Genomic DNA, 41,897 nt, shown 5'->3' on the forward strand with positions numbered 1-41,897 from the left:
GCCCCGTCCGGACGCGGCGCGCCGGGGACGAGACCGAGACCGAGACCGAGGACGACCTCGTCACCGCAGCCGGCCCCGGGCCCCGAGGCGGAACGACCGGAGGCCGGCCCGTGTCTCACGGGCCGGCCTCCTTCTGGTACGCACACGGGCGCATCGCGCGGCTACTCGCCGGCCGCCACGGTGGCCTCGGCCCGGTTCACCATCCAGCTCGCCACCTGCACCCGGGAGGAGCAGGCCAGCTTGCGCATGATCTTCCGGAGATGGTTGACGGCGGTCCACTCGGCGATGCCGAGCCTGCGGGCGATCTCGCGGTTGGTGAGTCCGCCGGCCACCAGCTCGGCGACCTCCTGCTCGCGCTGGGTGAGCGGGTTGTTCCGGCCGACTCCGTCACGGGAGACCTTGTCGCAGCTCAGTGGGGTGAGAGCTGCGGCGATCGCCGCGTCGGGGCCCATCCGCGCGCCGGCGGCGGCCAGTTCCAGGGCCTCCTGGTCGCCGAGGCGCACCCGGGTGTTGGCGACGACGGACTCGACCTCCATCTTGGTCGCGGCGGGTGCCACGCACCCCGCGCCGGCCCGGATTCCGGCCGCGGCGCCGAAGGAGCCCGCGGCGCGCCGCCAGCTCTCGGTGGCCCGGCCCCGGCAGCGGGTGAGCAGAATGGCGAACTTCTCCAGTCCGATGGCGCTGGCCGACAGATGCTTCAGATCGGCGACCTGGAGCAGGGCCTCCTGGTAGAGCTCGATGGCGCTGTCCTGGTCGCCCATGGCGAAGGCGACATCGGCGCGGACGAAGTTGGTCAGGGCGATGTTGCGGAGGTCCTGGGTGCGCTGGAAGAGCACCAGGGACTCCTCGGCGACCGTCTTGGCGGTCTGGAGGTCCCCCGCGAACCGCCGGCAGTCGGCGAGGTTGCGCAGCGCCTCGGCGTGTTCGCCCGCGTCGTCGAGCCAGGCGATGGAGACGCACTCGTCGAGCCGGCGCTCCGCCTCGGCGAGGTCGCCCCGGTAGTAGGCGACGAGCCCGGAGCGCCGCATGCAGCCGGCGATTCCGGCGCTGTCCCCCAGTTCCTCGTACTTGGCCCGGGCGCGCGCCAGCCAGTCCTCGGCCGCGGACAGCTCGCCGGCGCAGAGCAGGAGTTCGGCGAGGGTCAGCTCGCCCTTGGCGGTGACGTCCAGCGGGATGCCCTGGCCTCCGACGCTCCGTTCGAGCCAGCCGATGCCGTCCCGGACGACCCCGCGGGCCTGCCAGTACAGCCGCAGCGCGGAGGCGATCCGGACGATGCTCTCCCGGTCGCCGGAGGCCCCGAGATGGCGGAGCGCGGTGGAGATGTCGGGGAGCCAGTGGTCGATCTGCTGGAGCCAGCGCCCCTGGCTCGGTCCGCGCAGCGCGATCTCCGCGGTCTCCACCAGGCGCAGGCAGTGGGCCGCGTGGTCGGCGTAGACGACGGCGGCGTCGCCCTCCTCCCGGAGCCGCTCCAGCAGGTACTGGCGGGTGAGGCTGAGCATGGTGATCAGCAGATCGCCGTCGGAGCACTCCCGGGTGCGCAGCAGGCTCTTGTCGACGAGGGACTCCAGGAGCTGCTGGGTCTCGCCGGGGTGGGTGGTGGATATACCATGCGCGGCGGAGAATTCGAACTCTCCGTGGTACATGGCGAGCCGGCCGAGGAATGAACGTTCCTGCTGTGTCAGCCCGCGGAGGCTCGACTCGATCGCGGCCCGCATTCCGCGGTGCCGGGAAAGCGTGTCGAACTCCGCGCCGGAGAGGCTGTCCAGGTCCTCGTCCAGCTCGGCCAGCAGTCGGTGCGGTGAGAGCAGCTTCATCCGGGCCGCGGCGAATTCGATGGCCATGGGCAGCCCGTCGGTGCGAACACAGAGTCGGGCGACGACATCGAGATTCTCCTCGGTGAGGACGAATTTCGGCCGGACCATACGGGTCCGCTGGACGAACAGCCGTACGGACGGAACGCGTTGCAGTGTGGCGATGGAACCGGAGTCGCCGGGCTGGGGCACCCCGAGCGGGTCCAGCCGCAGGAGTACCTCCCCGTACACTCCGAGCCGTTCGGGGCCGGTCACCAGAACGGTGAGACCGGGGCATTCCTTGACCAGCCGGGTGACAAGGGGCGCCAGTACGGCCCGGTGGTCGCAGCCGTCGAGGGCGAGCAGGAAGTGGCGGCCGCGCAGATGGTCGACGAGCCGCTCGCGCGCGGGCCGCGGGTCGACCGCGGCACCGAGCCCGAGCATGGCGGCGAGTATCTCCTCCATGTCCGTGCGGGAACAGACCTCGTTGACATTGAGATAGCGACCGCCGTGTGCGAATTTTCCAAAAGCGTCGTCGAAAACGGCCGCCGCCAGCCGGCTCTTGCCGACGCCGACCGGTCCGGTGACCGTCAGGATGCTGATGTCGGGTCTGGATATCCGGTGACGCAGTTCGGCGAACTCTGACTCGCGTCCCACAAGTCCGGGGGTGGAGACGGAAACAATGCCGCTGCGCTCGATTTCCAGTCCCCTGTCCACGATGCCTTGATGGGCTGCATTCATGAGCAATCCCTTCCGATGCCTATCGAGATAAACGCGCTCCACCGTGTTATTTCGTAAAAGCGATCTTCAGGCCATTAGGACTTCATCACGACTCATCAACCGGCAACCCCCGTCATGCTGAGCCCCCCCTCGACATGGCGCCAACACGTTACCCCGACACCGAAGTTGGCCGCATCCCTCACCAATGGGGCACACAACACCCCTGTTACGCCTCCGTGGTGGCTGAAAACAACCGCCACCCGAAGCCCTCACGACTCGTGTCAGCATTGGCACAGGGTAGTAAAACGCAGCTCAGCACCACAGGCCACAAATGGCTGAATCCCACGGGAGAACTCTGGCCAAGGAGTTTTGGATGTACTATGCATCGGACGTGCTGATCATGCAAGTATGCACGGGATGCGTAATTCCGCTTGTGTGAATTCTCCCGCAACTTTCTGAACAAGGTTCCATATATGCGACAACGGCCCGCCAGAAGATCTGGCGGGCCGTCGTGGACGGTCCTGGAGTCACCGGCAATACGGAATGCCTCAGTCCGCTGAGCCGGGCACCACCACCACCGCGCCCGGCGCTCCGCCGGCCTCGGCCTCCCGCTCCTCCGCGATCCGCATGGCCTCTTCCACCAGCGTCTCCACGATCCTCGACTCGGGCACGGTCTTGATGACCTCGCCCTTGACGAAGATCTGGCCCTTGCCATTGCCGGACGCCACGCCGAGGTCCGCCTCACGGGCCTCACCCGGCCCATTGACCACACAGCCCATCACGGCGACGCGCAGGGCGACCGGGAAGCCCTCCAGGGCCGCGGCCACCTTCTCCGCCAGGGTGTGGACATCGACCTGGGCCCGTCCACAGGAGGGGCAGGAGACAATGTCCAGCCCGCGTTCGCGCAGGTTGAGGGCTTCCAGGATCTGATTTCCGACCTTGACCTCCTCCACCGGCGGCGCCGAGAGCGACACCCGCAGGGTGTCCCCGATGCCCTCCGCCAGCAGCGCCCCGAAGGCGACCGAGGACTTGATCGTGCCCTGGAAGGAGGGGCCGGCCTCGGTGACCCCGAGATGCAGCGGATAGTCGCACTGCGCCGCGAGCTGCCGGTACGCCTCGATCATGACCACCGGGTCGTTGTGCTTCACCGAGATCTTGATGTCCCGGAAGCCGTGCTCCTCGAAGAGCGAGCACTCCCACAGCGCCGATTCGACCAGCGCCTCGGGGGAGACCCGGCCGTACTTCTTCAGCAGCCGCGGGTCCAGCGAACCGGCATTGACACCGATCCGGATGGGAACGCCCGCGTTCGCCGCTTCCTTGGCGATGTCGCCGACCTTGTCATCGAACTTCCTGATATTGCCAGGATTGACCCGGACCGCCGCACAGCCCGCCTCGATGGCGGCGAAGACATACTTGGGCTGGAAATGGATGTCCGCGATCACCGGGATCTGCGACTTCCTCGCGATGACCGCCAGCGCGTCCGCGTCGTCCTGGGAGGGCACCGCCACCCGGACGATCTGACATCCGGAAGCGGTCAGCTCGGCGATCTGCTGGAGCGTGGCGTTGATGTCGGAGGTCAGCGTCGTCGTCATCGACTGCACCGAGACCGGCGCGTCCCCGCCCACCGGCACCGAACCGACCATGATCTGCCGGGAGACCCGGCGCCTGGCGACCGGCGGCAGCGGCGGCGGATCGTTTCTGAGGATCGGTATGCCCAGATCAACACCGGTCATCGCGCGTCCCCCCAGTTTCCCTGTTCCATCAGCCGGGCCATCTCGTCGTGCAGGCCGCCCGGCGCCACCGGGCGGTCCGTTCCCTCCGTACCGCTGATCTCCTCGACCACCGCGCGCGAGACGCTCTGCGCGGTGAGCCCGCAGTCCGACAGCACATCGGCGCGGCTGCCGTGGTCGAGGAAGCGGCGCGGAATGCCGAACTCGCGCAGCGGGACGTGCACCCCCCGGTCCCGGAGGAACTGCGCGATGGTGGAACCGACGCCACCAGTGCGGCTGTTGTCCTCGATGGTGACGACCAGCCGGTGGCGGCGGGCCATGTCCGCGAGCGCCGGGTTGACCGGGGTCACCCAGCGCGGGTCGACCACGGTGGCGCCCAGGCCCTGGGCCCAGACCAGCTCGGCGACCCGCAGCGCCATCGGGGCCAGCGCGCCGACCGAGACGATCAGCACATCGAGCGGGCCCGCCCGGTGCAGGACGTCGATCCCGGAGAAGGTGGCCCGGGTCGGCAGGTCCTCACCGGTCGGCCCCTTGGGGAAGCGCACCAGCGTGGGGCCCTCCTCCCAGCTCACCGCCTCCTCCAGCAGCTCGGCCAGCCGGGTGCCGTCCCGGGGGGCGGCGATCCGCAGACCGGGCACCACCTGGAGGATCGACATGTCCCACATGCCGTTGTGGCTGGGGCCGTCGTCACCGGTGACCCCCGAGCGGTCCAGCACGAAGGTGACGGCGCGGCGGTGGAGCGCCACATCCATCAGCAACTGGTCGAAGGCGCGGTTGACGAAGGTCGAGTAGATGGCGACGACCGGGTGGACACCGCCGATGGAGAGCCCGGCGGCCATGGTGACCGCGTGCTGCTCGGCGATGCCCACATCGACCACCCGGTCCGGGAAGCTCTTCTGCATCGGCAGCAGACCGGTGGGCTCCAGCATCGCCGCGGTGATCGCGACGACCTCGGGACGCTCCTCGGCGATCCGGACGATCTCCCGGCCGAAGACCGAGGTGAAGGAGGGGCCCGAGGACTGCCCGAGCGCCCGGCCGGTGACCGGGTCCATGGGCCTGATGGCATGGCCCTTGTCCAGCTCGTTGTTCTCGGTGTGGGCGAAGCCCCGGCCCTTCTCGGTGACCACGTGGACCACCACGGGCCGGCGCAGCTCCCGGGCGTCGCGCAGCACCCGCTGGAGCGCCGCCGTGTCGTGTCCGTCGACCGGGCCGAGATAGGCGAGCCCGAGCTGCTCGAAGAGACCGGGGCCCGGCTTGCCCGCGCGCAGCTCGCCGAGGTGGTCGGCGAAGCCGCCCCGGGTGGGGGCGTAGGAGCGGCCGTTGTCGTTGAGCACGACGACCAGGGGGCGGTCGGGGCCGCCGGAGATGTTGTTGAGCGCCTCCCAGGCCATGCCGCCGGTCATCGCTCCGTCGCCGATCACCGCGACGGTCGCCCGGTCGGTGACGCCCCGGTGCGCGTCCGCGCGGGCCAGGCCGTCGGCGTACGAGAGGGCGGTGGAGGCGTGCGAGTTCTCCACCAGGTCGTGTTCGGACTCGGCGGCACTCGGATAGCCGGAGAGCCCGTCGCCCTTGCGCAGCCGGTCGAAGCCGCCGGCCCGGCCGGTCAGGATCTTGTGTACGTAGGACTGGTGGCCGGTGTCCCAGAGCAGCCGGTCCTTCGGCGAGTCGAACACGCTGTGCAGCGCGATCGTCAGCTCCACCACGCCCAGATTGGGGCCGAGGTGGCCGCCGGAGCCGGACACGCGGTCGATCAGGAACGCGCGGATCTCCGCCGCGAGTTCGTCGAGTTGTGCGGGGTCGAGTTCACGCAGCCCGGCCGGGCTGTGCACGGTCTCCAGCAGCGACATTTCCCTCACCGGTTACGGTAGGCGACTTCGTAGGCCATCTCGGTCAGTTCCGTGCGCCAGGCCGCGTCCAGCCGCGCCTGGTCGATCGCCCGGACGGCCTGGTCGACCAGGCCGGTGATGCGCTCCTCGATCCGCTCGCGGCTCTCGCCGAGCCGGTCGAGGATCTCCGCGGTGTCCCACTCCTTCCGGGAGATCAGCTTGCGGACCCGCTCGTCGCGCTGGGCCGCCTCGGCGAGCAGCAGCGTCATCTTGTGCTGCTCCAGGTCGAGTCCGACCGGTTTGCCGGCGGCCCCGCTGTCACCGAAGGTGCCGATGAGGTCGTCGCGGAGCTGGAACGCCTCGCCGAGGGTCTCGCCGTACTCCTCGAACGCCGGGGCCAGGTCGTCCCGGCCGGCCAGCGCCGCGCCGAGGACCAGGGGGCGGTGGATGCTGTAGCGGCCGGACTTGCAGATCGCGACCCAGCGGGAGAGCTCCGGCTCGATCACGCCCTCGGCCGCCACGGCCATGTCGAGGTACTGACCGATCTGGATCTCGGTGAGCATCTCGCCCCAGATATCGCGGGCCGCCGGGGGCAGATCGCGGGTGAGGCGGTCGGCGAAGATATTGGCCAGCACCCCGGAGATGATCGCGACACCCTCGCCGTACCGGCGCGGTTCGCCCAGCCAGTTCCGCTCCCGGTGGCCCCGGGTGTGGTGGGTGTGGACGGCCGGGGTGCCGCGCCGCAGTTCGGAGGCGTCCAGCACATCGTCGTGGATGAGGGCGCCGGTGTGGATCAGCTCCACACCGGCCGCGCTGTCCACGACCGAGGTCTCGGCCGGGTCGCCGCCCGCGGAGAGGAATCCCGCGACGCAGAACGCGGGCCGCAGCCGTTTGCCGCCCGCGGCCACCAGCGAGGTCACCGCGTCGACCGGTACGGCTCCCCGGTCGTCCACCGCGGCCCAGCGCAGCCGCTCGGCCGCCAGAAACGCGGTGAGCCGGTCGTCGACCCGCCGCATGATGTCGAACCGGGTCCGCCGGGCCTCGGAGAGGACCGGTTCACCGGATGTGCCCGGGGTGCCGGTTCCCGGGACCTGAGGAGCACTGCCCACCGTGGGACTCACCATCTCGACCTTCCTTGTCTCGCGGTCGCTGTCAGCCGGCCGGTGCGGGATCGACCAGCCTCGCCGGGGGATGGAACACGATGTCCTCCTGGGCGACCTGCTCCAGTTCGACATCGGAATAGCCGCACTCCGCCAGTTTTTCGAGGAGTTCCTCGACCAGGATCTCGGGAGCGCTCGCCCCGGCGCTGACCCCGACCGTCTCCACGCCTTCGAGCCAGCTCTCGTCGAATTCGGTGACATCGGGCACAAGATAGGCGGGGGTGCCCAGCCGGGCCGCCACCTCGACCATCCGGATCGAATTGCTGGAGTTGCGCGAACCCACCACCAGAACGAGATCGCTGCGCGGTACGACAGCCTTGATCGCGTCCTGGCGATTCTGGCTCGCATAGCAGATGTCGTCGGTTCCGGGACCGCTCAGATCCGTGAAGCGCCGGCGCAGCACATCGATGATGCCCCGGGTCTCGTCGACGGACAGAGTGGTCTGGGTCAGAAAGGCCACCGGGGTGTCGGCGGGCAGGTCCAGGCGCTCCGCGTCCTCGGCGGTCTCCACGATGAGGGTCTGGTCCGGGGCGTGCCCATAGGTCCCCTCGACCTCCTCGTGCCCCTCGTGGCCGATCAGCAGCAGCGTCCTGTCCTCCCGGGCGAACCGCTTGGCCTGCTGGTGCACCTTGGAGACCAGCGGGCAGGTCGCGTCGATGACATCGAGGCTGCGGAAGGCGGCGTTCTCCCGCACCTGCGGCGACACGCCGTGGGCGGAGAACACACAGACCGCGCCCTCCGGCACCTCGTCCTCGGACTCCACGAAAATGGCGCCGCGCTGCTGGAGCAGGCGCACGACATAGTGGTTGTGGACGATTTCCTTGCGCACATAAATGGGTGCGCCATAACGCTCAAGCGCAAGCTCAATAATGGAAATCGCCCGGCGCACTCCGGCACAGAAACTACGAGGTTCCGCGAGGAGCACCTTCTTATTGAGCCCCATCTCAGCTCCGCTTCCTACGCATAGATTCGGTGCCGCCCAGGGGGCGACACCACTGCCAACTTCCCCTTGATCACCGGCCTCTAGACTCTGACGTTCGGGTCACCGCCCGGTCAACTGCCGAATTGCCGCGAACACGAAGTAGTCATGCGCACGGGCAGGCCCAACCGCTGAACCTTGTCATCCCATTGTCATTCAACTGGTCAACGGTCGATTCCTAATGTGGAGCGCGAGCCGAAGATCGCAGCGACTCACTCGCCACGCAAGATCACAGCGCTGCGGCGCCGGGTCGCCGCGCGGGGCGACGGCGCCCGATCGCAGCGCACCGACCGGAGGAGTCGCATGAGGACTGTCAGCCCGCAGTTGACCGCTGACGTGCCGCCCCTGTGGAGTTTGCCGCCGGTCTCCCGGGGCCCCGAGGCGGGGCCGGCCGGCGGTGACCCGGAGGCGGTGCTCCGAGACCTCTGCGCTCCGCTGTTCCAGTCGCTGCGCCGCAGCGACCAGCGCAGACGGGGAGCCGAGTACATCCGGGGCCTGCTCTCCACCCGGGGCCGCAAGTCGATACGGAACATGGCCGCGCTGATCGGCGGCAGCGGCACCGGGCAGAGCCTGCACCACTTCATCTGCAGCTCCACCTGGGACTGGACGCTGGTGCGCCGGGCGATGGCGGAGTATGTGATCCGGACCTCTCCCCCGAGGGCCTGGGTCGCCCGCCCCATGACGATCCCCAAGGTCGGCCAGCACTCGGTGGGGGTCAGCCGGTACTTCTCGCCCGACGAGGGCCAGGCCCTCAACGCCCAGCGGGCGATCGGCGTCTGGGCGGTCTCGGACCGGATGAGCGTGCCGCTGAACTGGCGGCTGCATCTGCCGGGTACCTGGATCAAGGACGGGCTGCGCCGCAACCAGGCGTCGATCCCCTGTGAGATCCAGCCCGAGACGCTCAGCGACTGCGCGCTGATGGCCTGCCGGGAGATGCTGGCCGGCGGCTGGGGTCTGCCGGCCCGCCCGGTGGTCGTCGACATCGGCGAGGCGGACCCGCTGGCCACCGTGGCCGGGCTGCACGCCGACGGCATCCCCTCGCTCGTCAGGGTCACCGGCGAGCTGCCGCTCTCCGTCACCGACGCGGCGCTGACCGGGCACGGCAGCCATCCGCTCCCCGCCGCCGACATCATGCGGGCCGCGCGCAACATGCGCCGCCCGGTGGTCTGGCGCGAGGAGGGGCCGCGCCCCCGGCGGCGCACCAGCCTGGTCACCGCGGTACGGGTCGCCGCACCCGGCACCGCCCGCCCGGGCTCGGGCGCCGCGGGCACCGACCGGGACGGCGGGCTGCTGCTCGTCGGGGTCGGCGAGACCAGCCGGCAGTGGCCCGCCGAGCTGTGGCTCACCGATCTGCCGGCCTCCCAGGCCGCCGCCGTGCCGCAGCTGGGCAGCCTCTCCCACCGCGTCGAGCAGGTCTTCGACGAGGTCACCGCCCAGGTCGGCATCCGGGACTACGTCGGCCGCTCCTACAGCGGCTGGCACCGGCACGTCACCCTGGCGTCGGCCGCGCACGCCGTCGCCGTGCTCTCCGCCGCCGCCGGCGCGCGACCGCCGGTGCGGGCGGCCCGCGCGGTCCGGGCCTCCTGATCCCCCGCGGCACCGTTTCTCCCGCTCCTCCCGCTCATCTCCCTCGCCCTCATCCCCCTGCTCGCTCATTACGGACGTGGAGGAGTCAGTGGACAACGATCTGCTGGACATCCGGTCGAGAACGGCCCTTCAGCAGCCCGACTGGGATCACGACCCGCGGCTCCCGGCGGTCCGCGGCGAACTGGCCCGCAGGCCCCCGCTGGTGCGGAGCGCCGATGTGCACCGGCTGCGGTCGGCGCTCGCCCGGGTCGCCGAGGGCTCCGCCCATCTGGTCCTGGCCGGCGACTGCGCCGAGGACCCGGCCGAGTGCACCACCGGTGATGTGGCCCGCAAGGCGGGCCTGCTCCATGTGCTGGCGGGCACCCTGATGATGGCCACCCACACCCCGGTCGTCCGGGTCGGGCGGATCGCGGGCCAGTACGCCAAGCCGCGCTCCCGCCCCACCGAGCGGGTCGGCGGGGTGGAACTCCCGGTGTTCCGGGGGCATATGGTCAACGGCCCGGAGCCCGACGCCGCCTGCCGCCGCCCGGACCCCACCCGGATTCTGGACGGCTACCGCGCCGCCGCCGCCTCGATGCGCCGGCTCGGCTGGCGCGAGTCCACCGCCCCGCACGAGGCGGACACCCCGGTATGGACCAGCCACGAGGCCCTGCTGCTGGACTACGAGATCCCGATGCTCCGCCGGGAGCCCTCCGGCGAGCTGCTGCTGGGCTCCACCCACTGGCCCTGGATCGGCGAGCGCACCCGGCAGCTCGACGGCGCCCACACGGCACTGCTCGCCCATGTGGTGAACCCGGTCGCCTGCAAGGTCGGCCCCGGGATGACCGCCGATGAGCTGGTGGCCCTCTGCGGGCGGCTCGACCCGCGCCGGGAGCCGGGGAGGCTGACCCTGATCGCCCGGATGGGCGCCGAAACCGTGGGGCGGGTACTGCCCCCGCTGGTCGCCGCGGTGCGCGCCGCCGGGCACCCGGTGATCTGGCTCACCGACCCGATGCACGGCAACACGGTCACCACCCCGACCGGGCTGAAGACCCGGTACGTGGAGACCGTCGTCCAGGAGATCCAGCGGTTCCGGACCGCCGTGCGGCAGTCGGGCGGGGTGGCCGGCGGGCTGCATCTGGAGACCACCCCGGACCAGGTCACCGAGTGCGTGACCAATGAGTCCCACGTCCATGAGGTGGCCGAGAAGTACACCAGCTTCTGCGACCCCCGGCTCAACCCCGGGCAGGCGACGGCCGTGGTGGCCGCCTGGCTCGGCTGAGCCCCGCCCGGCGCACCCCGCTCCCGTCCGCCGGGGGCCGCTCCACTCCGTTCGATCCGACGACGATGTGAGGGAGATCCGATCGATGAAGGGAAAGACAGCCCTGGTGACCGGGGCCGCGGGCGGTATCGGAGCCGCGGTGGCCGGAGCGCTCGGCGCGCTGGGCGTGCGGGTGGCGGCGGTCGACCGGGACGCGGAGCGGCTGCGCGAGACGGCGGAGAAGCTCACCGCGGAGGGGTTCACCGTCGTGCCCTTCCCGGCCGATGTCAGCTCAGCCGGCGAGGTGGAGGCCGTGGTCGCCGCCGTCGAACGGGAGCTGGGCCCACTGGACTTCCTGGTCAACGCGGCCGGGGTGCTGCGCCTGGCCACCGTCGACACGCTGACCGACGAGGACTGGTCCACCACCTTCGGTGTCAACGCGCTCGGGGTGTTCCTGATGTCCCGGGCGGTGACGCGCCGGATGAAGGAGCGCTCCCGGGGGGCGGTGGTCACCGTGGCCTCCAACGCGGCGGGCACCGCCCGGATGGAGATGGCGGCCTACTCCGCCTCCAAGGCCGCGGCGACGATGTTCACCAAGTGTCTGGGACTTGAGGTGGCCGAGCACGGCATCCGCTGCAATGTGGTGGCGCCCGGCTCCACCGACACCCCGATGCTCCGGTCGATGTGGCACGACGAGAGCGGCCCCCGCAAGACCGTGGAGGGCTCCCCGGCCGCCTACCGGGTCGGCATCCCGCTGAAGAAGGTGGGCGAGTCGGCCGATGTCGCCGACGCCGTGGTCTTCCTGCTCTCCGACCGGGCCGCGCAGATCACCCTGCACACCCTCACGGTCGACGGCGGCGCGACCCTCGGCACCTGACCGGGACGCACCCGACCGGGCCGCACCCGACCGGCCCGTACCCGACCGGATCGCACCCGACCGGATCGCACCCGACCGGATCGCACCCGACCGGTCCGTACCCGACCGGTCCGCCGCGGCAGACCGCCGCGGCGGACCGTCCGCAGCGAGCACTCCCAGCGAACGAGCAGAGGTTCACCAGATGCCCGGCATCCCCGAGATCACGTCCTACCCGCTGCCGACCGAGGGCGATCTGCCCGGCAACACCGCCCGGTGGGTCCCCGACCCCGCCCGTGCCGTGCTGCTCATCCATGACATGCAGCGGTACTTCCTGCGTCCCCTCGCCACCGCCGGGACCCTGCGCGACGAGCTGATCGAGAACGCCGTCGCGCTGCGGGAGCGGTGCGAGGCCCTGGGCATCCCCATCGGCTACACCGCGCAGCCCGGCGGGATGACCCCCGGCGAGCGCGGTCTGCTGGCGGACTTCTGGGGTCCCGGCATGCGGGTCGACCCCGCCGACCGGCAGATCGTGGAACCGCTGGCGCCCGCCCCGCACAACTGGCGCTTCACCAAGTGGCGCTACAGCGCCTTCCACCGCTCCGACCTCCTGGAGCGGATGCGGGAGCGGGGCCGCGACCAACTGATCATCTGCGGGGTCTACGCGCACGTCGGCATCCTGATGACGGCGGTGGAGGCCTTCACCCAGGACATCCAGCCCTTCCTGGCCGCCGACGCGGTCGCCGACTTCTCGGCCGCGGACCACGCGATGGCGCTGGACTACGCGGCCCGGCGCTGTGCGGTGGTCGGGCTGACGAGAACGCTGCTCGACGGGCTCGGCACCCCCGCACCGGACGCCGGGCCGCGGGGCGCCGGGCGGGCGACCTCCCGCCCGGGCGCCGGCCGGGAACTGGACCGGTCCGCCGGCAGAGCCGCCGTATGACCACCGAGAAGGAGACTTTCATGGCCCCCGGCCGCCCGCTGGAGTCGGTACTGGCCGCCGACCGGCCCCCCGCCTTCGCCCTGCTGCACCGCCCCGAGGCCACCGGACCCGGCTTCCTGGAGGTGCTGCTCGGCGAGGTGTCCACGCCCGCGACCCTGGCCGAACTGCCGCTCCCCGACGCGTCCGACGACCCGGACGGCGGCGCGCGCCACGACGTCCTCGCGGTCGTCCCGTACCGCCAGCTCAGCGAGCGCGGCTTCACCTGCGTCGACGACGGCTGCCCGCTGATCGCGATGTCCGTGACCGACCAGGAGACGGTGCCGCTCGCGGCGGCCCTGGAGAGCCTTCCGCAGCTCGCCGTGCGGCTCACCGATGAGCGGTTCGACGTCGACGACGAGAGCTACGCCGAGATGGTGCGCACGGTGGTGCGCGACGAGATCGGCCAGGGCGAGGGCGCCAACTTCGTCCTCAAGCGCTCCTTCACGGCCGAGATCACCGGGTACAGCCTGCACAGCGCGCTCTCCTTCTTCCGCCGGCTGGTGGAGCGGGAGTCGGGCGCGTACTGGACGTTCATCCTGCACACCGGGGACCGCACCTTCGTCGGCGCGACCCCCGAGCGGCACATCAGCCTGCGCGACGGCACCGCCGTGATGAACCCCATCAGCGGCACCTACCGCTATCCCGCGTCCGGCCCGAACCTCCCCGAGATGCTGGAGTTCCTCGCGGACCGCAAGGAGACCGACGAGCTGTACATGGTCGTCGACGAAGAGCTGAAGATGATGACCCGGGTCTGCGACGCGGATGTGCGGGTCGTCGGACCGCATCTCAAGGAGATGGCCCGGCTCGCCCACACCGGCTACTTCATCGAGGGCCGCAGCGACCGCGATCCGCGCGAGATCCTGCGGGAGACGCTGTTCGCGCCGACGGTCACCGGCAGTCCGCTGGAGAACGCCTGCCGGGTCATCAACAAGTACGAGACCCGGGGCCGGGGTTACTACAGCGGGGTGATCGCGCTGATCGGCCGGGACGGGGCCCGCCGGCCCACCCTGGACTCGGCGATCCTCATCCGCACCGCCGACATCGACAGCGGCGGCACGCTGCGGATCGGCGTCGGCGCGACCCTGGTGCGCCACTCCGACCCGGAGTCGGAGGTCGCCGAGACCTGGGCGAAGGTGGCGGGGCTGCGGGCGGCGCTGGAGAGCGACACACCGCTGACCCTCGGCACGCACCCCAGCGTCCGCTCCGCGCTGGAGTCGCGGAACGCGACGGTCGCCGGGTTCTGGCGGGCCGGCGGGGCGGCGGTCGGCTGGTCGGATCTGTCGCTGCCGGGCCGCCGGGTGCTGATCGTGGACGCCGAGGACACCTTCACCTCCATGCTGGAGCACCAGCTCCGCTCGCTGGGGCTCGATGTGACGGTCCGCCGGTACGACGAGCCGTACCGCTTCGACGAGTACGACCTGGTGGTGCTCGGGCCGGGTCCCGGCAATCCGAACGACGCCGCGCACCCCAAGATCGCGCATCTCGGCGCGGCGGCCCGCACCCTGCTGGCCGAGCGGCGGCCGTTCCTCGCGGTCTGTCTGAGCCATCAGGTGCTGAGCCTGGAGCTGGGGCTCCCGGTGGTCCGGCGGGACCGGCCCAACCAGGGCGTGCAGCGGCACATCGATCTCTTCGGCAGGCGGGAGAGCGTCGGGTTCTACAACTCCTTCGCCGCGCGCAGCGTGGTGGACCGGATTCAGCACCGGGCCCACGGCACGGTGCGGATCAGCCGGGACTCGCGGACGGGCGAGGTGCACGCCCTGCTGGGGGCGGGGTTCGCCTCGCTCCAGTTCCACGCGGAGTCGCTGCTCACCCGCAACGGTGTGCGGATCGTGGGCGAGCTGCTGAGCCGGATCGCGCAGACCGCGCAGACCGCCCCGGGCGCGCCGGCCGGGAGCAGAGCGGCGGTCCCGGTCGGGATGTGAGCGGACGGCCGGCTCCGGGTGCGCCCACCGCGCGGCGCGGAGCCGGCCCGCCCACCGGAGAGCCGCCTCCGGGGGCCCGCCGGGCCCTTCCGGGCGCGGCCCGGGGCCCTTCCGGGCACGGTTCCGGATGCGTCCGGGCGCGGTTCGGGGCCCGCCGGTCACGGGCCCGGAGCATTACCCGGGTATTACCGGCGGGTTGGCCCGGGGCACGGACCGGCGGCAATCGCGGCTAAAGGGATGGCTGCCGGGGGCAATGGCCCGCGCGGTACCGACCCGGTGCATGACGAATGATTTCCCGAAATAGGGGACCCGATTCAACGAGTCGGATATCCCTCGCGTGTCGCCCAGAACGACCACCGACTGTTTCGCGTCACCCCGCGCCCCCGGACGTCCGCGGGACACCGGGGCGGACGGCCCCGCGCGGCGCGGCGGCGGGCTCCCCGGGGCCCGCGCCGAACGGTCGTGCGGAAGCCGCCGAACGGGCGGTCGGGGGAGCCCGGGAGAGTCCGGGCAGGCCGGGGCCCCGCGCGCGGAGTGCACCGGAGCCCCAGCCCATCACGGGCCGGGGGGCTTGTCGATCAAGGTGGTTGAGATACGGCCAGGTTGCCCGGGACCGGGCACGGCCGCACCCCACCGCAAGGGCGCAGGCCCAGCGCCGTCACAGCGCGCCAGGGGCCGTGTCAACCCTCCAAATGATGGCTGGATCGTGCCATACCTCATTTGGCCAACTGCCAGGAAATTTGTCATTGTGTCGGCCGTTGGCGACTCGTAGCTTGTGGCTCGGCCAGACGTTATTCGGCGGACCGAGAGAGCGGCATCGCGGATTGGTGCCGCATTGCGACGAACTCAACTGGTGAGCTCCACACCCCGTCGGCCGTGCGTCTCGGAGCACTGGAACTTAACAGAGGAGTGCAAGTGAGGAAAGCCGACACACAACGGTTCGGAATAGGCGCGCTGTTCGATGTCTACGCTGATCTGGGGCGCACCACGGTCTTCCACCTCAGCCGCCCCTTCGACATCGCGCCCCTGAGCGGCACCCGGTACGACGTCCCGGGCATCGCCGCTCTGGTCGTCGAGGCCGCGGGCTGGCTCGCGGCTGCGGGCGCCAAACCGGGTGATCGGATCGCCATCGTCAAGGACAACCACTGGGACTGCACCCTGCTGGCCGCCGCCTCGGCCAGGCTGGGCGCCGTCCCGGTGATGATCTCGTCGACGCTGGCCCCCGAGTACCTCCGGGAGCTGCTGGTCCGCGCCGAGCCCTCGGTGACCGTGACCGCCTCCGGAGTGCTCTCCCGCTGCGAGAGCGCGGGCGTGGACCTGACGAAGTCGTCGGGTGCCACGGTCTGTCTCGACGCGAAGGCGCCCGGCACGGTGGCGCTGGACGACGTGCGGGGCGCCGACGGGCCGCCGCCGTTCCGGAGCCGCCGCCCGGACGAGCCGATGATCGTCACCCACACCTCGGGGACGACCGGTGTGCCGAAGCTGGTGGTGCACTCCGCCGACACCATCCTGGGCACGCTGGGCAAGATCGAGTCGATCCGCTGGCCGGTGGTGGCCACCCGGCGCGGCGACACGGTGGCGAGCGCCATCTCCTTCGTCCACGGGCGGAGCATCCCGTGGACGGTCGGCACCCTGCTGCTGGAGCCCCGCAAGGCCGTGGTGGTCGCGGACGACGATCCGGCCGTCGCCGAGCGGGTGTTCGCCGCCCACCGGCCCACCACGTGCGAGGCGCTGCCCAGCACCTTCACCCGCTGGGAGCGTCTGACCCGGACCCAGCACAATGTCTTCTCCGACGTGCGGCTGTACGTCAGCACCTTCGACGCCATGCACCCGCCGACCATCCGCCGCTTCCTGGCGGCCACCAAGCGCCGCCGGCCGCTCTGGCTCCAGGGCTGGGGCCAGTCGGAGGCGGGCCCGCTGGCGTTCCGGATGCTCACCCGGCGGGCGCTGGCGCAGACCGGCGACCGTCATCCGACCACCCGTCAGGTGGGCCGTCCGCTGCCCGGATTCACCCAGCTGAGGGTGGTCGACCCGGAGACGATGCGCCCGGTGCCCAACGGCGAGCGCGGAGTGGTGCTGGCGAAGACCACGGGCCGCTGTCTCACCTATCTGGGCGAGGACGCCCGCTGGCAGGAGAAGGCCAGGGGCGGCTGGTGGAACACCGGTGACATCGGGGTGAAGAGCCGTACCGGCACCATCTCGCTGCTGGACCGCGAGGTGGACGCCGTGCCCGGCGTGAGCTGCATCGAGCTGGAGGATGTGCTGACCGACCGGATTCCGCAGATCGAGGAGGTCGTGGTGCTCGGCACCCCGGGCGCCGATCTGCTGCCGGTGGTCTGCACCCAGGACGGTGGCGCGCTGAGCCCGGCGCTGTGGCGCGGGGCCGTCAAGGATCTGCCGGCCTTCGCCGACCCGGTCTATGTCACCTGGGACGAGATCCCGAGGACCGGCACCGGCAAGGTGCGCCGCGGTGAGCTGCGGGCACGGTATCTCGACGGCGCGGCCACCTACGGCACCGGACGGTGGACGTGAGCCCCGAGCTCCACGGCACGGCCGGCACGGCGGGGACCGACCTCGACGTGGCGGTGATCGGCGCGGGGATAGCCGGGCTCGCGACAGCGCACCGGCTGACCCGTGAGGGGCGCTCGGTCCAGGTCTTCGAGGCCTCCGACGCGGTCGGCGGCCGGATGCGGACGCTCCGGCGCGACGGCTACATCCTCGACCTGGGCACCGAGACCCTCGCGGCCAGCGGCTATCCCAGCACCTGGAAGCTGCTGGACGAGGTGGGCGTCTCCCCGGTGGACGTGCTTCCGGTGCACAGCGCCGTGGGCGTCTGGCGGGACGGCCGGGCGCACCCCTGGGTGGGGCATCCGCTGGGCGGCATCACCGGCGCCGGCCTCTCGCTGCGCGGCCGGGTGCACATGACCCGGATGGTGGGCCGGCTGCTGCGCGAGGCGGGGCGGTACGACGTGGACCGCCCGGAGGAGACCCCGCTGGGCGACACCACGGTGGCCGAGTTCGCCGACGGCTACCCGGCCGAGCTGCACGACTATCTGCTCCAGCCGGCCGTGGGCACGGGCTTCGGCTGGCTGCCGCAGCGCTCGGCGATGGGCCCGCTGGTCAGCAGCATGATCTCGACCCGTGGCATCTTCCGGTGGCGTACCTACCGGGACGGGATGGACATGCTCGCCCGGACCATCGCCCAGCAGGTCCCGGTGCACACCTCCCGGCCGGTCGCCGAGGTGGTGCCCACCGGCGGGGGCGTCCGGGTGGTCTTCGCCGACGGCGGGGAACTCACCGCGCGCCAGGTCGTCCTGGCCGTCCCGGCCCCGCTCGCGGCCAGGCTCCACCCGGCGATGCCGGCGGACGAGGCGGAGTATGTGCGGGCCTGCCAGTACGCGCCGATGGCGCGGGTGAGCTGTCTGCTGGACCGGCCGCTGGAGCCGAGGCGCGGACGGCTGGAGCCGCATGTGTACGCGCTGCTGATCCCGCAGACCGAGGACGATGTGCTCGGCGGTCTGACCGTGGAGCACAACAAGGCCGCCAACCGGGCGCCGCGCGGGCGCGGGCAGATCACCCTGCTCCCCGCCGCGGCCCGCACGGCGGAACTCCTGGAGGAGCCCGACGACGCCGTCGTCAGGACCCTGCTGGCACACGCCGAGCGGTATGTGCCCGGCATCCGGGACGCCTGCCGGGACGCGGTGCTGCACCGGTTCCCGTACGGCTCCATCGAGGCGGGCCCCGCCGCCCTGCGGGCCCGGCCCGCGTTCGTCCGCCGCCCGGCCAGGGCCGTGGAGTACGCGGGCGACTGGCTGGCGCTGCGCGCGAGCAGCGAGGGCGCGGTGCACTCCGCGACCCGGGCCGCCGAGCGGGTGCTGACCCACCGGGCCACCGCCGGGCGCGCCCCGCGGCTCGCCGCCCACCGAACTCTCTGACCCTTTTCTCTTCCCAAGGAGGCCAACCATGCCCAGGACTCGTCGCGTTGCGGTGGTCGGTGGCGGGATGTCCGGGTGCGCAGCCGCGCGCGAACTCATCATGGCCGGACGGGAGGTGACCGTCTACGAGGCCGCGGACGGCCTCGGCGGGCGCGCCCGCTCCTGGCACCGGCCGGAGATCGAGCCGGACACCGGGATCAACCTCTGGTTCACCACGTTCTACGGAGAGCTGTTCGACCGCATCAAGGAGTACGGCCTGGAGCACGACATGGTCGAGATGCGCAACAGCATGGTGGTGGTGGCCAACGGCAAGCCGGTGAACCTGGTCGCCGACGAGATCTCCACGCTCGTCAACTACGCCCACAGCGGGGCCTGGGACAAGCTGCGCTTCCTCGCCACCTCGGCGGCGCTGACGGCCAAGCGCTCGAAGCTGGACCTGTTCGAGCCGGAGCAGCTCGCCGCGTTCGACGACGGCACATCGGCGGCCGAGTGGGCCCGCGACGCCATGGGCGAGAACGCCTACCAGCATCTGATCCGGCCGATGATCGAGTCGTTCTGGCTGTGGCGCTGCGAGGAGATCTCGCAGGCGCACGTCATGGCGATGCTCGCCAATGTGGTGGGCTCCAAGTTCTATGTCTTCGGACGGGGCATGGAGACCGTCGCCGAGCGGATGGCGGGCGGTGCGGAGGTCCGGCTGAACGCCGAGGTCTCGGAGCTGTCCGTGGACGGCGACAACCGGATACGGATCACCGCGTCGGGCGCGGACGGCGACGCGGTCACCGACACGTTCGACGAGGTCGTGCTGGCCACCACCGCGCCGGTGACGGCGAAGCTGGCGGCCTCGCTGCCGCGTGAGATCGCCTCGCCGCACATGCTGCGGTTCGCCGAGACCCAGCGGTACGAGCCCGCGCTGTCGGTCTCCTTCCTGATCGACCGCGGCCGGATGCCCTCGGGCGAGCACATCGTGCCCGCCGGGCCCGGCACCCGCAGTGTGCGCAGCATCATCACCGTCCCGAAGACGCTGATCACGGACGACGGCCGGCACATCGAGAAGGAGCTGACCTTCGTCTACATGGGCCGCGAGGCGACCCGTGAGCTGATCGACGCTCCCGAGGAGGTGCAGTACGCCCGGGCGCTGGAGATGGCGCCCGAGCTGTGGCCCGCCTTCCCGAAGGACGCCGAGCCGTTCCACATCGTCAAGCGCCCGGTCGGGCTGATGTGGCCGGAGCCCGGCCGTTACCGCCGGGCGGCCCAGCTCGCCCGGGAGCAGCGCGGTCCGCTGGTCTTCGCCGGTGACTACCTGGGCTGCCCCACCGCCGAGGCGTCCATGCGCACCGGCATCCGTGCGGCCAACTCACTGTTGGCCACGACCTGATGGGTCCTCGTCCCTGAAGTCCGGCCCCGGGCCGGGACCGCTGTGCACGGCGGTCCCGGCCCGGGGCCGGGTGCGGGGGTGGGGACGGAACCTACTGAGGAGACACATGCTCCAGAGACTGGCCCAAGCCGTACTGCAGCGGCGCAGGCGCCTTCTCTACGCCAGCTTGCTGCTGTTCGTAGTCGCCGCCGCCGTGGGAGCCACGGTGTTCCCCAAGCTCTCGGCCGGCGGCTACAGCGACACCAGTACCGAGTCGGCGCGGGCAGCGAAGTTCCTGGAAGAGCGGTTCGACGCGGGACAGCCCAATCTGGTGCTGCTCGTGGAGGACGACCGGGGCGTCGACGACGAGGCGGTCGCCGCCGCCGCGGCGAAGGTGACCGAGCGTCTCTCGAAGGAGCCGGACGTCACCGAGGCGTACTCCTACTGGTCGACGGGCCGGCCGGAGGCGCTGCGGGCCACCGACTCGCGGAGCGCCCTGATCATGGCCTGGGTCAAGGGCGACGACGACCACGTCCAGAAGTGGATGGCGGACCACGCCGAGAGTTACGAGGGCACGGTCGAGGGACTCGACATCAGCCAGGGCGGCACCGCCAAGGCGAGTGAGGAGATCATCGAGCAGACGATGAAGGATCTCGTGAAGGCCGAGGCCATCGCGATGCCGGTCCTGCTCATCGTGCTGATCTTCGTCTTCCGCGGGGTGGTGGCCGCCGCGATGCCCCTGGTGATCGGCACGCTCACCATGGCGTGCGCCTTCTTCATTCTGCGGCTGCTGAGCATGTTCACCGATGTGTCGGTCTTCGCGATGAACATCACCACCGGTCTGGGGCTGGGTCTCGCGGTCGACTACAGCCTCTTCATCATCAGCCGGTACCGGGAGGAGCTGGCCCGCGGGGCAAGCACCGACCAGGCCCTGATCACCAGTATGCGGACGGCCGGACGGACGGTGGCGTTCTCCGCCGTGACGGTCGCGCTCGCCCTCAGCGGTCTGCTGGTCTTCCCGTTCTACTTCCTCCGCTCGTTCGCCTACGCGGGCATTCCGGTGGCGCTCTTCGCCGCGCTCGTCTCGGTGACGGTGCTCCCGGCGCTGCTGAAGGTGCTCGGACCCCGGATCAACAGCCTCCAGGTCCTCAAGCGGAAGAAGCCGGAGGAGGAGAAGAACTTCTGGCACCGCACGGCCACGGTGGTGATGCGCTTCCCGCTGCCCATCGGCCTGGCGGCGGTCGCGGTGCTGCTGCTGCTCGGGGCGCCGTTCCTGAATCTGAGGATGAGCCTGGCGGACGAGCGCGTACTGCCGTCGTCGGCCAGCTCCTTCCAGGTCGGCAAGGCGCTGCGGGAGGGGTACTCCTCGCAGGAGAACCACTCGGAGCTGGTCGTGATGCGCGAGGTCGGCGACCCCGCGCGGGCCGCCGCGAAGGTCGGCGGCTACGCCGGGGAGCTGTCCCGGATGGAGGGGGTGTCCCGGGTGGACACCTACACGGGCTCCTATGTCCAGGGGAAGCAGGCGGCCCCGGCGGGACCGGCGTCCGCCGCGTTCGCCGCGGAGACCTCCGTGTATCTGAAGGTGGTCCCGAAGGAGCCGGAGACCAATGACGCCGGGCGCGAGCTGGTGCGGGAGATCCGTGACACGGACGCGCCCTTCGCGGTCCAGGTCACCGGTCCCGGGGCGATTCTGGAGGACTCGCTCAACTCGCTGACGTCCAAGATGCCCTGGGCCCTGGGCATCATCGGCGGCTCCACCCTCGTTCTGCTGTTCCTGCTGACCGGGAGTGTGCTGCTGCCGCTGAAGGCCCTGGTGCTGAACATGCTCAGCCTCAGCGCCACCTTCGGTGTGCTGGTGTGGGGCTTCCAGGAGGGGCATCTGGACGGTGTCATCGGCAGCTTCACGGTGACCGACGCGATCACCTGGAGCGTGCCGATGCTCCTGTTCTGTGTGGCGTTCGGCCTGTCGATGGACTACGAGGTCTTTCTGCTCTCCCGGATCAAGGAGGAGTACGAGAAGACGGGCGACAACGTCGCGTCGGTGGCGCAGGGGCTCGGCCGGACCGGCTCCCTGGTGTCGGCCGCCGCGGTCCTCATCGCCATCGTCTTCGCCGGCTTCATGACATCGAGCATCACCTATCTCAAGGCCATCGGCCTCGGGCTGGCGCTCGCGGTGATCATGGACGCCACGGTGGTGCGCGGTCTGCTGGTGCCGGCCTTCATGCGGCTGGCGGGCGGTGCCAACTGGTGGGCGCCCAAGCCGCTGCGGCTGCTGCACGAGAAGATCGGGCTGCGCGAGGGCGACGACCCGGCTCCGCTGCCCCGGCAGCAGGACGGCGCGGACCCGGTGGCCCCGGGGACACGCACCTGAGCGGTCCGGCTCGGGCGGTACGACGACAGCGGTCCCGCGGTGGTTCCCCACTGCGGGACCGCTGTCGTGTGCCCGCCGCCGTGCGCTCCGGTGCGCGGGGCTCAGCGCGGCTGCCGGCCGGGGACCTCGCACCGCTCCCGGAAGCCCTGGCTGGTCAGCCCGAGCGCCAGATTGGTGCGGGAGCGCTGGTTCTCGATCGAGATCATCGCGGTCAGCTCGACCAGGGCCGCGTCACCGAGGCGCGCCCGCAGCCCGGCGACCTGTTCGTCGGTGACCGCGACGGGGAGTGCCGTCATGGCCTCGGCGTACGCCATGACCTCGCGCTCCACCTCCGAGAAGAGGCCGCTCTCCCGCCAGTGGGGCACCGCGCGCAGCTTGCGCGGGTCGACGCCCTTGTGGTGGTTCTCCCAGTAGCCGAAGTCCATGCACCAGGAGCAGTTCAGGGCCACGGCGGCGGCGGAGGTGGCCAGGCTCTTGAGGGTCTGGTCGAGCCGGTTCCAGCGGCCGACGCTCCACTCCATCAGGCCCATGGTGCGCAGTACCTGCGGCTGGTGCGACGCGGCGAGGACCGGTTGCAGCCAGCCGCCGTAGCGGCGGCGCATGACACGGCCCATCAGCCGTCCGGACCAGCCGGTCCTCGGGTTCAGCGGAACACGGGCCATGGCCATCCTCCGTGGGCGAGCGGTCCGGGGTACGCCGGGGAGTCTCCCCCCGGCCCCGGCCCGCTCAAACGGAAGCGCGGGGCCGCCCGGGTGATCCGGCCGGATGTCTCCGCCGGACCGCCCGGGCGGGTGCTACCCGCGCCGCCCGTACTGCTCGCGGGCGATGATCTCGCGCGCCCTGGTCCGCGCCCAGGCGTCGGCGGCGAGGACGTCCTCCAGAGCCGAGACGGAGCTGTCGCGCTCCTCGGCGACCACCTCGGCGACGGTGTCGACGATGGCGAGGAAGGGCAGCCGCCCGGCGAGGAACTCGTCGACACAGACCTCGTTGGCGGCGTTGTAGACGGCCGGGGCGCTGCCGCCGGCCCTGCCCGCCCGCCGGGCGAGGGAGACCGCGGGGAACGCCTCGTCGTCGAGCGGGGACAGCTCCCAGGTCTGGGCGGCGGTCCAGTCGAAGGTGCGCGCGGCGCCGGGCACCCGCTCGGGCCAGGAGAGGCCGAGCGCGATCGGCAGCCGCATATCGGGCGGGCTGACCTGGGCCATGGTGGCGCCGTCGGTGAACTCGACCATCGAGTGGATCGCGGACTGGGGGTGGACCATGACGGTGATGTCGTCGTAGTCCACGTCGAAGAGGAGATGCGCCTCGATGACCTCCAGCCCCTTGTTGACCAGGGTGGCCGAGTTCACCGAGATCACCGGGCCCATGGACCAGGTGGGGTGGGCGAGTGCCTCGGCGACGGTGACCTCCGCGAGCTGGTCGCGGGTACGGCCCCGGAAGGGTCCGCCGGTGGCGGTCAGCACGAGCCGGCGGACATCCGCGCGGCGCTCGCCGCGCAGCGCCTGGGCGAGGGCGGAGTGCTCGGAGTCGACGGGGACGATCTGGCCGGGCCGGGCCTCCCGCTTCACCAGTTCGCCCCCGACGATGAGGGACTCCTTGTTGGCGAGCGCGAGAGTGGAGCCGGCGCGCAGGGCGGCGAGGGTGGAGGTCAGGCCCAGGGCGCCGGTGACGCCGTTGAGGACGACATCGGCGGGGTGGGCGGCGACCTCCTCGACCCCGGCGGCACCGGAGAGGATCTTGGGTGTGTTCCACTGTCCCGGCCGCAGCCCGCGCCGGGCGGCCTCCGCCGCGACGGCGTCCGCCAGCGGACCGGCCGCCGCCTCGGCGGCGACGGCGACCACGGCCGGGGTGAGGTCGAGGATCTGCCGGGCGAACCGCTCCACCCGGCCGCCGCCCGCGGCGAGGCCGACGACGGAGAACTGGCCGGGGTTGCGGGTGATCACATCGGCGGCCTGTGTGCCGATCGATCCGGTGGAGCCGAGGACGACAACCGTGCGCATGGGTCGAGCCTTTCGCTTCCAGGCGGGGGCGGCCGCCCGGGGCGGTCCCTGCGGGACCCGGGGGCGGTGCTGCCCTTCGCGCCGTTCGGCCCGGGGCGGTCGCGCCGGGCCGTCCGTCCCTCGCGAGCCTGCCCGGGGGGCCTCTCGCCCGGATCTCGCGGGACTCTCGGAGCCGGCCAGGAGCCCGAGCCCGCCGGGGCGGCGGCCTCCGCCGGGGCGTCCGCCGCCGGGCGGCCGGTGTCCGGTCCCGCCGTGGCGCCCCCGGTCCGGACGGCGGACCCTACCGGTCGCGGTAGGCGGCGGCGTCGGCCATCACGGAGAGCTCCGCCGCCCAGCGGGCGTCGATGCCGGCGCCGCCGACCGCCGTGTGGGCCGCCTCCACGCACTCCTTGATGACCGCCTCCACCCGGTCGTGGATGCCCGCCCCGACGAGCAGGTCGTAGAGCCGGTCCGGGGTGACGGCGGAGAGATCGTCGCCGACCTCCGCGGCGACCGTGGCGTCGTCCCTGATCGCGTAGGACATCAGCAGGGTCATCTTGTGGCGCTCGAAGTCCAGCCGGACCGGCTTGCCGGTCACCTCGGCGTCCCCGAAGGCGTCCAGCAGGTCGTCCCTGAGCTGGAACGCCTCGCCGACGGCGAGTCCGTACTCCGCGAAGGCGGGCAGCAGCCCGGTGTCGCCGGCGAGGGCCGCGCCGAGGGAGAGCGGGCGCTGCACCGTGTACCGGCCGGACTTGAAGAGGGCGATCCAGCGCGCGAGTTCGGTGTCGGGGCGGAACCGGGCGGCGGCGCGGATGTCGAGGAACTGGCCCACCATCAGCTCGGTGCACAGCTCGTCCCAGATCGCCTGGACCGGCGGGGAGCAGGAGGCGACCAGCCGGTTGGCGTAGACGAAGGCGAGGTTCCCGGCGAGCATGGCCACCCCTTCGCCGTAGCGGCGGGGGTCGCCCTTCCAGGAGCGCTGGGTGTGCAGATCCGCGTGGAGGACATGCGCCGTCGGCTCGTTCCTGCGGAGCTTGGAGGCGTCCATGACGTCGTCGTGGAGCAGGGCGAAGGTGTGCAGGAGTTCCAGCGCCGCCGCGACATCCACGATGTCGGGGGATTCGGGGTCACCGCCCGCGGCGAGATATCCCGAGATGCAGAAGGCGGGGCGCATCCGCTTGCCGCCGCTGACGACCATGTCCGCGATGCAGCCGATGATTTCGACGGAGTCGGGGTTGAGATCCCGCCAGTTCGCCCGCTCGTCCCGGAACAGCCCGGCGAGGCGCTGCTCCACCTTCTCCATGATGGTGTCCCGCACATCTGCGGGCGACGACAGAACCGCGCTCTCTGCCAGCGTTACATTGGCCATGTCAAATACCTCGGTGTGAGATGTGCGAAGGGCGGGCGGAGTTCAGGACTCGCGTCCGACGTGCTCGAAGAGGCTGCCGGGAATGGCGAAGACGACATTCTCCTCGGCGGTCCGCACGGTGTCGCGCCCGCCGTATCCGAGTGCGGCGAGCCGCTCCAGGAGCTGTTCCACCAGGATTTCCGGCGCGCTGGCGCCCGAGGTGACTCCGACGGTGTCCACACCGTCGAGCCAGCTCTCGTCGAGCTTGGTCACGTCGTTGACGAGATGGGAGGCGGTGCCCAGACCTCGGGCGACCTCCACCATGCGCACGGAGTTGCTGGAGTTGTCCGATCCGACGACCAGGAGCAGATCGCTCTCGGCGGCGATTTCCTTGACCGCGTTCTGACGGTTCTGGCTCGCATAGCAGATATCGCCGGTGCCCGGTCCCTGAATATCGGGAAACCTGCGGGTCAATTCGTCGATGATATCGCGGGTCTCATCCAGTGACAGGGTGGTCTGGGTGAGGAAGGAGAGCTTGGTGCCGGCCGGTATGTCCAGGGTGCGGGCGCTCTCCACCGTCTCCACCACGATGGTTTTCTCGGGGGCCTCTCCCACGGTGCCCTCGACCTCCTCGTGGTCGGCGTGGCCGATCAGCAAAATGGTGTGGCCGCTCGCCGCGGCACGCCGGGACTGCTGATGGACCTTGGAGACCAGGGGGCAGGTCGCGTCGATGACCCGAAGCCCCTGACGTGCGCTGTTCTCCCGCACGGCGGGAGAGACACCATGGGCGGAGAAGATGCAGATCGCCCCTTCGGGCACATCTTCCTCGGAGTGGACGAACACCGCGCCGCGGCCTTCGAGTTCCTTGACGACATGCTGGTTGTGCACAATCTCCTTGCGCACGTAAACCGGTGCGCCATAGGTGTCGAGTGCCTGTTCCACCATGCCGATGGCGCGGTCCACTCCGGCGCAGAACCCTCGGGGTTCCGCCAGAATCACCCGTTTCCGAGTGGCGCCGGAGGAGCCGGACCTTGCTTCCTGGGTCGTGGGCACATGCATCCCTTCGAGTTGCATCGCGGGGACCGCTCTTTTTCAGACAGGCCCTCTGGAGTAAATACTCCCCAGGAAATAGGCGGTGCGGCTATGGCAAACACCTGTTAGGGCTTTCGGGGCGGTACGGGCACGGCGGGCGGCTCGCGGTGGAGCGCGCGGTCCACCAGCGCGGCGGCGGCGCCGGTGTACCCCCGGGGGTCGAGCAGCCGGGCTGTCCGCTCCTCGGTGAGCACCGCGCGGACGGCGGGGTCGGCGCCGAGGACGGCGGCCAGCGGCTCGCCGGTGCGGGCGGCGGTGCCGGAGGCCTCGCTGAGCAGCCGGCGGGACTCGGCCCTGCCGAGCAGCGGGGCGAGGACGGCGGCGACGCGCTCGGAGGCGATCCGCCCCCCGGTGAGCGCGGTGTTGGCGAGCATCCGCCCCTCGTCGACGGTGAGCTGTCCGGTCAGCTCCACGGCCTGGTGGGCCGCGCCGCCGGTGAGCCTGAGCAGCTCGCGCAGCGGCTGCCACTCGGCGTGCCAGGCGCCGGCGGAGCGCTCGTCCTCGCTCGGCAGGGTGCCGAGCACGGTCGCCGCGAGCTGCGGGGTCTGGAGCGCGGCGGAGCGGATGAGGGTGGAGAGGACGGGGTTGCGCTTGTGGGGCATCGCGGAGGAGGCGCCGCGGCCCGCCGGGGCGGGTTCGTGGACCTCGCCGACCTCGGTGCGGGTCATCGACAGCACATCGACGGCGATCTTCCCCAGGGCGCCGGTGGTGAGGGCGGCGGCGGAGGCGATGTCCGCCATGGGGGTACGCAGGGTGTGCCAGGGGATGGGCGGTGCGGCGAGCCCGAGTTCGGCGGCGAACGCCTCGGTGAGCGCCGCCGTGTGGGCGGCGGGGGTGGTGGTGTCCGGGGCGTGCTCCAGATAGCCGGCGAGCGTGCCGGCGGCGCCGCCGAGCTGGACGGGGAGGCCGCCGTCGAGGAGGCGGACGAGCCGGTCGGCCGCGTCCAGGACGAGATGCCGCCAGCCGGCGGCCTTGAGGCCGAAGGTGGTGGGCACGGCGTGCAGGGCGAGGGTGCGGCCGGCGATGACGGTGTCGCGGTGGGTGGTGGCGAGGGTCCGCAGGGCACCGGCGGTGCGCAGCAGATCGGCGAGGATCAGCCGGAGGGCGCGGTCCGCGACCAGGACGGTGGCGGTGTCCAGGATGTCCTGGCTGGTGGAGCCCTGGTGGAGATGGCCGGCGGCACCGGGGTCCCGCTCGGCGACGACGGCGGTGAACGCCCGGACGAGCCCGACCACGGGGTTGGCCGACTGGCGGGCCTCCCGGGCGAGTGCGGCGGGGTCGAGGTGCTCGGCGCGCGCGGCGTCGCTGATGACCCGGGCCGCGCCCGGGGGAACGGTACCGAGAAGGGCCCCGGCCCGGGCCAGCGCGGCCTCGGCGTCGAGCATCGCCTGGAGCCAGGCGTGGTCGGAGACGGCGGATTCGATGGGGGTGCCGGCGGTGGTGGGGGAGAGCAGGGACAAGGGGGGCTCCGTTGGTTGTGTGTCTCGCGTGGTGGGGGTTCCTGTGCGAAGGGGTCAGTCAGAGCCGCCTCTGACAGGCGCCCCCAGCCGAACCGGGCGCTCCGCCCCCGCCGAAGACCCGAGCACACCCGGCCTCCCCGGGAACCCGGGCACACCCAGCCCCGCCGAAGACCCGAGCAACCCCGGCCCCGCCGGGAACCCGAGCAAACTCAGCCCCTCCGGGAACCCGAGCACACCCAGCCCCGCCGAAGACCCGAGCAACCCCGGCCCCGCCGGGAACCCGAGCACACCCAGCCCCGCCGGAGACCCGAGCAACCCCGGCCCCGCCGGGAACCCGAGCACACCCAGCCCCGCCGGCGTTTGAGGCGCGGGGGTTCGGGGGCCGGCCCCCGACCCGGGCCCGCGGGAAGCGGGGCACCCGGGGGCTCACGGGGTGGAGCCTTCGGGTGGGAGTGGGAGAGAGAGCGTGGTGCGGGCTATCGCATCCGCGTCCGTGAGGGTGACGGAACCCACGCCCGGACGAATCCCCGCCGCGGTCACCCAGTGCACCCCCTCCGTCGGCACCCCCAGCACAAACCGTCGCCCATGCCCCCTCCCCTCCCCATCCACCAGGTGGTACGGCCGCCCCGTCACCTCGACCCCCCCGGTCTCGTACGGAACCCCACCCCCCGCCATCCGGTACGGCCTGCACCCGCCCCCCTCCAGCAGCCCCCGCAGCAGCGGCTCCGCGCTCCGCCGCGCGTCCACCACCGGAAGCCGCGCCTCCACCAGCGCCCGCACCGCCACCCGCGACCCCGGCACCCCCGCCGCCTCCGCCGTGAACCTGCCCGTCACCGGGTCCGCCCCGACCCGCAGCCCGGGGCCCATGATGTGCGCCACCCCGGCCTCGATCAGCGCGATCAGCTCCTCGACGCGCCGCGCCGGGGGCCCGATCGAGAGCGCCGCGTTCAGCGGCGTGTACCACCCGTCCACATCCGCCGCGTACGACTCCCCCGCGACTCCCCCGTGGTCGACGGCGAGCCTGATCTCGTTGCGCAGATCCCGCAGCACATCGAGAGCCGACTTGAGCGGGCTCTCCAGATTCCCCCGGCGGGCCTCGGCGAGATCCTCGCGCAGATGGCCGAGGACCCAGGCGCGGAAGTCGTCGGGGCCGGTGAAGTCGCGGTCCGCGTACGGCCGGGCCACCCGGTCCCAGTCCCAGTGCTCCTCGGGCGGTATGCCGTGGCGCTCCAGCACGGCCGCCCGGCCGGCCTCGTCGGCGGCGCTCGCGATCCAGTCGACCCGGAACCGTTCGATCTCGGCGGGCCGCTCCCGGCCGGCCAGGACACGGCTGTAGTAGGTGATCTCCACCTCCCCGGCGATCAGCGGCCACAGCTCGGCCCTGAAGTCCGCGCCGGCGGCGCCCTCCGGGCGGTGGGCCCGCAGTTTCACGGCGTACTCGGCGGTGAGCAGCAGGGGTTCGTGGCGCCCGTACGGGCCCTTCTGGTTCTCGCCCCTGGCGTGGTACGGGAGCCCGCCCCGGGAGCCCGCGTACAGCACGGGCTCGGCGCCCGACGCCTCGTACACCAGCCGCCCCCCGACCCGCCGGTACCGCCCGCCGCGCCCCTCGGTGAGGAGCGCCATGTGGTCGAAGAAGTTGAGGCCCAGGCCGCGCAGGACGACGGGCTCACCGGCGGGCAGCACCGAGAGATCGAGGTCCGCCGGGTTGCCGGGAGGCACATAGACCAGGCCGTGACCGGCGGCGAAGGCGGCGAACTCGGCCTCTTGCGCGGTCGGTTCGAGGGGCAGATGGCCGAGGGCGAGGACCACGGCGGCCAGACCGCCGAGGACGGTGCCGTCGGCGAGGGTCACCCGCTGGGCGCCGCCGGGCCCGCCGGGCTCGTCCAGGGCGACCGCCCGGGAGCGGTGGGCCACCACGGTGACCCCGGCGGGGGCGCCGTCGACGACGCGCCCGTGCGCCCACCGGTAGTAGGCGCCGCAGAGCGCGCGGGTGGGATAGGTGTCGGGGCCGAGCGACCGCGCCTCGGCGAGGAGTTCGGCGTCGAGTCCGTGCTCCGGTGCCGTCCGGGTGAGGGCGCTCGCCCAGGCGTACAGGCTCGGGCCCGGCTCCAGCGGGCCGTCCATCGCGACGCTGTCGTCGGTGAAGACGGAGACCTGCCCGGCCACCGTGTTCATCAGCAGCCGCCGTGACTGCCCGGTGCGCCAGACCGCGCCCGCGCCGGGCGCGTGGTCGTCCACCGTGTGCACGGTCACCGGGGCGGACGCCGGGTCGTGGCGCGCGTTGGCGCAGACGCGCTCCAGCACCGACAAGCCGCGTGGCCCCATTCCGATGATGCAGATCCGGCGGTGCATAAGCGCCTCAGCCCTCCGTGGTGTCAGGGAAATCGATCACGGCAGCGCACGGCCGTCGGACCCACCCCCGTGGAGTCCGACGGCCGTCTCAGCTGCCCGGTGCGGGGTCGCGCCGGACCGTCGCCAGATGGACGGCGGTGCCCAGCAGCAGCCCCCAGAAGGTGGAGCCGATACCGAACAGCTCCACTCCGGACGCGGTGAGCAGCAGCGCGGCGAGCGCGCTGTCGCGGTGCGCGGGCGACTCGGTGGCCGAGGCCAGCGCGCCGCCGAGGGCGCCCAGCAGGGCGATCCCGGCGATGGCCGCCACCAGTGCCCCGGGCAGCGCGGTGAAGAGTCCCACCACGGCGGTGCCCAGGGCGCCGGCGATCAGATAGAAGACTCCGCAGTGGACGCCTGCGGCCCAGCGGCGCTCGGGCCGCGCGTCCGCCTCCGGGCCCGTGCAGATCGCCGCGGTGATGGCGCCCAGATTGATGGCGTGACCGCCTGCGGGCGCCATCGCGGCGGAGGCGATCCCCGAGGCCAGCACCAGCCGGTCGGCGTCGGGCCGGTAGCCGGCGGCGCGGAGCACCGCGATGCCCGGGGCGTTCTGGGACGCCATCGTCACCACGAACAGGGGCAGCGCGAGCCCGGTGATCGCGCCGGGCGAGAAGTCGGGTGCGGTGAACTGGGGCACCGCGAGCGCGAGATCGAAGGAGCCGCCCCGGAAGCGGCCGGTCGCCAGGGTGTGGGCGCAGCCCGTGAGCAGCGCGGCGGCGACCGCCCAGCGGGGCGCGAGCCGCCGGCAGCCGACATGGGCGGCGAGCATCAGCCCCACCAGCCACAGATCGCCGTCGGCGGCGAGGAAGAGCCCGATGCCGAACTTCAGCAGGATGCCGGCGAGCACGGCGGAGGCGATCGTCGGCGGAATCCACCGCATGAGGGCGCCGAACAGGCCGGTCGCCCCGACCAGCACGGTGAGCGCGGCGGCCACCAGATAGGCCCCGACGGCCTCGGCGAAGGTGTACTCGTCCAGGGCGGCGGCCAGCAGCGCGGCGCCGGGCGTCGACCAGGCCATGACGACCGGGACGCGGTACGCCCAGCTGAGCACCGCTCCGGTGACCCCGCTGCCGATGGAGACCGCCCACACCCAGGACTCCAGGGTGGCGGGGGGCAACCCGGCGGCGTCGGCGGCCTGGAAGACGACCGCGAGCGGGCCCGCGTAGGCGACCACCACGGCGACCAGTCCGGCGACGACCGCGGCCGGGTTCGCCAGGACGGCGGCCCGCGACGGCCCGCCGGCGGGCGACGCCGCCGTCCCGGCCACCTCCTCCTCACCACTCCTTCCGGGTCTCATCCGGCGACGTGGACCACGAGCACATTGCCGGCCATCAGAAGCACTACCCCGAGGCGCTGGCACTTGATGCCGAGGACACGGGCGGCGAGCGCCTCGCGGCGGACGACGCCCGTGCGGAGCTGGACGGCGCGGAGCGCGAAGAGCGGCAGGGTGACGGCGAGGAACCACCAGGGCACGGCGCCCGCGGCGACGGCCACGACGACGGCCGCGGGTTCGGCGGCGGTCAGGACGGTGATGACGCCCCGGTAGGCGGCGGGCCCGGTCATGGTGGCCAGGTTGCGGCGGCCGGCCAGCCGGTCGCCCTCGATGTCGTTCATGTTCGAGTAGAGCGAGACCAGCACGCTCCAGAGGCCGAAGAGCACCGACTCCAGGACGATGAGCCCGGTGGCAGCGCCGGTGATCAGCGCGTACGGCAGGACGATCACCAGGCTCGCGGAGGAGACGAGGAGCAGTTCCTGGCCGCCCCGGTAGCTGAGCTTGAGCCCGTAGGAGTACTGCATCGACGTCAGGGCGACGTACAGCAGCAGCACACAGGCCCAGAGCGGCTGGTGCGGGGCGAAGGCGGCCGTGGCGGTCCACAGCAGTACGCCCCACAGGGCCATCGTCCAGGCGAACCGCTGGGCCTCCTGGACGGTGAGCGCCCCGGAGAGCAGCGGCTTGCGGGAGAGGTCGCGCAGGGCCCCCGACTCGGCGGTGTAGTTGCGGGCGTCGCTGCCGTCGCGGACGCCGGTGAGGTCGTCGAAGGCGACGGTGGCGGCGACGACGCCGACCTGGCCGAGGAGGAAGAGCAGCAGGGTGGTCCAGGTGCCGGCCGCCCACAGTTCGGTGCCGGGCAGCGCGGTCCACACGACCAGCACACAGAGGTAGAAGTCGAAGAAGGCCAGCTTCCCCAGCTTGGCGTACGCCTTGAGCTTCGATGTGCCCGGGGCCGCCGAGGACATCGCGGTCCTCACCGCCATGCGCGGGTCCGCCTTTCGTCGAGAGGTCGTGGAGGCCGGCCGTCAGGCGGGCTTGCGGCCGTAGGTGGATATGAGGACCTGGCTCAGCCAGTGGTTGGCCGGGTCGTTCATGGCGCGCACGGCCTCGTCGACGCGCTCCTCGGTGAGCAGGCCCTGGGCGAGCAGCTTGGGGCGGAGGTACTCCAGCCACAGCACATACATCCGGGCCCGGAGCGAGCCGCCCTGCACCATCACCGCCCGGCCCTCGGCCCAGACGTCCTCCAGTCCGGCGTCGAGCGCGGCCCGGTGGTCGAAGTGGCCGCCGCGCATCGAGTAGCCGGTCTGCTCCATCACCCGGTAGGCGGCGGTGTGGACGTCCTTGAGGAAGTCCTCGGAGACCGCCGAGCGGAAGAGGGTGAGCGCGTCGGTGTCCTCGATGAAGAGCACTCCGCCGGGCCGCAGCGCCCGCGCCATCCGGCGGACGGCCGCCGCCGGGTCCTCCAGGTGCTGGAGGACCATCCGGGCGTGCACCAGGTCGAAGGCGGCCCGGGGCAGCTCGTCGGTGCGCACATCGAGGCGGCGCAGCTCCACCGGGGGGCTCTCCAGCCACTTCAGCGGCTCGGTGTCGAGGTCGGCGGCGAGCACCCGGCCGGTGGGGCCGACCCGCTCGGCCATCCACTGGGCGATGGAGCCCTGGCCCGCGCCGACTTCGAGGCAGGACCAGCCGGCGGCGACGCCGAGGCGTTCGAGCCGCTCGACGGTGCCCTGGTCCCAGAGGGACTCATTGGCGCGCAGCCGCTCCGACTCGCGGTTCCAGCCCGAGTCGAAGAGATAGTCGTCCTCGTGGCCGGTCTGCTGGTCCGCCGTGATGTTGCCGACGACGCTCATCGGGCTCCTCCCCCTGCCGCGCGGTCCGCGCGGCCGGCATTGCCTGTGTTCGTGACCGGGATCTGCTGAACGGGACCTCACCCTAGAAACCGCTTCGGCACGGCCGCCATAGCAGGTCGCTGCGGCCCCGGCCGGGGCCGCACCGGCAGCAACCTGTCATTCGAAAGGACGGGGTGAGCGGCCTAGCCTGCACTGCGGGGCGTTCGGAATTCCCCTTGCCGTGGAGACCGGTGAACCGGAATCCGGCGACACCGGATCAATTGCGCGCCGTGTCAACGCGCCGTTCATCGGCTGCTCGGCTCTGACCAAGAAGGCGGGGTTATCCGTTGCTGAAGACGTTCATCGTCGGACTGGGAAGGTCGGGACGAGGTCTTCACCTGCCGGTCCTGCGGACATTACGGCGGAGTGCCCCGGAGGGCGGGCTGTTCGCGCCCGCTGTTCCCCTGGGATTCGACCCGTTCGTCCCGCCCGGGGACATCGATCCGCGCGAGCTGAAGCGGGTGGCGTCCCTGGCCGAGGCGCGCGCGGAACTCGACCCGGAGAACACAGTCGTCCATCTGTGCACACCACCGGATTCCCGCGCGGCCACTCTGCTGGAACTCGCCGAACTCGGATTCCGCTCCATTCTGGTGGAGAAACCGATAGGCACGGGTAATGCGGTGGTGGCCCGGCTGCGCGGTATCCGGGACTCCCATGGGCTGCGGCTCGCCGTGGTCGCCCCCTGGCTGCACTCCACCCTGACGCTGCGGCTGGTGGAGCTGGTGGGCGCCGGCGAGCTGGGGGAGCTGCGCTCGATCGCCGTCCGGCAGCACAAGCCCCGGCTGACCCGGACCTTCGCCACGCCCAGCCATCCGACCGCGTTCGATGTGGAGCCGCCGCACTCGGTGGGGGTGGCGCTGCGGCTGGCGGGCTCGGGCCGGGTGACCGGCGCGTCCTGGACGGACGCGCGGATCGGTGAGCGCGTGGTCCCGCACATGGGCTCGGCGCGGCTGGCCATCGAGCACGACGGCGGAGTCCGCACCTCCGTCACCTCCGATCTGACCTCGCCCATCAATGAGCGCAGCATCCGGCTGGAGTTCGCCGCCGGGACGGTGACGGGCCACTACCCCACCAGCGGAATGGACTCCTACGCCCAGCTGAGCACCGATGTTCCCGGGGTGGGCGCGGGCCGGGAGCTGTTCCACGACGAGGCCCTGACCGCCTGTGTGTTCCGGGTGTACCGGGACTTCGCCGCCGGTGCGGACCTCCGCGCCGACTTCGAGCTCCAGGCCCAGGTGGTCGCCCTGCTCACCAGCGCCAAGGACCTGTGCCTGGCGGATTCGCTGTCCCCGTTGTCTCTCCGTCAGGAGGCGGTACGCCATGCCGGCTGAAGTCACTCCCGCGCCCCCGGCCTTCCCGTTGTGCGGTATCGGCGACGAGGCCGGGGAGGCGCTGGACACTCAGCTCTCCGCCCTCACCGAGCTGCGCTGGAACCTGATCGAGCTGCGCAATGTCGACGGCACGGCCCTCGCCGACCTGGACGAGGACGCCTTCGACCGTCTCACCGGAAGGCTCGCCGGGGCGGGTCTGGGGGTGGCGTGCGTCGACTCCCGTATCGCCAACTGGGCCCGTCCGGTCGACTCGGACTTCGCACAGGACCTGCGGGAGCTGGAGATCCTCGCCGAGCGGTGCGCCCGGCTCGGCACCCCGTACATCCGGATCATGTCCTATCCCAACGACGGCCGTCCCGAGCCGAGGTGGCGGGCCGAGGTCCACGCGCGGATACGGGAGCTGACGGCGCGGGCCGAGAGCGCCGGGGTCGTCCTGCTGCACGAGAACTGCGCGGGGTGGGCGGCGAGCGATCCGGCCCGCATGCTCGGGCTGCTCGACCATGTGGACAGCCCGGCGCTGAAGCTGCTCTTCGACACCGGCAACGGGGTGGCCCACGGGTACGAGACCTACGACCTGCTGCCGGAGATCGCCCCGCACGTGGCGCATGTCCACATCAAGGACGCGGTGGGCGATCCGTCCGATGTCCACTACGTCCTGCCGGGCGAGGGCCGCTGCCGGGTCGGCGACGCGCTGCGGCTGCTGATCGGGCACGGCTACCGGGGCGCCTGGTCGATCGAGCCGCACATCAACGTCCGCCCGCACGAGTCGCTGGCGGCGGCCGGCACCGACGGGGTGAGCACCTTCGTCGCGTACGGACGGGCCCTGGAGAAGCTCCTCGACGACGCGGCCGCGGCCGTCGCGGCGCAGCTGGCATGAACCACGTCCCGCTGCTGCCGTCCGACCGCGAGCTGCTGCTCCGGCTGCTCGAACTGCCCACCGTGGGGCTGCTGGAGACCGGTGCCGACGGCCCCCGGCCCCGGCTCGCCGAGGCCCAGCTCGCCTACGCCGAGGCCGCAGCCGAGCTGGGGTTCACCGTGGTCCACCACGGCGCGCCGCCGCCCTCGGCCCTGGAGCGCCCCGATGTCCCGCGCATGGTCCGCGAGGCCATGGCGGACATCCCGGACTTCCTGGAGTGCCAGCCCAGCACGGTGCTGCGGCTGGGCCCGGAGCTGCCCCGGGAGCGCACCATCATGTTCAACGCCCATCTGGACACGGTCAGCGACTGGGAGCCGCCCCGGTACTCGGACGGCCGCTTCCACGGCCGGGGCGCCATCGACGACAAGGGACCGGCGGTGGCGCTGCTCGCGGCGCTGCGGACCGCCGTGGACCGGGTGCCGGAGCTGGGGCGGACCACCGGGGTGCTCATCCAGCTCGTCGCGGGCGAGGAGGGCGGGGCCATGGGCGTCTTCGGCACCCGGCCCCTCATCGAGCAGGGCTTCTACGGCCGGATCAACCTCTTCTGCGAGCCCACCGGCTCCCGGCTGCTGCCGCGCTCCACCGCGGCGATGACCGCCCGGGTCACCGTCGACGGACTGGACTCCATCGACGACCGGCCCGGCGGCGGCCACAACGCGACCGTGCTCCTCGGCCATCTCGCCCAGCATCTGGCGCACCGGCTCTCCGGCCGGCACGACGGCACCCGGGTCTGTGTGGCGGGGCTGCGCACCGGGCCGCTGCACAACCGGGTCTACGGCACCGGGGAGCTGCTGCTCAACCTCGCGTACGAGAACACCGCCGCCGGCCGCCGGCTGGAGGCCGCCCTGGAGGCCGAGGTCAAGCGCGGTCTGGCCGATTTCACCGAGCGCTTCCGCCCGGTGCCGGACTTCGCGCTGACGGCCGACGAGGCGGAGGAGGTCACCGCGGTGGAGTGGCTGAAGCGGGGGCTGCCGGCCCTGGTCGACCAGGACGACCCCTGGGCCAGATCCCTGCTGACCACCGGCGCGGGCCTGCCCTGTGTCCCGGCCGACGAACCCTCGTTCACCTGCGACGCCATCTGGCTGGACGGCGTTCCCGGCACCTACACCGCCGCCTTCGGCCCCGGCGATCTCGACCTCAACAACGCCCACGCCCAGGGCGAGTTCGCCGACGCGCGGGAGCTGGAGAGCTACGCCGCGAGCGTGGTCTCCCTCCTGAGTCACTTCGCCCGAGCAACGAACGGACATCCATGACCACGACCGCGGAACCAGCCGACTACGCCACCGATGTGCGGGTGCCCTACGAGACGCTGCTCTCGCTGGCCACCGCCGTCCTCGCCGACCGGGGGATGCCGGACGGACGGGCCCGTACCGCCGCCGAGGCGCTGCTGTACGGAGACCTGGCGGGCATGCGCTCGCACGGGCTGGCCAATCTGACCCGGCTGTATCTGCCGCTCCTCGACGACAAGCGGGCCGATCCGGCGGCGGAGTTCGAGATCCTCGCCGACCGGGGCGCGGCGGTGCTGATCGACGCCCGGCGCGGCCTGGGGCTGTGGGCGGCCAGCGAGGCCATGGACCTGGCGGTCGCGCGCAGCGCCGAGTACGGCATCGGCATGGTCTCCGTGCGCAACGGCACCCACTTCGGCTGCGCCGGGCACCACACCGCGCGGGCGGTGGCGAGGAACGCCATCGGCATCCTCGCCTCCAACTGCGGCGGGCAGCGGATCGCCCGCCCGCCGGGCGGCCGGTACGCCATGCTCGGCACCAACCCGCTCTCCATCGCGGCGCCCGCCGGTCCGGGGCTGCCGCCGTTCAACCTGGACATGAGCACCACCGCCGTCCCCACGGGCAAGGTCCGCGAGGCCGCCCGCGCCGGCCGGCCGATCCCGGAGGGGTGGCTCCAGGACGCCGAGGGCGCGCCGGTCACCGATCCGGGGGCGCTGGACCGGGGCGAGGGCTTCCCGATGTGGCTGGGCGGCCGGCCGGAGACCGGCGCCTACAAGGGGTACGGTCTGGCGCTGCTGGTCGAGGTGCTGGCCGCGCTGGTGCCCGGCGCGGGGCTCGGCCCCTCGCCCGACGCCTTCACCGGGAACGGCGGGCCCACCGGCCGGGACGACGACATAGGTTTCCTGGTGATCGCCGTCTCCCCCGGGGCGCTCCGCCCCGAGCAGGAGTTCCTCGGCGACGCGGGCGGGCTCTTCCGGAGCCTGCTGGACTGCCCGCCGGTGTCGGCCGACTCCCCGGTCGGCTACCCCGGCCGGCGCGAGGCCGCGTACGAGGCGGCGGCACGGGCAGACGGAGTGCCGGTGAGCAAGGGGCTGTACGCGGAACTGACCGCGGTCGCCCGGCAGATCGGCGCGGAGATCCCCATGGAGGCAGGCGCATGACCCGGCGTACCCGTATCGGCATCATCGGACTCGGGGTCATCTCGAAGTTCTATGTGTCGGCGTTCGACTCGCTCCCCGGGCTGGAGCTGGCCGCCGTGTGCGATCTGCGGCCCGACGCGCTGGCGGAGTTCGAGGGGCGCGTCCCCTGTTACACCGACCACCGCGCGCTGCTGGCCGGCGCGGAGCTGGACGCCGTGGTGGTGAACGTCCCCAACGATGTGCACGCCGAGGTGTGCGGGGCGGCCCTGGAGGCGGGGGTCGCGGTCTGTGTGGAGAAGCCGCTCGCGACCACCGCCGAGGACGGCCGGGCGCTGGTGCGCACCGCGCGGGAGCGGGGGGTGCTGCTCTTCACCTCCTTCCACCGCCGGTACAACGACAATGTCCTCGCGCTGCTGGAGCGGGTCCCGGCGCACACCCCGGTGGAGTCGCTCACCGTGCGCTATCTGGAGCGCATCGAGGAGCACGCGGGCAGCGACCGCTGGTATCTCGATCCGGCGCGCTGCGGCGGCGGCTGTGTGGCCGACAACGGGCCCAACGCCTTCGACACGGTCCGCCAGATCATCGGGGATGTCGAGGTCGTCGCCGCCAAGGTGGTGCGCGACGCGGACGGGGTCGACCGGCAGGCCACCGTGGATCTGCGCGCCCGGAACGGCGCGACCGCCCGGGTCGAGCTGGACTGGTCGTACGAGGGCGAGCGCAAGGATGTCGACGCCCGGCTCTCCGACGGCACCGCCGTGCACGCCGACATGCTCGCGGGTCACCACGGGTTCAAGTCGTCGCTGCGGCACGAGTACATCGGTGTGCTGCGGGACTTCGCGGGCGCGCTGGCGGCGGGCGAGGACCGCTCGGGCGGCGGTCTCGCGGCGCTGGAGCTGGTGTCGGACGTGTACCGGCTGGAGAAGGAGGGGCAGCGGTGAACCCGGCCGAGGACGGTCCGAAGGCCGAGGTGCGCGGGGAGCTGGTCAAGGTCCTCACCCACCGGCGCGAGGACCGGGGCATGGTCCTGGAGGAGTTCGGCAGCCGCTGTGTCCGCCGGCACGAGATCCATGAGCTGGTCACCACCGACCAGCACGACACCACCGCGGGCGCGGTCGTCGACCGGGTGGGCTTCCTCGGCTTCGTGGAGATCTCGCGGGGCGGAGTGATCGACCGGGGCGACCGGGTGACGCTGAACGGGCGGCGGATCGGAACCGTGCTCGGCTACGACGGCTGCCACTTCCCCAACCACTACAACATCCTCATCGCCGTCGACCGGACGGTCACGGGTGTGGATCTCGCTCTGCAACCCACCATGGAGGTGCGCTTTGGGTACTAGGCCGAACGATCCGTACGCATCCGGGACCCCGATACTGGACACCGTCGACGGGCCGGAGGATCTGCGCCGGCTCGACGAGGCCTCGCTCGGCGGGCTGGCCCGGGAGATCCGGGGCTTCCTCATCCGGGAGGTCTCCCGCACCGGCGGTCACCTCGGGCCCAATCTGGGTGTGGTGGAGCTGACGATCGCCCTGCACCGCGTCTTCGATTCGCCGAAGGACCGGCTGCTCTGGGACACCGGCCACCAGGCCTATGTGCACAAGCTGCTGACGGGGCGGAAGGACTTCAGCCTGCTGCGCTCGCGGGGCGGGCTCTCGGGCTACCCGTCGCGGGCCGAGTCCGAGCACGACATCATCGAGAACTCGCACGCCTCGACGGCGCTGTCGTACGCGGACGGGCTGGCCAAGGCGCACCAGCTGCGCGGCCTGGACGACCGCAGCGTCGTGGCGGTCATCGGTGACGGCGCCCTCACCGGCGGCATGGCCTGGGAGGCGCTGAACAACATCGCCGCCGCCAGGGACCGGCCGCTGGTGATCGTGGTCAACGACAACGAGCGCTCCTACGCGCCCACCGTCGGCGGTCTGGCCGACCATCTGATGACGCTGCGCACCTCGGACGGGTACGAGCGGTTCCTGCGGCGCGGCAAGGAGTTCCTGGAGAACGTCCCGGTCATCGGGCACGCGCTCTACGGCGGGCTGCACGGGGCCAAGGAGGGGCTGAAGGACGTCATCGCCCCGCAGGGCCTCTTCGCCGATCTGGGGCTGAAGTACGTCGGACCGGTCGACGGGCACGACACGGGGGCGGTGGAGGCGGCGCTGCGGCTGGCCAAGAACTTCGGCGGCCCGGTCGTGGTGCATGTGCTGACCCGCAAGGGGGAGGGCCACCGGCCCGCCGAGGAGCACGAGGGCGACCGGTTCCACGCGATCGGCGCCGCGCCCTCCCCGTCCGCTCCCGCCAAGCCCTCCGCCCCTTCCTGGGGCGCGGTGTTCTCGGACGAGATCGTGCGGATCGGGGCGGACCGGTCCGATGTCGTCGCGATCACGGCGGCGATGCGGGAGCCGGTGGGTCTGGACGCGTTCGCGGAGGCGTATCCGCACCGGACGTTCGACGTGGGCATCGCCGAGCAGCACGCGGTGACCTCCGCCGCCGGGCTGGCGGCGGGCGGCCTCCATCCGGTGGTGGCGCTGTACGCGACCTTCCTCAACCGGGCCTTCGACCAGGTCCTCATGGACGTGGCGCTGCACCGGGCGGGGGTGACCTTCGTCCTGGACCGGGCCGGTGCCACCGGCACCGACGGCGCCAGCCACAACGGCATGTGGGACCTGTCCCTGCTGCAACTGGTGCCGGGGCTGCGGCTGGCCGCGCCGCGCGACGGCGCCCGGCTGCGGGCGCAGCTCCGGGAGGCGGTGGAGGTCACCGACGCCCCCACCGTGCTCCGCTATCCCAAGGGCCCGGTCGGCCCCGACATCGAGGCCGTCGGCCAGGTGGAGGGCGTGGACATCCTCGCGGGCGGGGCGGGCTCCGGGGCGGAGGTGCTGATCGTCGCGGTGGGCGCGATGGCGGGCACCGCGCTCGCGGCCGGCGCGGCGCTGACGGAGGCCGGGGTGACGGTGACCGTGGCCGATCCCCAGTGGGTGAAGCCGGTGTCGCCGGCGCTGGTCAAGCTGGCCGCCGAGCACCGTCTGGTGGCCGTGATCGAGGACAACGGGGTCGTCGGCGGGGTGGGCGCGGCGATCGCACAGGCGCTGGACGAGGCCCACGCGCCGACGCCGGTCCGCCGGTTCGCCCTCCCCCAGGAGTTCCTGGACCATGCCAGCCGCGGAGAGCTGCTGGCGGACGCGGGGCTGACGCCCGACCGTATCGCGCAGACCATCACCACCTCCCTGGCCCAGTACGGGGCCAGGAGTGAGCGAGTCACATCATGAGCCTTGTCTCTCTGGACATCCCCGAGGTGCCGCCCCGGCTCGCCGAGCGCCGGGCCAGCCGGCAGATCCAGGTCGGCTCGGTCGCCGTCGGTGGCGACGCTCCCGTATCCGTGCAGTCGATGACGACGACGCGGACGTCGGACATCGGTG

General features: G+C 72.2%; 30 protein-coding genes and 1 pseudogene. 17 read left to right on the forward strand and 14 right to left on the reverse strand.

Annotation, left to right across the window (positions count from 1 at the left end; genetic code table 11):
• Window positions 1-161 precede the first annotated feature (161 nt).
• From ACWCRA_RS07790 to ACWCRA_RS07810, 5 genes are all read right to left on the reverse strand, one after another.
• Window positions 162-2,447, reverse strand: coding sequence for an ATP-binding protein (locus ACWCRA_RS07790; RefSeq protein WP_351552086.1), 2,286 nt, complete (start codon window positions 2,445-2,447; stop codon window positions 162-164).
• 611 nt (window positions 2,448-3,058) lie between these two features.
• Entirely contained in the window at window positions 3,059-4,243 is a 1,185-nt protein-coding gene (ispG, locus tag ACWCRA_RS07795; protein ID WP_451067028.1) for a flavodoxin-dependent (E)-4-hydroxy-3-methylbut-2-enyl-diphosphate synthase, read from the reverse strand.
• Entirely contained in the window at window positions 4,240-6,087 is a 1,848-nt protein-coding gene (locus ACWCRA_RS07800; protein ID WP_451067029.1) for a 1-deoxy-D-xylulose-5-phosphate synthase, read from the reverse strand. The genes ispG and ACWCRA_RS07800 overlap by 4 nt, the downstream gene beginning before the upstream one ends.
• Window positions 6,088-6,092: 5 nt before the next feature.
• Window positions 6,093-7,190 carry a polyprenyl synthetase family protein gene (locus tag ACWCRA_RS07805; RefSeq protein WP_351552095.1) on the reverse strand — a complete coding sequence of 366 codons (1,098 nt, stop codon included), beginning with the start codon at window positions 7,188-7,190 and terminating at the stop codon, window positions 6,093-6,095.
• Between the two features lie 28 nt (window positions 7,191-7,218).
• Entirely contained in the window at window positions 7,219-8,169 is a 951-nt protein-coding gene (locus tag ACWCRA_RS07810; RefSeq protein ID WP_351552098.1) for a 4-hydroxy-3-methylbut-2-enyl diphosphate reductase, read from the reverse strand.
• Window positions 8,170-8,508: 339 nt separating this feature from the next.
• Between ACWCRA_RS07810 and ACWCRA_RS07815 the strand changes: the two genes are divergently transcribed.
• From ACWCRA_RS07815 to ACWCRA_RS07855, 9 genes are all read left to right on the forward strand, one after another.
• A complete protein-coding gene (locus ACWCRA_RS07815) occupies window positions 8,509-9,792 on the forward strand; it encodes an IS701 family transposase (protein WP_451067030.1) in 1,284 nt (427 codons plus the stop codon).
• Between the two features lie 88 nt (window positions 9,793-9,880).
• Window positions 9,881-11,053: a 3-deoxy-7-phosphoheptulonate synthase gene (locus ACWCRA_RS07820; RefSeq protein WP_351552179.1), complete on the forward strand. Its 1,173-nt coding sequence runs from the start codon at window positions 9,881-9,883 to the stop codon at window positions 11,051-11,053.
• 85 nt (window positions 11,054-11,138) lie between these two features.
• Entirely contained in the window at window positions 11,139-11,909 is a 771-nt protein-coding gene (locus ACWCRA_RS07825) for a 2,3-dihydro-2,3-dihydroxybenzoate dehydrogenase (RefSeq protein WP_351552103.1), read from the forward strand.
• 181 nt (window positions 11,910-12,090) lie between these two features.
• Window positions 12,091-12,828: an isochorismatase family protein gene (locus ACWCRA_RS07830; protein WP_351552106.1), complete on the forward strand. Its 738-nt coding sequence runs from the start codon at window positions 12,091-12,093 to the stop codon at window positions 12,826-12,828.
• Window positions 12,825-14,789 (forward strand): anthranilate synthase family protein, encoded by a 1,965-nt coding sequence (locus tag ACWCRA_RS07835; protein ID WP_351552109.1) that lies wholly within the window; start codon window positions 12,825-12,827, stop codon window positions 14,787-14,789. The genes ACWCRA_RS07830 and ACWCRA_RS07835 overlap by 4 nt, the downstream gene beginning before the upstream one ends.
• A 915-nt stretch (window positions 14,790-15,704) precedes the next feature.
• Window positions 15,705-17,321 (forward strand): class I adenylate-forming enzyme family protein, encoded by a 1,617-nt coding sequence (locus ACWCRA_RS07840; RefSeq protein WP_351552112.1) that lies wholly within the window; start codon window positions 15,705-15,707, stop codon window positions 17,319-17,321.
• Window positions 17,318-18,724, forward strand: coding sequence for a protoporphyrinogen/coproporphyrinogen oxidase (locus ACWCRA_RS07845; protein ID WP_451067031.1), 1,407 nt, complete (start codon window positions 17,318-17,320; stop codon window positions 18,722-18,724). The genes ACWCRA_RS07840 and ACWCRA_RS07845 overlap by 4 nt, the downstream gene beginning before the upstream one ends.
• A gap of 28 nt (window positions 18,725-18,752) precedes the next feature.
• Window positions 18,753-20,099, forward strand: coding sequence for a protoporphyrinogen/coproporphyrinogen oxidase (locus ACWCRA_RS07850; RefSeq protein WP_351552118.1), 1,347 nt, complete (start codon window positions 18,753-18,755; stop codon window positions 20,097-20,099).
• A 106-nt stretch (window positions 20,100-20,205) separates the two neighbouring features.
• The gene (locus ACWCRA_RS07855; RefSeq protein WP_451067032.1) at window positions 20,206-22,449 is read left to right on the forward strand and encodes an MMPL family transporter; all 2,244 of its coding nucleotides are present in this window, start codon (window positions 20,206-20,208) and stop codon (window positions 22,447-22,449) included.
• 101 nt (window positions 22,450-22,550) lie between these two features.
• Here ACWCRA_RS07855 and ACWCRA_RS07860 read toward each other — a convergent pair whose 3' ends face one another.
• The 9 genes from ACWCRA_RS07860 to ACWCRA_RS07900 form a co-directional block, all read right to left on the reverse strand.
• The gene (locus tag ACWCRA_RS07860; protein ID WP_351552124.1) at window positions 22,551-23,111 is read right to left on the reverse strand and encodes a carboxymuconolactone decarboxylase family protein; all 561 of its coding nucleotides are present in this window, start codon (window positions 23,109-23,111) and stop codon (window positions 22,551-22,553) included.
• A gap of 132 nt (window positions 23,112-23,243) precedes the next feature.
• A complete protein-coding gene (dxr, locus tag ACWCRA_RS07865) occupies window positions 23,244-24,446 on the reverse strand; it encodes a 1-deoxy-D-xylulose-5-phosphate reductoisomerase (protein WP_451067033.1) in 1,203 nt (400 codons plus the stop codon).
• A gap of 280 nt (window positions 24,447-24,726) precedes the next feature.
• Window positions 24,727-25,794, reverse strand: a complete 1,068-nt coding sequence (locus ACWCRA_RS07870; protein ID WP_351552129.1) for a polyprenyl synthetase family protein — start codon at window positions 25,792-25,794, stop codon at window positions 24,727-24,729.
• Window positions 25,795-25,836: 42 nt separating this feature from the next.
• Window positions 25,837-26,847 carry a 4-hydroxy-3-methylbut-2-enyl diphosphate reductase gene (locus ACWCRA_RS07875; RefSeq protein WP_351552132.1) on the reverse strand — a complete coding sequence of 337 codons (1,011 nt, stop codon included), beginning with the start codon at window positions 26,845-26,847 and terminating at the stop codon, window positions 25,837-25,839.
• A gap of 83 nt (window positions 26,848-26,930) precedes the next feature.
• Entirely contained in the window at window positions 26,931-28,325 is a 1,395-nt protein-coding gene (locus ACWCRA_RS07880) for a class-II fumarase/aspartase family protein (protein ID WP_451067034.1), read from the reverse strand.
• 426 nt (window positions 28,326-28,751) lie between these two features.
• Window positions 28,752-30,650, reverse strand: coding sequence for an FAD/NAD(P)-binding protein (locus ACWCRA_RS07885; RefSeq protein WP_451067035.1), 1,899 nt, complete (start codon window positions 30,648-30,650; stop codon window positions 28,752-28,754).
• A 115-nt stretch (window positions 30,651-30,765) separates the two neighbouring features.
• The gene (locus ACWCRA_RS07890; RefSeq protein ID WP_451067036.1) at window positions 30,766-32,010 is read right to left on the reverse strand and encodes a benzoate/H(+) symporter BenE family transporter; all 1,245 of its coding nucleotides are present in this window, start codon (window positions 32,008-32,010) and stop codon (window positions 30,766-30,768) included.
• Window positions 32,007-32,969 (reverse strand): UbiA family prenyltransferase, encoded by a 963-nt coding sequence (locus ACWCRA_RS07895; protein ID WP_351552144.1) that lies wholly within the window; start codon window positions 32,967-32,969, stop codon window positions 32,007-32,009. The genes ACWCRA_RS07890 and ACWCRA_RS07895 overlap by 4 nt, the downstream gene beginning before the upstream one ends.
• A gap of 42 nt (window positions 32,970-33,011) precedes the next feature.
• Complete coding sequence (locus ACWCRA_RS07900) at window positions 33,012-33,836, reverse strand: class I SAM-dependent methyltransferase (RefSeq protein WP_351552147.1); 825 nt, start codon at window positions 33,834-33,836, stop codon at window positions 33,012-33,014.
• 326 nt (window positions 33,837-34,162) lie between these two features.
• On the opposite strand from ACWCRA_RS07900, the gene ACWCRA_RS07905 reads away from it, so the two are divergent.
• The 8 genes and pseudogenes from ACWCRA_RS07905 to ACWCRA_RS07940 form a co-directional block, all read left to right on the forward strand.
• Window positions 34,163-35,206 (forward strand): hypothetical protein, encoded by a 1,044-nt coding sequence (locus ACWCRA_RS07905; protein WP_451067037.1) that lies wholly within the window; start codon window positions 34,163-34,165, stop codon window positions 35,204-35,206.
• Window positions 35,196-36,083: a sugar phosphate isomerase/epimerase family protein gene (locus tag ACWCRA_RS07910; protein WP_451067038.1), complete on the forward strand. Its 888-nt coding sequence runs from the start codon at window positions 35,196-35,198 to the stop codon at window positions 36,081-36,083. The genes ACWCRA_RS07905 and ACWCRA_RS07910 overlap by 11 nt, the downstream gene beginning before the upstream one ends.
• The gene (locus ACWCRA_RS07915; RefSeq protein WP_351552156.1) at window positions 36,080-37,375 is read left to right on the forward strand and encodes a M20/M25/M40 family metallo-hydrolase; all 1,296 of its coding nucleotides are present in this window, start codon (window positions 36,080-36,082) and stop codon (window positions 37,373-37,375) included. Before ACWCRA_RS07910 ends, ACWCRA_RS07915 begins: the two co-directional genes overlap by 4 nt.
• Window positions 37,372-38,508 carry an Ldh family oxidoreductase gene (locus ACWCRA_RS07920; protein ID WP_451067039.1) on the forward strand — a complete coding sequence of 379 codons (1,137 nt, stop codon included), beginning with the start codon at window positions 37,372-37,374 and terminating at the stop codon, window positions 38,506-38,508. The genes ACWCRA_RS07915 and ACWCRA_RS07920 overlap by 4 nt, the downstream gene beginning before the upstream one ends.
• The gene (locus ACWCRA_RS07925; protein ID WP_451067040.1) at window positions 38,505-39,425 is read left to right on the forward strand and encodes a Gfo/Idh/MocA family protein; all 921 of its coding nucleotides are present in this window, start codon (window positions 38,505-38,507) and stop codon (window positions 39,423-39,425) included. The genes ACWCRA_RS07920 and ACWCRA_RS07925 overlap by 4 nt, the downstream gene beginning before the upstream one ends.
• The gene (locus tag ACWCRA_RS07930) at window positions 39,422-39,823 is read left to right on the forward strand and encodes a DUF6917 domain-containing protein (RefSeq protein WP_351552165.1); all 402 of its coding nucleotides are present in this window, start codon (window positions 39,422-39,424) and stop codon (window positions 39,821-39,823) included. Before ACWCRA_RS07925 ends, ACWCRA_RS07930 begins: the two co-directional genes overlap by 4 nt.
• Complete coding sequence (gene dxs, locus ACWCRA_RS07935; RefSeq protein WP_451067041.1) at window positions 39,813-41,747, forward strand: 1-deoxy-D-xylulose-5-phosphate synthase; 1,935 nt, start codon at window positions 39,813-39,815, stop codon at window positions 41,745-41,747. The genes ACWCRA_RS07930 and dxs overlap by 11 nt, the downstream gene beginning before the upstream one ends.
• Window positions 41,744-41,897: pseudogene (locus tag ACWCRA_RS07940) on the forward strand (flavodoxin-dependent (E)-4-hydroxy-3-methylbut-2-enyl-diphosphate synthase); the annotation flags it as partial. The gene dxs and the pseudogene ACWCRA_RS07940, both read left to right, overlap by 4 nt.

The sequence above is a fragment of the Streptomyces sp. NPDC001889 genome (genome assembly GCF_053594535.1).

What these genes read in the sequence shown, in the direction of transcription:
- ACWCRA_RS07800 (WP_451067029.1), bottom strand. Translation starts at nt 6,087, where the DNA reads ATGTCGCTGCTGGAGACCGTGCACAGCCCGGCCGGGCTGCGTGAACTC.
- ACWCRA_RS07805 (WP_351552095.1), bottom strand. Translation starts at nt 7,190, where the DNA reads ATGGTGAGTCCCACGGTGGGCAGTGCTCCTCAGGTCCCGGGAACCGGC.
- ACWCRA_RS07920 (WP_451067039.1), top strand. Translation starts at nt 37,372, where the DNA reads ATGACCACGACCGCGGAACCAGCCGACTACGCCACCGATGTGCGGGTG.
- ACWCRA_RS07835 (WP_351552109.1), top strand. Translation starts at nt 12,825, where the DNA reads ATGACCACCGAGAAGGAGACTTTCATGGCCCCCGGCCGCCCGCTGGAG.
- ACWCRA_RS07925 (WP_451067040.1), top strand. Translation starts at nt 38,505, where the DNA reads ATGACCCGGCGTACCCGTATCGGCATCATCGGACTCGGGGTCATCTCG.
- ACWCRA_RS07810 (WP_351552098.1), bottom strand. Translation starts at nt 8,169, where the DNA reads ATGGGGCTCAATAAGAAGGTGCTCCTCGCGGAACCTCGTAGTTTCTGT.
- ACWCRA_RS07885 (WP_451067035.1), bottom strand. Translation starts at nt 30,650, where the DNA reads ATGGGGCCACGCGGCTTGTCGGTGCTGGAGCGCGTCTGCGCCAACGCG.
- dxr (WP_451067033.1), bottom strand. Translation starts at nt 24,446, where the DNA reads ATGCGCACGGTTGTCGTCCTCGGCTCCACCGGATCGATCGGCACACAG.
- ACWCRA_RS07875 (WP_351552132.1), bottom strand. Translation starts at nt 26,847, where the DNA reads ATGCAACTCGAAGGGATGCATGTGCCCACGACCCAGGAAGCAAGGTCC.
- ACWCRA_RS07860 (WP_351552124.1), bottom strand. Translation starts at nt 23,111, where the DNA reads ATGGCCCGTGTTCCGCTGAACCCGAGGACCGGCTGGTCCGGACGGCTG.
- ACWCRA_RS07895 (WP_351552144.1), bottom strand. Translation starts at nt 32,969, where the DNA reads ATGGCGGTGAGGACCGCGATGTCCTCGGCGGCCCCGGGCACATCGAAG.
- ACWCRA_RS07825 (WP_351552103.1), top strand. Translation starts at nt 11,139, where the DNA reads ATGAAGGGAAAGACAGCCCTGGTGACCGGGGCCGCGGGCGGTATCGGA.
- ACWCRA_RS07915 (WP_351552156.1), top strand. Translation starts at nt 36,080, where the DNA reads ATGAACCACGTCCCGCTGCTGCCGTCCGACCGCGAGCTGCTGCTCCGG.
- ACWCRA_RS07910 (WP_451067038.1), top strand. Translation starts at nt 35,196, where the DNA reads ATGCCGGCTGAAGTCACTCCCGCGCCCCCGGCCTTCCCGTTGTGCGGT.
- ACWCRA_RS07815 (WP_451067030.1), top strand. Translation starts at nt 8,509, where the DNA reads ATGAGGACTGTCAGCCCGCAGTTGACCGCTGACGTGCCGCCCCTGTGG.
- ACWCRA_RS07890 (WP_451067036.1), bottom strand. Translation starts at nt 32,010, where the DNA reads ATGAGACCCGGAAGGAGTGGTGAGGAGGAGGTGGCCGGGACGGCGGCG.
- ispG (WP_451067028.1), bottom strand. Translation starts at nt 4,243, where the DNA reads ATGACCGGTGTTGATCTGGGCATACCGATCCTCAGAAACGATCCGCCG.
- ACWCRA_RS07900 (WP_351552147.1), bottom strand. Translation starts at nt 33,836, where the DNA reads ATGAGCGTCGTCGGCAACATCACGGCGGACCAGCAGACCGGCCACGAG.
- ACWCRA_RS07870 (WP_351552129.1), bottom strand. Translation starts at nt 25,794, where the DNA reads ATGGCCAATGTAACGCTGGCAGAGAGCGCGGTTCTGTCGTCGCCCGCA.
- ACWCRA_RS07855 (WP_451067032.1), top strand. Translation starts at nt 20,206, where the DNA reads ATGCTCCAGAGACTGGCCCAAGCCGTACTGCAGCGGCGCAGGCGCCTT.
- ACWCRA_RS07830 (WP_351552106.1), top strand. Translation starts at nt 12,091, where the DNA reads ATGCCCGGCATCCCCGAGATCACGTCCTACCCGCTGCCGACCGAGGGC.
- ACWCRA_RS07850 (WP_351552118.1), top strand. Translation starts at nt 18,753, where the DNA reads ATGCCCAGGACTCGTCGCGTTGCGGTGGTCGGTGGCGGGATGTCCGGG.